The organism is Pseudomonas quasicaspiana (assembly GCF_021147825.1).
Classification (GTDB): Bacteria; Pseudomonadota; Gammaproteobacteria; order Pseudomonadales; family Pseudomonadaceae; genus Aquipseudomonas; species Aquipseudomonas quasicaspiana.
The window spans coordinates 1-56,463 of record NZ_JAGTPI010000016.1; the positions used below are offsets into that span (position 1 = coordinate 1).

At 55.4% G+C, this 56,463-nt stretch carries 54 protein-coding genes, 2 tRNA genes, 1 other RNA gene and 1 pseudogene (1 of these 58 only partly in view); 34 read left to right on the forward strand and 24 right to left on the reverse strand.

From position 1 onward, the window contains the following. Nucleotides 1–120 precede the first annotated feature (120 nt). The 6 genes from KDX30_RS12045 to KDX30_RS12070 all read right to left on the reverse strand — a co-directional run bounded on the left by KDX30_RS12045 (nt 121) and on the right by KDX30_RS12070 (nt 5,424). Nucleotides 121–507 (reverse strand): cupin domain-containing protein, encoded by a 387-nt coding sequence (locus KDX30_RS12045; RefSeq protein ID WP_231675844.1) that lies wholly within the window; start codon nt 505–507, stop codon nt 121–123. Between the two features lie 90 nt (nt 508–597). Beyond that, on the reverse strand, nt 598–1,407 hold the full coding sequence (locus tag KDX30_RS12050; RefSeq protein WP_231675861.1) for an AraC family transcriptional regulator: 810 nt from the start codon (nt 1,405–1,407) through the stop codon (nt 598–600). A gap of 71 nt (nt 1,408–1,478) precedes the next feature. Next, nucleotides 1,479–3,101 carry a methyl-accepting chemotaxis protein gene (locus tag KDX30_RS12055; RefSeq protein ID WP_231675866.1) on the reverse strand — a complete coding sequence of 541 codons (1,623 nt, stop codon included), beginning with the start codon at nt 3,099–3,101 and terminating at the stop codon, nt 1,479–1,481. 479 nt (nt 3,102–3,580) lie between these two features. After that, nucleotides 3,581–4,144, reverse strand: a complete 564-nt coding sequence (locus tag KDX30_RS12060) for a hypothetical protein (RefSeq protein ID WP_231675873.1) — start codon at nt 4,142–4,144, stop codon at nt 3,581–3,583. A gap of 112 nt (nt 4,145–4,256) precedes the next feature. Next, nucleotides 4,257–5,003, reverse strand: coding sequence for an outer membrane beta-barrel protein (locus tag KDX30_RS12065; RefSeq protein ID WP_231675999.1), 747 nt, complete (start codon nt 5,001–5,003; stop codon nt 4,257–4,259). A gap of 169 nt (nt 5,004–5,172) precedes the next feature. Then, a complete protein-coding gene (locus tag KDX30_RS12070) occupies nt 5,173–5,424 on the reverse strand; it encodes a DUF6124 family protein (RefSeq protein ID WP_231675882.1) in 252 nt (83 codons plus the stop codon). A 373-nt stretch (nt 5,425–5,797) separates the two neighbouring features. On the opposite strand from KDX30_RS12070, the gene KDX30_RS12075 reads away from it, so the two are divergent. The 3 genes from KDX30_RS12075 to KDX30_RS12085 all read left to right on the forward strand — a co-directional run bounded on the left by KDX30_RS12075 (nt 5,798) and on the right by KDX30_RS12085 (nt 6,974). Beyond that, on the forward strand, nt 5,798–6,157 hold the full coding sequence (locus KDX30_RS12075; RefSeq protein ID WP_231675884.1) for a hypothetical protein: 360 nt from the start codon (nt 5,798–5,800) through the stop codon (nt 6,155–6,157). 3 nt (nt 6,158–6,160) lie between these two features. Further along, complete coding sequence (locus tag KDX30_RS12080; RefSeq protein WP_027901417.1) at nt 6,161–6,343, forward strand: DUF1289 domain-containing protein; 183 nt, start codon at nt 6,161–6,163, stop codon at nt 6,341–6,343. A gap of 82 nt (nt 6,344–6,425) precedes the next feature. Further along, nucleotides 6,426–6,974 (forward strand): hypothetical protein, encoded by a 549-nt coding sequence (locus KDX30_RS12085; RefSeq protein ID WP_231675886.1) that lies wholly within the window; start codon nt 6,426–6,428, stop codon nt 6,972–6,974. Nucleotides 6,975–7,340: 366 nt separating this feature from the next. Here KDX30_RS12085 and KDX30_RS12090 read toward each other — a convergent pair whose 3' ends face one another. From KDX30_RS12090 to KDX30_RS12105, 4 genes are all read right to left on the reverse strand, one after another. Beyond that, nucleotides 7,341–7,589: a hypothetical protein gene (locus tag KDX30_RS12090; RefSeq protein ID WP_027901418.1), complete on the reverse strand. Its 249-nt coding sequence runs from the start codon at nt 7,587–7,589 to the stop codon at nt 7,341–7,343. Between the two features lie 152 nt (nt 7,590–7,741). Continuing rightward, the gene (locus KDX30_RS12095; protein WP_027901419.1) at nt 7,742–8,113 is read right to left on the reverse strand and encodes a helix-turn-helix domain-containing protein; all 372 of its coding nucleotides are present in this window, start codon (nt 8,111–8,113) and stop codon (nt 7,742–7,744) included. A gap of 268 nt (nt 8,114–8,381) precedes the next feature. Beyond that, entirely contained in the window at nt 8,382–8,882 is a 501-nt protein-coding gene (locus KDX30_RS12100; RefSeq protein ID WP_231675888.1) for a nuclear transport factor 2 family protein, read from the reverse strand. A gap of 116 nt (nt 8,883–8,998) precedes the next feature. Further along, complete coding sequence (locus tag KDX30_RS12105; protein ID WP_231675890.1) at nt 8,999–9,295, reverse strand: hypothetical protein; 297 nt, start codon at nt 9,293–9,295, stop codon at nt 8,999–9,001. A 279-nt stretch (nt 9,296–9,574) separates the two neighbouring features. On the opposite strand from KDX30_RS12105, the gene KDX30_RS12110 reads away from it, so the two are divergent. Continuing rightward, complete coding sequence (locus KDX30_RS12110; protein WP_231675892.1) at nt 9,575–10,135, forward strand: bleomycin resistance protein; 561 nt, start codon at nt 9,575–9,577, stop codon at nt 10,133–10,135. Nucleotides 10,136–10,171: 36 nt separating this feature from the next. Here KDX30_RS12110 and KDX30_RS12115 read toward each other — a convergent pair whose 3' ends face one another. After that, nucleotides 10,172–10,930, reverse strand: a complete 759-nt coding sequence (locus KDX30_RS12115; RefSeq protein ID WP_231675898.1) for an SDR family NAD(P)-dependent oxidoreductase — start codon at nt 10,928–10,930, stop codon at nt 10,172–10,174. Nucleotides 10,931–11,090: 160 nt separating this feature from the next. Here KDX30_RS12115 and KDX30_RS12120 point away from each other — a divergent pair, with 160 nt between their 5' ends. Then, the gene (locus KDX30_RS12120) at nt 11,091–11,990 is read left to right on the forward strand and encodes an AraC family transcriptional regulator (protein WP_231675905.1); all 900 of its coding nucleotides are present in this window, start codon (nt 11,091–11,093) and stop codon (nt 11,988–11,990) included. An 89-nt stretch (nt 11,991–12,079) separates the two neighbouring features. On the opposite strand, the gene KDX30_RS12125 is transcribed toward KDX30_RS12120, so the two are convergent. Continuing rightward, complete coding sequence (locus KDX30_RS12125) at nt 12,080–12,466, reverse strand: hypothetical protein (protein ID WP_231675907.1); 387 nt, start codon at nt 12,464–12,466, stop codon at nt 12,080–12,082. A 335-nt stretch (nt 12,467–12,801) separates the two neighbouring features. Next, a complete protein-coding gene (locus tag KDX30_RS12130) occupies nt 12,802–13,986 on the reverse strand; it encodes an aldo/keto reductase (protein ID WP_231675915.1) in 1,185 nt (394 codons plus the stop codon). A gap of 188 nt (nt 13,987–14,174) precedes the next feature. Here KDX30_RS12130 and KDX30_RS12135 point away from each other — a divergent pair, with 188 nt between their 5' ends. Continuing rightward, on the forward strand, nt 14,175–15,155 hold the full coding sequence (locus KDX30_RS12135; protein ID WP_231675923.1) for an AraC family transcriptional regulator: 981 nt from the start codon (nt 14,175–14,177) through the stop codon (nt 15,153–15,155). Between the two features lie 52 nt (nt 15,156–15,207). Next, the gene (locus tag KDX30_RS12140; RefSeq protein ID WP_231675930.1) at nt 15,208–16,284 is read left to right on the forward strand and encodes an SEL1-like repeat protein; all 1,077 of its coding nucleotides are present in this window, start codon (nt 15,208–15,210) and stop codon (nt 16,282–16,284) included. Between the two features lie 286 nt (nt 16,285–16,570). On the opposite strand, the gene KDX30_RS12145 is transcribed toward KDX30_RS12140, so the two are convergent. Beyond that, nucleotides 16,571–16,897: a hypothetical protein gene (locus KDX30_RS12145; RefSeq protein ID WP_231675932.1), complete on the reverse strand. Its 327-nt coding sequence runs from the start codon at nt 16,895–16,897 to the stop codon at nt 16,571–16,573. 657 nt (nt 16,898–17,554) lie between these two features. Here KDX30_RS12145 and KDX30_RS12150 point away from each other — a divergent pair. The 3 genes from KDX30_RS12150 to KDX30_RS12160 all read left to right on the forward strand — a co-directional run bounded on the left by KDX30_RS12150 (nt 17,555) and on the right by KDX30_RS12160 (nt 22,864). Further along, nucleotides 17,555–19,180, forward strand: a complete 1,626-nt coding sequence (locus tag KDX30_RS12150; RefSeq protein ID WP_231675942.1) for a hypothetical protein — start codon at nt 17,555–17,557, stop codon at nt 19,178–19,180. A gap of 244 nt (nt 19,181–19,424) precedes the next feature. Then, entirely contained in the window at nt 19,425–21,191 is a 1,767-nt protein-coding gene (locus tag KDX30_RS12155; RefSeq protein ID WP_231675947.1) for an ATP-binding protein, read from the forward strand. Between the two features lie 335 nt (nt 21,192–21,526). Then, a complete protein-coding gene (locus KDX30_RS12160) occupies nt 21,527–22,864 on the forward strand; it encodes a hypothetical protein (RefSeq protein WP_231675952.1) in 1,338 nt (445 codons plus the stop codon). A 442-nt stretch (nt 22,865–23,306) separates the two neighbouring features. On the opposite strand, the gene ssrA is transcribed toward KDX30_RS12160, so the two are convergent. The 5 genes from ssrA to KDX30_RS12185 form a co-directional block, all read right to left on the reverse strand. Next, nucleotides 23,307–23,695, reverse strand: a transfer-messenger RNA (tmRNA) gene (gene ssrA, locus KDX30_RS12165). 109 nt (nt 23,696–23,804) lie between these two features. Continuing rightward, nucleotides 23,805–24,089, reverse strand: a complete 285-nt coding sequence (locus tag KDX30_RS12170; RefSeq protein WP_122395594.1) for a hypothetical protein — start codon at nt 24,087–24,089, stop codon at nt 23,805–23,807. Nucleotides 24,090–24,297: 208 nt separating this feature from the next. Continuing rightward, nucleotides 24,298–27,108: an FAD-binding and (Fe-S)-binding domain-containing protein gene (locus KDX30_RS12175; RefSeq protein ID WP_231675961.1), complete on the reverse strand. Its 2,811-nt coding sequence runs from the start codon at nt 27,106–27,108 to the stop codon at nt 24,298–24,300. A 90-nt stretch (nt 27,109–27,198) separates the two neighbouring features. Beyond that, nucleotides 27,199–28,344, reverse strand: a complete 1,146-nt coding sequence (gene lldD / locus KDX30_RS12180) for an FMN-dependent L-lactate dehydrogenase LldD (protein ID WP_231675966.1) — start codon at nt 28,342–28,344, stop codon at nt 27,199–27,201. Nucleotides 28,345–28,407: 63 nt separating this feature from the next. After that, complete coding sequence (locus tag KDX30_RS12185; RefSeq protein WP_231675968.1) at nt 28,408–30,099, reverse strand: lactate permease LctP family transporter; 1,692 nt, start codon at nt 30,097–30,099, stop codon at nt 28,408–28,410. A gap of 407 nt (nt 30,100–30,506) precedes the next feature. On the opposite strand from KDX30_RS12185, the gene KDX30_RS12190 reads away from it, so the two are divergent. Both KDX30_RS12190 and KDX30_RS12195 read left to right on the forward strand, forming a co-directional pair. Continuing rightward, nucleotides 30,507–31,274: a GntR family transcriptional regulator gene (locus KDX30_RS12190; protein ID WP_027901439.1), complete on the forward strand. Its 768-nt coding sequence runs from the start codon at nt 30,507–30,509 to the stop codon at nt 31,272–31,274. 406 nt (nt 31,275–31,680) lie between these two features. Further along, a pseudogene (locus tag KDX30_RS12195) lies at nt 31,681–31,767 on the forward strand (GntR family transcriptional regulator); the annotation flags it as partial. A 144-nt stretch (nt 31,768–31,911) separates the two neighbouring features. Here the strand turns inward: KDX30_RS12195 and smpB are convergent. Next, nucleotides 31,912–32,394, reverse strand: a complete 483-nt coding sequence (smpB, locus tag KDX30_RS12200) for an SsrA-binding protein SmpB (protein ID WP_027901440.1) — start codon at nt 32,392–32,394, stop codon at nt 31,912–31,914. Between the two features lie 328 nt (nt 32,395–32,722). Between smpB and KDX30_RS12205 the strand changes: the two genes are divergently transcribed. Beyond that, a complete protein-coding gene (locus tag KDX30_RS12205; RefSeq protein WP_027901441.1) occupies nt 32,723–33,157 on the forward strand; it encodes a type II toxin-antitoxin system RatA family toxin in 435 nt (144 codons plus the stop codon). Beyond that, the gene (locus KDX30_RS12210) at nt 33,150–33,461 is read left to right on the forward strand and encodes an RnfH family protein (RefSeq protein WP_231675969.1); all 312 of its coding nucleotides are present in this window, start codon (nt 33,150–33,152) and stop codon (nt 33,459–33,461) included. The genes KDX30_RS12205 and KDX30_RS12210 overlap by 8 nt, the downstream gene beginning before the upstream one ends. A gap of 73 nt (nt 33,462–33,534) precedes the next feature. Here the strand turns inward: KDX30_RS12210 and KDX30_RS12215 are convergent, their stop codons facing one another. Next, entirely contained in the window at nt 33,535–34,044 is a 510-nt protein-coding gene (locus KDX30_RS12215) for an outer membrane protein assembly factor BamE (protein ID WP_231675970.1), read from the reverse strand. 98 nt (nt 34,045–34,142) lie between these two features. On the opposite strand from KDX30_RS12215, the gene fur reads away from it, so the two are divergent. Further along, nucleotides 34,143–34,550 carry a ferric iron uptake transcriptional regulator gene (fur, locus tag KDX30_RS12220; RefSeq protein ID WP_002555142.1) on the forward strand — a complete coding sequence of 136 codons (408 nt, stop codon included), beginning with the start codon at nt 34,143–34,145 and terminating at the stop codon, nt 34,548–34,550. Between the two features lie 252 nt (nt 34,551–34,802). Here fur and recN read toward each other — a convergent pair whose 3' ends face one another. Continuing rightward, entirely contained in the window at nt 34,803–36,476 is a 1,674-nt protein-coding gene (gene recN / locus KDX30_RS12225) for a DNA repair protein RecN (RefSeq protein WP_099268121.1), read from the reverse strand. 273 nt (nt 36,477–36,749) lie between these two features. Between recN and grpE the strand changes: the two genes are divergently transcribed. The 5 genes from grpE to carA all read left to right on the forward strand — a co-directional run bounded on the left by grpE (nt 36,750) and on the right by carA (nt 43,032). Next, the gene (gene grpE / locus KDX30_RS12230; protein ID WP_027900309.1) at nt 36,750–37,313 is read left to right on the forward strand and encodes a nucleotide exchange factor GrpE; all 564 of its coding nucleotides are present in this window, start codon (nt 36,750–36,752) and stop codon (nt 37,311–37,313) included. A 103-nt stretch (nt 37,314–37,416) separates the two neighbouring features. Next, nucleotides 37,417–39,336: a molecular chaperone DnaK gene (gene dnaK / locus KDX30_RS12235; protein ID WP_027900310.1), complete on the forward strand. Its 1,920-nt coding sequence runs from the start codon at nt 37,417–37,419 to the stop codon at nt 39,334–39,336. A 324-nt stretch (nt 39,337–39,660) separates the two neighbouring features. Further along, a complete protein-coding gene (gene dnaJ, locus KDX30_RS12240; RefSeq protein ID WP_027900311.1) occupies nt 39,661–40,800 on the forward strand; it encodes a molecular chaperone DnaJ in 1,140 nt (379 codons plus the stop codon). A 12-nt stretch (nt 40,801–40,812) separates the two neighbouring features. Next, on the forward strand, nt 40,813–41,616 hold the full coding sequence (gene dapB, locus KDX30_RS12245) for a 4-hydroxy-tetrahydrodipicolinate reductase (RefSeq protein WP_231675971.1): 804 nt from the start codon (nt 40,813–40,815) through the stop codon (nt 41,614–41,616). Nucleotides 41,617–41,895: 279 nt separating this feature from the next. Continuing rightward, the gene (gene carA, locus KDX30_RS12250; protein WP_099268119.1) at nt 41,896–43,032 is read left to right on the forward strand and encodes a glutamine-hydrolyzing carbamoyl-phosphate synthase small subunit; all 1,137 of its coding nucleotides are present in this window, start codon (nt 41,896–41,898) and stop codon (nt 43,030–43,032) included. Here carA and KDX30_RS12255 read toward each other — a convergent pair. Further along, complete coding sequence (locus KDX30_RS12255; RefSeq protein WP_161628587.1) at nt 43,029–43,184, reverse strand: hypothetical protein; 156 nt, start codon at nt 43,182–43,184, stop codon at nt 43,029–43,031. The two genes, carA and KDX30_RS12255, sit on opposite strands and share 4 nt — an antisense overlap. On the opposite strand from KDX30_RS12255, the gene carB reads away from it, so the two are divergent. From carB to KDX30_RS12270, 3 genes are read left to right on the forward strand one after another with little or no spacing between them, the layout of a single operon-like run. Then, nucleotides 43,165–46,386 (forward strand): carbamoyl-phosphate synthase large subunit, encoded by a 3,222-nt coding sequence (carB, locus tag KDX30_RS12260; protein WP_122705479.1) that lies wholly within the window; start codon nt 43,165–43,167, stop codon nt 46,384–46,386. The genes KDX30_RS12255 and carB overlap by 20 nt on opposite strands. Next, the gene (gene greA, locus KDX30_RS12265) at nt 46,383–46,859 is read left to right on the forward strand and encodes a transcription elongation factor GreA (protein ID WP_099268117.1); all 477 of its coding nucleotides are present in this window, start codon (nt 46,383–46,385) and stop codon (nt 46,857–46,859) included. The genes carB and greA overlap by 4 nt, the downstream gene beginning before the upstream one ends. Then, entirely contained in the window at nt 46,837–47,280 is a 444-nt protein-coding gene (locus KDX30_RS12270; protein WP_231675972.1) for an MFS transporter, read from the forward strand. Before greA ends, KDX30_RS12270 begins: the two co-directional genes overlap by 23 nt. Before the next feature lie 19 nt (nt 47,281–47,299). Here the strand turns inward: KDX30_RS12270 and KDX30_RS12275 are convergent, their stop codons facing one another. Further along, a complete protein-coding gene (locus KDX30_RS12275; protein ID WP_027900317.1) occupies nt 47,300–47,608 on the reverse strand; it encodes a YhbY family RNA-binding protein in 309 nt (102 codons plus the stop codon). A 104-nt stretch (nt 47,609–47,712) separates the two neighbouring features. Between KDX30_RS12275 and rlmE the strand changes: the two genes are divergently transcribed. From rlmE to infB, 11 genes are all read left to right on the forward strand, one after another. After that, nucleotides 47,713–48,363 carry a 23S rRNA (uridine(2552)-2'-O)-methyltransferase RlmE gene (gene rlmE, locus KDX30_RS12280; protein WP_027900318.1) on the forward strand — a complete coding sequence of 217 codons (651 nt, stop codon included), beginning with the start codon at nt 47,713–47,715 and terminating at the stop codon, nt 48,361–48,363. Nucleotides 48,364–48,554: 191 nt separating this feature from the next. Continuing rightward, entirely contained in the window at nt 48,555–50,465 is a 1,911-nt protein-coding gene (ftsH, locus tag KDX30_RS12285; protein ID WP_027900319.1) for an ATP-dependent zinc metalloprotease FtsH, read from the forward strand. An 8-nt stretch (nt 50,466–50,473) separates the two neighbouring features. Continuing rightward, entirely contained in the window at nt 50,474–51,325 is an 852-nt protein-coding gene (gene folP, locus KDX30_RS12290) for a dihydropteroate synthase (protein ID WP_231675973.1), read from the forward strand. Nucleotides 51,326–51,343: 18 nt separating this feature from the next. Beyond that, entirely contained in the window at nt 51,344–52,681 is a 1,338-nt protein-coding gene (gene glmM, locus KDX30_RS12295; RefSeq protein ID WP_049826944.1) for a phosphoglucosamine mutase, read from the forward strand. Between the two features lie 66 nt (nt 52,682–52,747). Continuing rightward, on the forward strand, nt 52,748–53,503 hold the full coding sequence (tpiA, locus tag KDX30_RS12300) for a triose-phosphate isomerase (RefSeq protein ID WP_122396376.1): 756 nt from the start codon (nt 52,748–52,750) through the stop codon (nt 53,501–53,503). A gap of 4 nt (nt 53,504–53,507) precedes the next feature. After that, the gene (secG, locus tag KDX30_RS12305; protein ID WP_027900323.1) at nt 53,508–53,888 is read left to right on the forward strand and encodes a preprotein translocase subunit SecG; all 381 of its coding nucleotides are present in this window, start codon (nt 53,508–53,510) and stop codon (nt 53,886–53,888) included. 43 nt (nt 53,889–53,931) lie between these two features. Next, nucleotides 53,932–54,017, forward strand: a tRNA-Leu gene (locus KDX30_RS12310). A gap of 96 nt (nt 54,018–54,113) precedes the next feature. After that, a tRNA-Met gene (locus KDX30_RS12315) sits at nt 54,114–54,190 on the forward strand. 138 nt (nt 54,191–54,328) lie between these two features. After that, complete coding sequence (gene rimP / locus KDX30_RS12320) at nt 54,329–54,787, forward strand: ribosome maturation factor RimP (protein ID WP_027900324.1); 459 nt, start codon at nt 54,329–54,331, stop codon at nt 54,785–54,787. Between the two features lie 59 nt (nt 54,788–54,846). Then, nucleotides 54,847–56,328: a transcription termination factor NusA gene (gene nusA / locus KDX30_RS12325; RefSeq protein ID WP_027900325.1), complete on the forward strand. Its 1,482-nt coding sequence runs from the start codon at nt 54,847–54,849 to the stop codon at nt 56,326–56,328. A gap of 27 nt (nt 56,329–56,355) precedes the next feature. Then, on the forward strand, nt 56,356–56,463 hold the 5' portion of the coding sequence (gene infB / locus KDX30_RS12330) for a translation initiation factor IF-2 (RefSeq protein WP_027900326.1). Its footprint extends 2,409 nt past the window's final position; the window shows 108 of its 2,517 coding nt (coding positions 1–108); it begins with the start codon at nt 56,356–56,358; its stop codon lies beyond the right edge, outside the window.

Below are 56,463 nucleotides of genomic sequence, written 5' to 3' on the forward strand. Positions count from 1 at the left end.
CTTGCCCGCGATTCGGTCTGTCAGTCGATGAATATCTCGTCCGTTCTGACGCAATCGCGGGCAAGCGCGCTCCTACAGGTTTTGCATTTCTGCGTTAAGACGTTTCGTCAGCGACTTAAATCAAATCCACACATCATTAACCGCCGTCCGGCCGCTCTCCTCATGTCCGGTATTCAGCACTCCGCGCGGCTCGATCAGCAGCAGTTTCACTTCCCGCTCGGCGTAGGGTTTATGCTCGATGCCCTTGCCGACGACATACATCTCCCCGGCTGCTACCGTGACAAAACCATCGCGAAAATCAATGCGCAATTCGCCTTCCAGAATGATGAAAGTCTCGTCGGTATCCGCGTGAGAGTGCCAGATGAAGTCGCCCTGGATCTTCACCACTTTGAACTGATAGTCGTTCATTTCCGCCACAACTTTCGGCGTCCATTGTTCAGTGAACAGCGCATATTTGGCGGCGAAGTTAACTGCGGAGTAGGGCGGGGCAGAACAGGTGCTGGCCATGGTCAGTGCTCTCGGTTGATTCAGAAGCACCAACCTTAGCGAGCTACAAATAAACCGTATTGCACGATCGTGCAGCTTTGGATGGCCTTGTCAGTGTCGGCCGAGCATCTTCAGCCAGCGTGCGGGAGAGATGCCAAATGCCTGACTGTACTGGCGCGTCATGTGGCTTTGATCGAAGAACCCACACGCCAGCGCGGCCTCGCTGAGCGGCTGGCCCGCGAGCAGCAAACGACGCACTTCTGCCAGACGACGCTGAGTAATGTAGCGATAGGGACTGGTGCCATACAGCGCGCGAAAATCCCGGGACAAACTCCAGCGGTCGCGACCGCTGGCCTCTACCAGATCGTCCAGCGTGATCACCTGATTCAGCGCGTCATGAATGTACATTCGCGCCCGTTCGGCTGCGGTGTAATCCAGCGCTCGCCGCCCGCGTTTATTCCCGGCGGCAGCGTCCAGCGCCTGGGCCAGATCGTAAATGGCGTCCTCTTCTTCAAGTGGGTCGAGGGCGTTTTCCATGCTTTGCAGCAACGCACTGGTCGCTGCAAATAGGCGCGGATCACTGGAGAGGCCACCCGCCACAAAAGGCAACGACTTACCGCCCAGGACCTGCTGTATAAGCGAAGGCTCGATGTAGAACATCCGGTAATGAAAGCCCGCATCGGTCCCTGCTTGCCCGTCATGGACTTCGTCCGGGTGCAAAACCATGGTGCCGCCTGCAAGGCTGTGACGGTAATCGTTGCGGTAATGAAAACTCTGCACCCCGGCCAGCGTGCGCCCGATAGCGTAAGTGTCGTGACGATGCGGCGTGTAGCCGTGCCCGCTGAAGTAAGCTTCGATTCGTTCCATCTTGCGCGACTGCGGCGCACGCACCAGCCAGTCGCGTTTGGTTTCGGTGGCCATGGAAATTTTAACCTGCGCCCTGAGTCGCCCTACCATATACGGCAATCGCAACGAATGGCAGGGCGCTCAGCTCACAGGGCAAATCGAGAGACGAGCCTGTTCAAACCGACGGCCAGCTTCGACAGCTCGGTGCTGGCAATGGAGGTCTGGCTGGCGGCCGACGAGCTCTGGATGGACAGATCGCGAATACTGACCAGATTCTGATCCACCGACCGGGACACATGCGCTTGCTCTTCGGATGCCGTGGCAATCAGCAGGTTGCGTTCGTTGATGTCAGATACTGCCGACGCGATGTCGCCGATGGCGATATTGGCTTCCTGCGCGATGGTTAGCGTCAAGACGGCCTCACTGTTGCTCTGCACCATGGCCTGCACCGCTTTGCCTGAACCTGTCTGAATGCCTTTGACCATTTGCTCGATCTCAAGGGTCGAGGTCTGGGTGCGATGTGCGAGTGCACGAACTTCGTCAGCGACCACGGCAAAGCCTCGGCCCTGTTCACCTGCGCGCGCGGCTTCAATGGCGGCGTTCAAGGCCAACAAGTTGGTCTGTTCGGCAATCGAGCGAATAACGTCGAGCACCTTGGCGATGTCCTGGGTTTGCGTCGCCAGGCCTTCGATTTCAACGGTGGTTTGCTGCACGGTCTGGCTGAGTTGTTTGATCGATTTGATGGTTTCCGCGACTTTATCTTTACCGATTGCGGCGGATTTCTCCGAATCCTGTGTGTATTGCGAAGCGGCCACTGCGTTACGTGCGACTTCTTCAACGGCCGCTGTCATCTGGTTCACGGCCGTCGCGGCCTGTTCGGTTTGCATGTTCTGTTTCTGAATACCCGACAGCGATTCTTCGGTGATGGAGCTCATTTCTTCCGCCGCCGCTGCCAACTGACCGGAAGAGTCCGAGATATGCTTAATCGTGCTCTTGAGGCTCTGAAGCATGGCATCGGTCGAGAGTTGCAACTCGGTTAGTTCATCTTTGCCAGACACTTCGACGGTAGATCTCAGGTCACCTTCTGATATCTGCTTGATGGACTGCACCAGTTTTTTTACCGGTGCGCTGATGCTGCGGGTAAAGAGAAAGGCAATAAACATCGACAGAATAATCGTGCCAATCATGATCGCAATAGTGAACGTAAAACCCTGGTCGTATTGCGTTTGCGCGACAAGGCCTGATTGAGTGGCGCCGGCATCATTCACACTGATCAGATTATCGATTGAGGTTTGCAAAGCAGTCGCCAGCGGTACAGTGACGGTGTTGATATAAACAGTGGATTCTTGGGTTGAACGGGTTTCGCTTTGAGCAATTAATACATCCAGTGTTTCTTCATAACGCTTGAGGCCTTGCATGACATCGTTGTAGAGACGCTGTTCTTCTGGATCGGATACAAGCCCGGCGTAACCGCTTACCTGTTCATCCAGCTCTTTTTTCAACTGACCCATCTTGATGATCGACGCAGCTTTTTTGTCGTCCCCGTCAGCGGTGTAATGCAACGCTTCAAGCCGCAGGCGCAGTAGCGTGGCGTCTATCTTGCCCGCCTGGCGTATGCTGGGCAGCCAATCGGTTTCCAGCTCTACGGTGGATTTGTGAACCTCGCTGATCTTGTACAGCGAGAGGGTACTCAGGCCTAGCATCAGCAGGCAGATAGCGCCAAAACTGAGCAACGCTCTGGGTGTTAGTTTGAAATTTCTCATGAACATGAGTTCACCTGTAAGTAAGGTCAGAAACGGCTGAATGACTTAATGTCCATGTGCCATCACTCTTAAGCCTAAGATCTTAAAAAAGGTCACTGTATGCAAGAAATTTCAGAGGAGTGGTGATTGGTAAATTCAATCACGAAGATAGTCAAGTGTTTGAGTGAATATAAATATTTTTTTGACGTCAGTTTTAAGTTCTTTTCACGGTTGATTTTGTTAGTGTTTTCGCCGACCTGTAATGCGAATGTTTATTGTTGATAAAGATGCTATTACCAAAGTATTAAGCAAGGCGCCGGTTTGCCGGGGTGATTAATAAAGTAGTTGTTCAGCTTGGGTTCAGGAAGTGCAAACCGGTTTTAATCATAAGGAAAGGTAGTTGTGAAGGGGAGCACTCTTCGACCTAGGGTGGCTGCCCCCCGATCCAGCAAGCCGTGATCCCCTGGTTGACATGACAGCCCGCGCTTCACCTCAGCAAAAACACTCTACGCCAACTTCATTCCGAACGGGATAGACAGTAGATGCAGGACAAACCCTGTGACGAGGCTGAAGATGATCAGGTTCCGATAGCTCCGCTCGTTAAACCTCTTGTCGTAATGATTGACGATTGGGGCTGACGCGCTAACGGCCCAGGAGAGAAGTGAAGCCACCGGCCAGATCATGTCCCGACCTGCAAAGTAAAACCACGAGGAATTGCCGTGCCTGCCCGGATAAAAGATCTCTATTTCCTGATAAATCAGCGCTTTTATCATGATCGTTATAAGAAACAAGGAAAGCGCCCCCAGCAGCACGCGCGCGGCCAATGGTAGTCGTTTCTTGGTGTATAGCTCGGGGTGCAACGTCCAGATCAGCGGCTTATGGCAACGCAGACACTTCGCTTCCTTTACCCCGTTGGGCCGCACCTTGTTGTGCTTGCTGCAGTTTCGACACGTTATATCCAGTGTCCAGTCCATGCCCTTATGACAACTCACACACTCGCGCGACAGGCCTGGATTTACCCACTGGTTTACAGCACCACAGTGCTCGCAGTTCTTTTGTCTTGGTTCCATTGATCGCCAGACCTTGTGGAGATGACACCGCGCATTTGTCGGCGTTGTAGGACCGGCTAAACCCGGTCCTGCGGGTTCAGTTGAACCCGCAGGAAAGCATGAAGCCATTACATCAGAACGCCAAACCAACCTTCACGCCATATTCATCGCGCTTGAGTTTGGTGTTGTCGGCCACATCCGAGTCCTGATCGAGCTTGTACTCGGTGCGGGTGTAATAAACACCCGCCGTCAGCGGCAGCGAACCGTTCTGGTTCATCAGGAAACTGACTTCGGCATAAGGGTTGGTACGGTCCTTGAGGTCGACCGTGTCGCTGCCCAGATCATTGACCTTGATGTAGGTGTCGGAGTTGATCGTGCGACGCGCGCCCAGCTCGACACGCATCGTGCCTTGGTCGAACTTGTGGTTGTAACCCAGCGCGGCCTTGGCAAACGGCGAGCGGGCGGTCATTTCGATGTCGAACTCATCAGAGTCCGGCTCGTAACGCGTCCAGCCATAGCCACCACCGACGATCACATCAACGAAATTGCGCGCATCCAGCGCCGCACGCCAGCCCAGGTCTACATCACCCTGGCCTTCCTTGAGCTTGTTGTCGCTCTTCTTTCCGTATCTGGCCTCAACACCTGCTTGATAAATAAAGCCCGACTCGGCTGTCAGCTTGTTGCCGAAGTTGAAAAACAGACCGCCCTGCGGCATGTGTTCTTTATCCGACTCGCTGCCGCCTTCCAGCTTGAAATCACCGTAGCTGCCCAGCAAACCAGCGGTGAAGATCGGGTCGGTAGCCGTCGCTGCCATCGCATAAGGCGCGGCCAGCAGAGTGGTGAGGGCGGAGAGTTTCAACAGGCGGGATACAAAACGAATAGACACTTTTCAACTCCTTGTGAAAAAAATGTGAAAACAAAGCGTCAGGTTCGAGGGTTTCGAGTGGGAAAAGTTCGGGGGCTGGCGTAGGAAAATAGCCGTTAAATGTGAGAGGTCAGTAGGCTACCGAGTCCACGTATCAGTCATTCTGTTCGCACCTTACGAACCTTCAACTCACACATTCAGCCTGCCTGCGATCCAGCAACCCATCCACCATGGCCTGAGCCATTTCAACAAGATGCATCACGGACATGGCATGGTCGCGTTGCGCGCCGTGCAGGTTGTCGGCGGCTTCGTAAGCGGTGCTGGTGGCGCAGCGCAGCAGGTCGGAGGTGTGTAAGAGGACGTCTTCCTGGCTGATGTCCGTGCGCACGGAAAAGAAGCGGTTAAGGGTGCAAAGTTCGGTCGGGTTGTTCTTCACCGTGTTGATCTCCTTATGCGTAACCGGGTAGCTGCAACCTTCAGGACTCGTGAAGGGGTGGCAGCTGTATGAGGGTTAGTCGACCGACCGCATAAAAATCGGCGCACTCGAAAGTGCCCCGCATACAGCCGCCATTAAGCAGGTCAGTACATGCCTGTAGCGGGACGCGTAAGATTTATACGTATCAGGCGACTAAACCCGGTCGCTGATGTGCAGCGACGGGCGGGAGATTAGAGAAGCGATTTCCCGTAAACAACCCAGCGGGCGGCGTTGGCGGAAATCGAGACCGATCCTACAACGCTCAGTGCTTATGGATGACGCTGCCAGGTAACGTATGATTGCCGTCTTATCGAATTCATCCAAGGACCCCGTCATGCCGCCGTTAAGCAAACGCGATCAGGCACGTATCGAGCGTCGCCTGGCGTCTACCCTGACCGAGGCGTGCGAAACCGCAAAAGCAGAGATCGTCGGCTTTTCGTGGCTGACCCACGAGGTGGATTACGCAGCTTTTCCTGCCAGCCTGCGCGTGGTGTGGATCTTCGATACAGACATCCAGAAAGACCAGGCCCTCGCCAGTGGCCAACGTGAACGCATGGTTGAGCTGACTGCCCAGGCGCTCGAAGACGCCGATATCGTCATTGCCGATGTCGGCAAGCGGGTGCAGTTCGACAGCGAAGAACAATGTCAGCGTGCCAATGGCGGCAACTGGCAGCAACGTCTGGCGCGGGGTTGAAGCGTGGCAAAGGACATTGAAAATCCCTGCACCTCGGTTTGCCAGCTCAGCGGTGATCTTTGCGTGAGTTGCGGCCGAAACAAGGAAGATATCCGCAAATGGCGTCGCATGAATCGCCCCGAGAAAATGGCCGCCGTGCAGCGCGCCAGTCAGCGTTTGAAAAGCCTGAACAAGAAGAAAGGCTGAGGGCTCTTAGTCAGCTGTGTGAAAGCGGCCGCCCTCTGCAATACTCCGAGCATCGATACCCGACCTGTCGCCAGGAAAAACCATGAAAACAAAAAGCCTGATGTTCTTGTTTCTGTTCAGCGTGCTCGGCGCCTTTCAGGCAAATGCAGCAGACAAATCCTGCGCTGAAGCCATCGGTGATAAGCGCTCGGCGTTACTCGTGAAGCAATGCATCAGCGTATCGCCCGCAACCCGACCACCGTGCAACGTGGCCAATAGCTGCGAAATGATCAACAGCGAAGTCGAGCGCGGCTGCGGAATGTTGGCCGATGACGGGACCGCGCCGGACTTCTGCACGTTCGCCCTCACAAAACCTGAAACCTTTCAGGGTGCGCTGATTTCCGGCAGCGGTATCGATGATCACGCCGTCACTGTTCTGCTCAACGACGGCCGTCGCTTCACGGCTTATTGCGATGGCAAATGCGGCTCGTGGTTTATCGCTGAAGACGAAGGGGAGGCTACCTTGCTGCCCAACATCGCAGGCAGGAATGTCAAAGTCACCGTGGCCAGCGAGCCCAACAAAGAACGCATCGCCGGGCCCGCAGAGGACGAGATGTTGGTGTTTGTGAAGAAGATTGAGTTGGTTAAGTAACAGCCCAGCTTTTGCGCAGCGGGGAACCTGTAGGAGCGCGCTTGCCCGCGATTGCGACGGCACAGGCGATATGTTTATCGACTGACATACCGAATCGCGGGCAAGCGCGCTCATCAGACAAAATGCAAACTAATGGCTTGAAATGCATTTTCTGTAGGAGCTGCCGAAGGCTGCGAGACATTTGTTCTGACACACCGCAATCGCAGCCTTCGGCAGCTCCTACAGGTCCAATGTTTGCTTCGCGACAGCCCTGTGTCGGGGCACGGAGCAATCTCCTGCAGGGAAAAAAGCATTTCAATTCAGAGATAGGTGGTGTTGATGGCGCGCGGCGTTGGGGCGAAGAGGCGACCGTGTTGCGGCAATCGCCTACTTCTGCGGCCCAAACGCTTCCAGTCTTGCCTGCACCGCATCATCAAAAATCATATACAGCGCTTCAACATCACTCGGCCGCAAACGCTTGGCGGTTTCCAGCCCGAGGATAAAAGCAATCTGCAGCTCACCCTCGCTCTCGACATCTTCGCGAGTGCTGGCAGCATCCAGAGAGCGAAGCAGCTTATCAATAGGCCCACGAATAGGCTTTGGCAGCCGTAACAGGTCCAGCCTTTCTTGTGTCATTACGCGCTCCAAAACCATCGACCGGGTCGAGGGCGGTTAGTAAGCCGACCATAGTGGGCCAAAACGGGCGGGAAGGGGATAGAAAAAGCGACGTAATGTTTGGAGTGCCAGCAGTCCGGCATTCCATTCCAGCAGCTAAACGACAGCGACGGTCAAGCTGCGCTTGTAGGGCGTATCAGGCTCTCTGCCGGAATGCCAAACATGTCGTGGAGCTTCCAGATCATTGGCAGAGTCAGTGATCGCTTCCGGTTCAGCACTTCATAAACACGATTGGTTCTGCCGATGGCAGGCACCAGATCTGCTGCTGTAAGCCCGGATTGTTCCATACGAAATTTGATCGCCTCAATTGCGTCCGGTAAATCAATCGGGAACGTCTTCGATTCATAGGCTTCGATCAAGGTAATCATGACCTCGAATGCATCACCTTCGGCGGTTCCAGGCTCAGGCTCGCGCTCGAACAGAGGGGAGATTTCTTTGAGAGCTTCCCGGTATTCTTCATCTGTTCGAATCGGACGGATATTCATGATCACTCCATCTTTTGCCCATACCATCCCAATCACCAGAACGCTCCACACCGTATCCGCGGAATCGTTTGTTCTAGCTGGGTAAGCCGGTCTCGTTGACCAACAGCTCTCGCCCCATTTCATCCACATTGGATACTGCATTTTCGTCTCCCGGTGGCTCTTCAGGGGATGATCGCTCTGGAGTCTTTTTCCCGGCAAAGAAAAAGATGTATCTAGAGTTACCTATCTGCCTTCTGGTCGGGAGCCTGTCTGGCAAATGGTGAAGCTTTCAAGCCTCCGGCTTCACCCGCTCTATCAAATCATTCAACACATACGTATCCAGAAATGCCTTCGCCTGCGTGATCTGCCCATCCTTGAACGTCAGGTGCCACAGGTAACTGTTTCTGTACGGCTGCTGATCCAGTGCCGTCGCTTCACCGTTCCACAGCACAACCACCACATCGCCTTCAGCAACAATGCTCAGAACAACAGGTTTGACCGGGCTGGCCAGCCGCGCGCTGATCGGTTTTACAGCTCGCTCCAGGAAGTCCTGTTTGCCTTTGTAAAGGCCAGAAACAGGGCTGGGCCCCGCGACGGTCCACTCAGCGTCAGGCGCCAACAGGTCGAAGGTGTTGCCTTTGCCTTGCTGCCAATTCACAAACGATTGGCGGACCAACTCCGCATTTGAAGGCTGCGCTACATTGTCAGTCGCCCATGCCGTGCCCGTTAAAAACACAGACAGCAGGGCAGCCGCTTGAAGTCGAAAAACCGTTTTTAGCCATGTGCGCATGTCGTTCACTCCGTTGCGGTTATCAGGATTCTTGTGGGGAAGAACCTAACCCGCATCTGAGCTGACGGCGTAGCTCGATACTGCGAGGGCTTTGCCTGATGCTGCGTTCTGTGCCTTCAGGATTTGCGCCCGCTGATCTCAATGTGGCCCTCACAGTTCATCAAAGCCTTAAGCCTTTTCTGCCCGATGTCGAACGGCACTGTCCACCAGTTCGTTCTGGAGTCATACGATGCCCCCGGCTTTAGTTCGTAGGGTATTGTTTTCACTTGCTCAGGGTGCCGTAAAAAATAAGCATCCAGTGATTGCAGCCAGAACTGCTCACCGTTATCGGGGCAAGACATCTCGGTTGACTCATCGCATCCTGAGAGCACGAGTGACAGCAAAATAGCCAAAGTTTTAAAGCGGGATTTCATTGGCGATTCCTTGAAAGGTCGGGCCAAGCCTAACAGAGGTTCTTAAAGCCTGGATGACGGGGCGGGGTTAAGAATTACCGACCGCCGAGTACGATAGCCCCACTGCCACGCCCAGCCTAGCGCGGTTTGTCGGTCGAAAAGGGGGAGTGAGCGGATTTGTCGGGATCGCTAGGTTATTAAATATTGTTATTTTGTTAGTCTATTAAAGTCATATTGTTTTATTTTTTTGGGGTGACCTCTAAGATGCTTGATTGAAGCGATTAGTGAGAGAGGTTCACCATGGGCAATGCCCTCGTTCCGGAGTTTTCAGTTTCTGACTGGCGCGCTTCAAAGCGCTTCTACTGCGAAATCCTCGGCTTCACCTGCCAATACGAGCGCCCCGAGGAGGGCTTCTGCTACCTGGCATTAGGCGACGCAGAATTGATGATCGACCAGATCGGCGAAGGCAGAACATTCGAGCAAGGCCATCAAGCAGATCATTACCCATTCGGCAGGGGCCTTAATGTCCAGATTCGAGTGCCATCTGTTGAGCCATTGCTTCGCTCGCTCGCCGAACACCACATCAAATTGTTCCTGCCTATGGAGGATCGCTGGTATCGGGTGGGCGCAGAGGAGAACGGGAATCGGCAGTTTGTGGTAGCTGATCCGGATGGGTATTTGTTGCGGTTTTATGAGCGGTTGGGGAGTCGGAGTGTTCAGGATGAGGCTATGGCGGTTTCAGCATTTCCCAGCGACGAACTTGAAGACCATCGCATCGAGCGTGTAGCCATTGAGCGCCGGGCCGCCTTTGACGAGAAGAATGCCCTGAGCCTCGAGGAGATGGAGGCTCGCTTCAAGTAAAAGGCGGCGAGAGGGCAGGGGGTAATGCCGCTGCGACTAAAGCAACTGCCCACCCGAAATATCAAACGTCGTCCCGTTAGCCCACGCCATGTCGTCAGACAGGATCGCTGCGACTGCACCGCCGATATCATCCGGCAGACCGACACGGCCCAGCGCGATGCCCTGTGCTACATAGGCGTTCACGTCTTTATTGTCGCGCACTACACCGCCGCCAAAATCAGTGGCAATGGCGCCCGGAGCAATCGCATTCACCCGAATCTGGCGCGAACCCAGTTCTACTGCCATGTAACGGGTCAGCGCCTCGACAGCGGCCTTTACCGCCGCATAGAGGCTGTAACCCGGCAACGTAAAGCGCACGAAGCCGGACGAAACGTTCAGGATGCGACCACCATCTTCAACCAGTGGCAGCAGCTTCTGCGTCAGAAAAACAGGACCGCGAAGGTGGGTAGCGACCAGTGAGGCAAACTGGTCTTCGGTTGCGTCAGTGAAGTTCGCGAAGAGACCATTGCCCGCATTGTTGACCAGGAAGTCGAAGCGCTCGCGGCCGAACCCGGTCTTCAACGTCTCCGTTACAGCGCTTGCAAAAGCCGGGTAGCTGGCGGTGTTGGTGATGTCGAGCGGCAGCATCGCTACTTTGCCGCCTATTGCCTGGATTTCCTGCTTCAGCGATTCGGCTTCTGCGACGCCGCTGCGATAGGTGCCGATGATGTGAACGCCACGTTTGGCAAGGTGCAGCGCCATGTTGCGACCAAGGCCACGACTGGCGCCGGTAATGAGTGCGATCTTGTGAGTCATGAGTGTTCTCTGCTGAGTTTCAGGCGCGTCTTTTCGGCGCGGTTTTGACCCGCTCAAGATAGGCAAGTAAAGCAGCGCCACCCACGCCCAATAAGCTCAATTCATTGCCTGATTGTCTCAATCGTATTGCGCGATGACCGGGCGCAGGCATAATCGCCCGATGAACAGAGAGCTTGCGCCGCACCTCGATATCGCCCTGCGCCACGCGCCTCCGGGCCTGACTATCACACCGGTTCCGCGTGTGGATATCTGCGTGGGGCAAGGCTCTACAGAAAAGGCACCATGCCTGTATCGCTCAATGATCTGCTTCATCCTGCAAGGCTCGAAAAGCGTTGCGATTAACGACGAACTGCTGAGCTATGACAGCGAGCAATACCTCATCAGCGCTCTGGACCTGCCCTTGATCGGGCAGATTCTGGATGCTGAGGATGGGCAGCCTTACGTTGCGGTATCGCTCGTGCTCGACCCGGCGATATTGGCGGAATTGGCAGCGACCATGCCTGCGGTTCGCGAGACTGAACAAAAAGGCATTGGCATCGCCATAAACCCGATGAGCGCTCCGCTGCGAGACACCTTGCTGCGCTTATTGTCATTGCTCGACACGCCCACCGACATCCCGGTGCTCGGCCCCATGGTCGAACGGGAGTTGCTTTATCGTCTCCTGCAGGGTCCCCAAGGACGACTGCTGCGCCAGATCGCCCAACCCGATGGCGCACTGGGTGGTATCCGCCGAGCCGTTGCGTGGATACGCGATAACTACAACGTCCAACTTCGCATCGACGCCTTGTGCGGTGCCAGCGGCATGAGCCGCGCAAGCCTGCATCGCCACTTCCTGTCCATGACAGGCCTCAGCCCCCTGCGATATCAGAAACAACTCAGATTGCAGGAAGCCCGCCAGCTTCTGCTGGCGGGTGAGCATCGCGCGTCTGACGTGGCATTTGCTGTGGGTTATGAAAGCGCATCGCAGTTTAGTCGGGAGTATTCACGGCAGTTCGGTGCGTCGCCTGCGCGTGATGTGCGGGAGATACGGCAGGCGATTGGAACTGCGAGAAGGTCCTGATGCGAAGCACTGCCCGCGTCGAGAACAGACAGGGCATTTACTCAGGTTCGGTGACGGCCTTCTTTTAAGAGTCAGCGTGGGCGACGCGATTACAACGTCGGCTTGGGAACAGGAGTATCAGGAATCGACTTGGCATTTTCAGGTCTTACCGGACAGCCGTCGGACAAGCCCCACCGTGTGATGACACCCCCCTCGACAAGAAACCTTTGAACGCACCAGACATACCTTGGGTTATACCCGCCGGCACCTGCAAGCCAGAGATATTCATAAGACAGCATGCTGGAACCATCCGCCATCTTATAGCTGTTTTTCGGCGTCCCCCACGACATGACCAAATCATCTGCCGACGATCCCACCCATGAGGCCTGTACATCCTCAGTCGTCTGAAAACGCTGGTTATACAACAGATTCCCCAGCGGAGAGTTTGTACACCCGGAGAGCATGACCCCCAACAACGCGACACCTAATAACTTCATACCCTGACTCCGTTAATCAATATTTAACCCGCGACAGGCTTGTTGTTAGCGCCGGGTTATTCATGATTTTTCACGTGGTGACCTGAATCAAGAATTCCACTTTCATCTTGCGATGTTAAAACGCGTCAGTAGATTCCGGCTGTTAGATCAGTCACTTGATGAAGCTTTATACGCCCCGTCCTCAGCCTGAAAAATAGTACACGTGTACTATTTACCGAGCGCAGAAACACCCTGAGTTGAAGAGGCCGCGCAGGGCTGCTGGCTATTTCGACGGCCGTCGGGGGCGGGTGGTGCAATGCTGGAGCGGATCTTAGTGGGGAGTGGGTTTACCTGACTCAGGACGGAACCGGCGCCTCAGCATCAATCAGGCTTTGGCTCTTCAGGTCTTCCCAGAAGGCTGCGGGAATGCCGACCTTCATCGCTTGCACATTGGCAATGATCTGCCCCGGCGAGCGCGCCCCCGGAATGATTGCAGACACTTGCGGATGCGCTGCAGCGAACTGCAAGGCGGCCGTGTGAATGTCGATACCATGTTGACTGGCCACCGCCATTATTCGCGCACGCTTTTCGATCGCACCAGCGGGTATATCCGGGCTGAAGTTGTACCGGCTGCGCCCTCCCAGGAACCCATCATTCAGGGGCGTTCCGACCACGACACTGGTGCCTTTCCTCTTCAAGGCCGGCAAGGTGTTACGCAACGCATCGCGATGGTCGAGAAGAGAGTATTGGCAGGCGAGCAGCACGATATCCGGCGTCGGATCATCGCGGGTCATCGCCTGAACCACAGCATTCGGCGTATTCACACCGAAGCCCCATGCCTTGATTAACCCTTCGGCCCGCATCTTTTCAAGTTCAACCATGGCCCCTGTGCGCGCCACTTGATACGCCGCCTCCCATCCGCCTTCCAGTTCAGTGTTGTCGGGCGAAAGGTCATGGATAAAGACGATGTCGATACGCGGCAGACCCAATCGCTGCAGGCTGTCTTCCACAGAGCGACGCGTACCCGCTGCGGTGTAGTCATACCGATAGTTGAAGGGCGCGGGTGACTTCCAGATGGCATGATCCGCGCGCACGCCACCCGCCGCCGTCAACACTCGGCCGACCTTGGTGGAAATCACATAATCGGCTGGATTTTTGCCGCGCAGAAAACGGCCCAGACGATATTCACTCAGGCCAAACCCGTAGAACGGCGAGGTGTCATACAGCCTTACGCCGGCATTCCAGGCCGCCTGCAAAACCGAATCCGCCTGCTCGTCACTGATGGGCGCAAAGATATTGCCGATCTGCGTCCCGCCCATACCGAAGCGTTGCGGGGTCATGTAACGCATTTTGTGCGAGGGCGAATTGAGGGGCAGGTCTGCGCGCACAATCCGCCCTTCTGTACGCATAACGCTTCCGCGCTCCGTCAGCGGGGAGGGCGCAGGCGCTGCAGCCAGCGAACTGGCGATACTCGATGCCGGTAACAAAGCGGCTGCTACTGCGCCCGCTGCCGAATAGGTAAGAAAATCTCGTCTGTCCATACAGCTCTCCGTTCGCGGCTTAAGTTCTACGGGCTCATCGAAGCCGATATTCGCGATAGAAATTAGAGCAACGAGGGGCAGGCGAGTGACCCTAAATCGCCATTGTTTATGCATAATCCTGCCGATACGCTTGTGCTGGGCACGCACTCTCAGCAGACTCGAACCTTCCGTTAACTGGGGCGCAGGTGATGACGAGCGGTTCTATCTCGCAATTCGGTTTCGAGCATGCGCATTCCCTTAGCCCGCGCGAATCTGTTGAGCCCAACGAGCGTCTCCAGTCACTCGGACGGCTTGTCGAAAAAGTCACCCGGCAGATCGGTCTCAACGAGATCTGCAAGACGTCGATTCCAGACCTGACCTTCTACCGAATGGCTGAATTGGGCACGCCCACTTACTGCATTTATGAGCCCTGCGTGGCAATCATTCTGCAAGGGTCGAAGGAAATCACGTTCGGTGAAGAAGCCTGTGATTTTGGGCAGGGAATGTTCTTTGTCACATCGGTCGACATCCCGACACTGGCTCGCGTGACAGCGGCAAGCGAGCAGACGCCTTATTTATCCATCGTGCTGAAGCTCGACCTGGCCTTGCTTAACGAAGTCATCCAGATGCAGGCACCTTCCAAACAGGACGTGCCTTCTCAAGCGCGGGGCTTCGCATCTGGAATGGCATCAAGCGAGATGCTCGACGCATTCACCCGGCTCGCCACACTGATCGAGCAGCCACTTGAGGCTGGCTTGATGTCGGACCTGATCAAGCGAGAGATATGCGTCCGACTGCTGCTGAGCAGTGCGGGCCAGTGGTTGCGCAGTGTCACCCGCGATGGTCATCGAGACAAAGGCATCGTCAGAGCCATTGAATGGTTGAAACTCCATTACGAAAAGCCGCTTCACGTGGCCGAGCTCGCCGAACGATCAGGCATGGCCAGCTCCACTCTGCATCACAACTTCCGCAAACTGACCGGCACCAGCCCTGTTCAATATCAAAAGTCGTTACGGCTGCAAGCCGCGCGCAGCCTGATGTTGACCGACAGGGTAGACGTGAACACCGCCGCGTTACGGGTCGGCTACGAAAGCGTCGCCCAATTCAGCCGCGAATACACCCGACGTTTCGGAGCCCCGCCGTCGAGAGACATCAAGCACGCTAGGGAACACGGTGGAAGGCTGGAATAGCGGCCCCATTCAGATCGACCAAAAAAACCAAAGGATGGAAAGGAATGCTCCTATGAAGGTTATACAAGCTGGGCTGTTTGCATCGTTGCTAGCGATTTGGTCTAACGTGACCGTTGGAAAGGAATCGCCGATCGAGGCCAGCGGTATACGCAGAGACTTCGTGTGCACGCAGGATACGGGCCCCTCGGTCGTGCCTCAGGATTCAGATGCACAACGATTATTCCTCTATGCACGCCATCTTGAATACATGCGCGAGGGGGATTACAACAGTGGGAGTCTCGATGAATTCAACCGCATCAGTCGCTATTACCGTATCGCGTCCGCGTATGGAAACGCCGATGCGACCGAGGCATTGAGGTCCCTACAGTGGAAGTTGATCGATGACAGCTACGATGGTGTTGTCACTGAGCTTCGCCGCAATCGCCAGAAAGAGACCGAGCGCCTGGCGACGTTGCTCACACAGCAGTATCCGTCTCGAGGCTACCTGCTCCAGGCCGCTATGTATGCCCAGGAATGGAATCTTACCGAGGCATTAACCCTGTATCGCAAGGCAGCGGACCTGGGCAATGCCCAGGCGCAGCACCGACTGGCCGAGTATCTCGACGTCAACTCGATCGCAATGTCCAAGGCATTCGGTGCGAAGGCCAAGGACATCGCATTCGCGTTGCCGCTCTACCGCTGTGCCGCCCAGCAAGGACACGGTGGTGCGATGTACGAGCTTGCCATCAAACAAGCCAAAGACCGGCACTACGCCGAAGCGATGGCGGGATTCCAGCAAGCAGTAATGATGGGTGAAACTGCTGCTGCAGCCAGACTTGTGGATGCTTTTAACGAGAAAGCGAGCGGGCCTGAAACACTAGGAATGAAGAGTGACGCCGCGCGTTATGAACGATACGAGAAGATCCGTATTTTCTTGATCGATGAGCAAAACTTCGACCCGCGCGTGCCCGAACTGAATCAAATTGTGCCGTTGCCGCCTGCAGCGTTGCCCGAATGGGACGGGACTTTTCAGTGGAAGAAAGAGCAACTCGCACCGCACGAAGCTCCGTCGGAGACGTTAATGGCCAGCATGGCCAAAGCCAAGGGGTTGGATCCGCAGACAGGATTACCGAAGGATGCCGCGCCTTGATAGCGGCATAGCTGCGTGCGGGGCGGTAACAGCCTTGATTTCCATTGCTCCTCAAAGCCCCGATCAAATACCCATTCACGCGCAAATGAGGCACTTGCGGTATCCGCCAAGTGCCTTGTTTATGTAGCTAATTTGGTCAACCGGGGTAAGTTGAATTGGCTCGGCAACTTATTGATTTATGGCATTAACTTGGATTTTTGGGGGGGGGGCGCTGTGGCTGAACTTCACTGCGTCCTCCATCTTGCATCGCGCCATTTCAATCAAATGCACCACTGAAAATGCATGGTCATGCTGACTGCCGTTCAAGCTCACAACCGCTGAACACCGTCTCGCCAGAGCTCCAAAGACGCTTCTCGATCACCCGATGCACATCGCAGGCTTCCAGCATCAGCAGGTGAGCGGTACTGGCGATATTCACCAGATCGGTTTCATCCGCGTCGGTGGGCTTCATGTTGATCAGCGTATCGAGGAAGCGCGTAACAAGGCTGACACGCAGCTCCGCGCAGGCTTGCAGGTCTTTTAATGGCGCTTCCGAGTCCAGCAGGAAAACGGGGTTGTCCAGGCCTGGCTGGGTGAGAGGGATGTAGCGGGGGAGTGGTGGGCTGTGGCTCATTGTGAAGCTCCTATGTTGTCTTCGACCGCCGCGACCGTCGTCAAACGATCAGGGCGGCAGCTGTGCGTGGATTGACGAACCGGAACATAGGAACAACCCGGCAGGCCGTGAGGCCTTCCACGCACAGCCACCATGACAGTGGCAGCTGCTTCACCTATGTTGAACGGATCGTCAAATCCAGTCGTTGATTTGGCAACGACGGCGCGCAGATTAGAGTTCCAGCAAAAGGCGAAGGCGGTATTTATATATATTTCTTCGTGAGGCTGAAGCTTGGGTGTATTACCGGGAGTTAATCAACCTCCGCCCAGAACCTCACAAAGACGTTCGTCCGTCATTACTGCCTCCCAAGACCTTTAACGGAGCTGTGGCGGTTCCGATTTTTCCTACCAGTTTTTCGGATTATTCGTTCATGCTGAATCGTCCGTTCCCTCTTATGTGACTAGTGGACGGCATGATGGCGGTAGGCTATTATGGTTTCAAGGTTGTTAACAAACGTGTGCCCTTGCAAAACTTTAGTAAATAAAACCAGTTAACTTATATTAAGCTTTAAAAAGCTTATTAGCTAAAGTTATAAATAAGCATCAATTTTATTATTAGCATTATTATAATAAAGCTGCCAATTATGGAATCGTCAACAAGGTACGGAGAGAGCACAAAATGGCAAATTACACGGAAATTGTAAAAAATAAAGCAAGGCACTCAGTTATCAGCAGCGCAGTTGAAGCTTTGACAAAAAACCGAACCAACTCAACATTAGCGCGGCGCTCATACGTCCGAGACGTAAAGCAGCATATCCTTAATAAGGATAATTCTTTTGATTCCATTGTAGCCAAGAAACTATCGATATCGACGATTGAAAGATGGGAATCATTTTATGACTCAATAACACAATCCAGAAAGCCAGAAAATCTCAAGGTTGCATATTTATCAGGACCTAACCCAGAAAACGATTTACGGGTATTTTGCAGTCTCGGACTTCTTCCAGAAAACATCTGGGCCTTTGAGTCTGAAAATTCCACATACAGCGAAGCGGTTATTTCTGCACTAAACTCGGAATTTCCCTTTATTAAGATAATCAATGGAGGGCTTGACGCTTTTGTCGAAGCCTCACCCCAGCGCTTTGACATAATATACTTGGATTTCTGTGGCCCTTTACCAAGCAGGGGGAAAAAACAAAAAACACTTACAGCCTTAACAAGAGTGCTTGCAAAGCACTCATTAAATTCGCCTAGTGTTTTGATTACGAATTTTTCGTTACCAACTGAAGCTCAGGACCCAATTGGTAGAGCCTTACTCGCTAAGCTAGTTGCATGCTATTTGTATCCAAAAAGTTTTATAGAGAGCGAAGATAGCGAAAATGATTTCACTGAAGGACCCATAGCTCAAAGCCTCGATCCTAATGAATGGCATCAAGTTGTATTGAAAAACCTTGACTATTACTATGGGCAGTTTGTTACGCGCCTGCTAATAGATCACGCCAGCTTAATCTCCCCTTACAATAGGTTTCCTCAGCACAACTCTTTGTTCAGTAAATTTTTTGATATTCGGGATATGGCTCCTCTCAGAAAATCCCTCGAAAGTCTTTTCCATTTCGACAAGGATGATGGTGGAGGGGATGTAATCGTCGATCCTGAAATGTATCCACTTCTTTGGACGCTCGCTGCGCTTGATAAAAGTTTAAATGATAAGGATTCAAATTACCCTCAGTTTATTTTCCAGGATGAAGAGTTCTCAAACTATTCTGATCAGTTTCTCGCCCAGCTCGACATTAAAGGAAGTAAAAAAGAGCTAGTTGACAGTCTTAAGCTCCTTTCATACTTGTTATCTGAAGGTCCAGAGCAAAGCAAATATTTATCAGAAAAATTCAAAAGCATGTACAATTCACATAAGATTTTCGACTACCATCAATTTTGCGATCTTGTACTTTTCCACCAATCAATAGAAGCTCTTTTTAGACAGGTTGCTACACCCTATCATGTAAATATCGAGAAAACACTTCGATGGTCATACAAGTCAAAAGACACTCCTATGTTTATGGACATGCTGGTGCTAGATGAATGCCGATATCTATACGATTGGATGCCTACTGTGGATATGTTTTCTAAAGCCACAAAGGACATTGAACGTCAGCTAGCGTATCGGTTTGCACTTGATGCAGTCGCAAAACATCGTCGCTGGTACAACCCAGAGTATTTTTTTGGTACCGCTGTAGTTGATCAGTTTACGGATGGCTTTGAAGCCAAGACGTTGCCCCCACGTGAACTCATCGAAGGTAGTGATTAATTTATTGCTTTGCACTTCAGTCAATCTATAAAAAGACCACAAAAATCTGCCCTTGTTACCAGCTTCCCAAGCTGATAACGAGGGTTCGATTCCCTTTACCCGCTTAACTGTTTTCAAGGCCTCCGGCCTACCCCGCGTCAACTACGTGTCTGTAGGGCGCTCTTGTGTAGAATGAGCGGGAATAATCTTTCGTGCATGTCGTTGATGTGCTCGGGACCTACAACCTTCCATGATGGATTGTGAGATGCAGCAAGCAAATTTTCAGGTTGACTCCCGACTGGCAACGTTGCTCAGCCAAGATTACTCAACCACAGAAAAAGCTCTTAAAGAGTTAGTTGATAACGCATGGGATGCAGATGCAGAAGAGGTGGTAATAGAGCTACCTGAGCCATTGACCGATGGCCCTATTGTTGTGCACGACGATGGAAACGGGATGACTCGCCAGGAGCTTGAGTCTCATTATCTGAAAATTGCATCTGATCGACGGATGCGGACTGATGGACGTACATCAAAAAAAAGGCGTCCGATCAAAGGTAAGAAAGGGATCGGGAAATTTGCTGGGCTGATGTCCGCTTCGGTGATGTGTCTCACCACAATGGCCCGAGGCCAAAAGATTTCGTTCACGCTCGGTATTCAGGACCTTGAGTCGGCCTCTGACATCGAAAACTTGACGCTACCGTTAGACGTGAGCGAATGCGGCTCCGAAGATCATGGAACCTGCGTAACACTTACGCATCTTCGCCAAGGGCTACGTTACCCAAGTGCTGATCGACTACGCCAAGAACTGATCATGGAGTACGGTCGGCAGAAGGACTTCAAAATTATCATCAATGGTAAACCGCTGGGCATTGACGATCTTGAAGGCGAGTTCACTGAGGTGCAAGGTACGTTTCCTGATGCGGGGGATGCAACTCTTCGTTTTGCCATTAGCAAAAAGAAAAGTGGTCTGAGACGCCCCGGCATTACTTTGATGGTGGAAGGAAAGGCAGTCGGTAAGCCTAGTTATTTTGGCTTGGAGAACAGTGATGAGATTCCTGCTCGTCTGCTGAGAAAGCTGTATGGCGAGGTCGAAGCTGACGGGCTGATGGACTATGTAACTGCCGGTTGGGACTCGGTAATCGAAAACAGCGAGGCTTACCTACAGATCGTCACCTTCGTGCAGGCAAATTTGGTTGAGGCTTTCCGCTCTACACACGGTATGGAAATGCGGATGGCGCATGCTCGCTTGCAAAAAGCGGTCGCCGGCCGATTGGAAAAACTGCCCCAGCACAAGCGCGAGTTTGCAGATCGAGCAATAAAGAAGGTTTTGAAAAAGTATTACGACGAACCTGCCCACAAGGTACAGGCTCTGGCGTTTGTCGTTCTTGAGGCCGTAGAACGTACTGAATACCGCTCTATCATCGAGCATCTCGCTGAAGCAAATCGCGGCGATATCGTTAACCTTGCTGATGCGCTGGAGAGCTTTGGCCTTGCCGACATGGCCGTTCTGGTCGACCAAGCTAAAGCCAGATTGCAGTTCTTGGATGACTTGGAGCGCCTAGTCCGAAATGAAGGCTGCCTTGAGTCAACGGTACACAAAGCTATAGAAGTAAATCTTTGGATTTTGGGTGCTGCATTCACGATCTTTAGCTCCAATATCACTTTGAAACGGCAGATTGAGGAACTGCTGAAACAGAAGTACTCCGGAGCGCAAGGCACGACCCGTCCAGACTTGCTGTTGAATGAAAGCCTGCTGGGGGAGTTCTTACTGATCGAGTTTAAGCGTCCCGCGCATCCTTTGAGCTTTGCGGATTACCAGCAAGCAACTCGGTACCGGCATGAGCTTACCGGGTATAGCGCTAAGCCAATAAAAGTTCTAGTAATAGGAGGGCGGATTGATGGCTTCCCGACCCGAGAGCTTGAACCTGGGGTCAGCTGCCTATTGTTTACAGACATTATTTCCACAGCACGCCGACAAATTGAATGGCAGCTTCAACGTGCCCCGGGTTTTCCTGGCTCGTTGTTGGTATAGACCGGCTCTAGTGGGGGCAGATTCCTGACTCGAGCCTTCGGAATTCAGCGACTCCGGGACTACTCGCCATTATGGCTTGTGTCGGCAGATGAAAGGGCTCTGAGATCGGGATACCTGACGCTGTAACTGCCCGATACGAAAATTGAAGGCGGCTTCTAAGATTTTACCGGCAGGACTGGTGGCGTGGTAGGTTTCTATTCTTCGCCCTTTTTGGGCGGGGTTCTGAGCTGGGCCCGAAGGGCGTGTGTCAAATTACACCCTGTGCCGCAATTGAAGGTTGTACAGACATCGAGACGAGTGTAAGAATTTCAAATAAATGATGGCAGGAGTCGTTTGTGAGGGACCACGATAAAGCTGCGGAGGACAGGAAAACGCTGATTCAAAAAAGTCCTAAGTATGCCTTGGCCGTATGGGCCAAGGAGAACGAGTTATCCCCGGAAATTATTCAAGAAAAAAGAGAGATTGCTCTGAGGTTGGCAATTGAAGGGATCGCTGATGGCTCGATAGATTCGCTTGATGGTGTCGAATCGCCGCTGTCGCGAAAAATTCAAGCTCATCATGGAGTTGATCTATTTGAGATGAATAGAAACTGGGTCGAAACAGCACAGTCCTGGAAGTGCCCATGTTGCGATCGAGGCAAATTTGAAATTTCGAGAATTGGTGGTAAGAGGCAAATTTTAGCGAAGTTAGTCGAGCATCATGATCATATGGCTGACGCACTGAAAGCTGCCTTTAATAAGGTGTTTGTTGTGAGTGGTACGGACAAGCCCACCAGTACCGGCTTAGCACTAGTTGAACGGATGGCACCTGCGCTTTCAGCTTACCCTCCAGTTTTGGTTTGCGAAGATTGTAATAATGCAGATGCTGCTGCAAAGAAGATTATCTCGAATGCTGGACGTAAGATCGAATGGCAGTCGTTCTCTATTGGGCAAATTCGTCGTTTCATCATCATTCGGGAGCACGCCCCACATAGCATAGATGTGCCCAGATTTTTAGAACTCTGGGGGCTCGTTCGCCCCGCTTACGTTGCGCGAATGAACCTCGTATACGAAGTGGCAAAGGCAGCGGTACTACAGGACTATTGGTTTGAAAGATATCAAGGCGAAGTAATGGCGGTGCCTACTCTGTCCAATGGATTCCAGCGATATAACGGACTGGAGTTAGTTAGCGGTGAGGCGCTCGTTCGTGAAATGGCAAAAAGCACCGTTAAATACTCGTCAAACTACAGTCGATGGCGCACTGAAGAGTCGCGTCCGGGAGACAAACCACCCCCAAATTTCTTAGTTATTATAGAGTCGCTGCCGGGATGTGCTCGGATGTGGGCAGAGCTTGCGGATAGTTGGAGATGCCCAGTTTGTGAGCGCTCTAAGTATGAAGTTGTAAGTTATAAAAAAGGAAAAATCAGCTTTCATACTCACTTGCCGACCCTACATAGCCAAACTTGGAGATCTCAAAGGCATATTTGCATGGGGTGCTTCAATGTTGTGGCGGCTATGAAGCGAGAGCTGGAAAAAGGCCGTGGTATAAAAGTAGGATACACATTCGACTGCATTACACCTGATGAACTACGCGCTATCATCCAAGCGAGGCCCCATTCCCCGCCTTTGGTCGACTCGGAAATGGCGGAGGAGCTAGTGAACAAGTGGCAGTTGCGTCAAGTGAGTCGTCCCTAGTTTCGTAGATACTGAATAACCGAATTTGACCGGAGCTCGCGGGCTTGCACTGCCATCTTTCGGACGTTCGTCAGCGAAAGCTCTAGGTAGGTACCGAAGCCCATTTTAATTAGGTTTAAGTCACCGGCTTACGGTAATTGAAATTCAACAGCAACTAGCCGTCGCTGCATACTCGGAGCTGCAAGCCGTCACCGGCCGTTAGGAGGTGATCCTTGGACGCAGATTTGACTCCTTTGAGCTGTCGATCGGATAGGCGGGGGGCAGGGATGAGACTCTCCTCAGGCACTGATTCAATATTCCAAAAATTAGCACCGGACGTACTGGAATACCGAATGTCTGGAGCTCACAAAATCTCAGAAGACCGAAAAAGCGCTGGAAGCCGCGTATTTACCGGGTTACAGGCACAAAAAAAGACGTCCGTAGACGTCTTTTTTTGACAATTTGGTGGAGCCGGGGGGATTTGAACCCCCGTCCGCCAGTACTCCGCTGTCGGTCCTACATGCTTAGCCGTGTCTATTAAGTTAACCCTCAGCGACCCGACGGGCAGGGTGCTTTGGGCGAGCTGTGTAAGTTTTAGCCGATTCGTCCACAGCGTACTGCACGGCGATTCTGTTCTATATGACAATCACTTCGGGTTTACAGACATCCCCTAATGATTGCTGGAGCCGAAGCTACCAGAAGTGCGGGCTAGGCTGCTTACGCAGCTAGTTGAGCACCGTAGTTATCGTCATTGGCAACTATAGAAAGTTGCAACAGTGGATTTACGACTTCTGTTACCAAGTCGGCATGCACCTAAAGTTTCATCACCGGCGTCGAATCCTAATCGGCCCCAGGTGACTGCTTTCGCAGTCAGGCCGCGGAGTGTACTCCAATGAGCTCCTCGCGTCGACCTTCTGACGCATCCGTTTTCGGCCAGCCGCGGGGCTGGCCGAAACGCGGATTACTTGGCGCCTTCGCTGGCCGAGCCAGTGTTTTTCAGCTTGGTGATGGTCTTGGTGGTCAGTTCAACGCAGGTTTTTTCGTCGCCAGCTTTTTGAGCCTTTGTCGCATCTTCTTGGGTTTTCTCGATTTCAGCTTTGGTGTCGGCCGACATGTTGGCATTGGCTGAAGTATGGGCATCCTTCAGCGTCTGCAGGTTGGCACCACAAAGGTCGTCGGCGGCGAACGCCGGGGAACCCAACAGGGCAGCGGTGAGGAACAATCCAGTGAGTGCTGTGCGCTTCATTGTGTATCTCCTTATTAGCCTGTGGACTCGGTATGGCCGATGAGGCCCGTCGCCGAGGTCTTTGAGTAAGCCCTGCTCAGATTGGCGGGCTTACTAGACTGACTGTGCGCAAACGCAGGGGTTCTATTTAATTTACAGTCTCATGTGAAAAAGCCATATTTCGCTATATAGGCACCAAAATGGGGCGATTGCCGCCGCTGTGTTGTGATCAGCCGATTTTCGGCTGTGTGACGCAATCTACCAGATAGACCAGCCCGTGGTAGTCGATCCCGCCATGTTGCGACAGGCCAATCTCGCAGGTGCGGCTGGTGGAGATGCCTTCATTGCAGTGCTGGACGGCGTCTTTAAGGGTGCGCAGTGAGTGGGCGTTCAGCTCTGGGGTGGTGAAGCCTTTATCCCCCGCAAAGCCGCAGCAATGAATGCCTTCCGGGATGACCACGTTCATGCTGCACAGGCGCGCCAGCTCAATCAGTGCCTGGCTTTCGCCCAGATGCTGGGTGCTGCAGGTGACGTGTACGGCGATGGGTTCTTGCTGGGGGGTGAAGGTCAGTTTGTCGAGCAGATGCGTGCGGATGAAACGCACGGGATCGTATAGGTCCAGGCGTGTGTCTTTGAGGTTTTCCATCAGGCGCAAGGTGCACGGGCTGGTGTCGCAGTAGATCGGGTCGAGCCCGCCGCGACTGGCTTTGCTCAGTGCAGCGAGCAGTTGCTGGCGCTTGTCGTCGGCCTGTTCTTTGTAACCTTTTGACGCAAAAGGCTGACCGCAGCACAGGTTGTCCTGATTTTCTGGGAACACCACTTGGTAGCCGGCTTTTTCCAGCAGGCCACGGGTTTTATCCATCAGTGACATTTGCTCTTTGTCCCCGGCAGCAGGGCCCATGACCCGCGACACGCAGGCGGCGAGATAGACCACGCGTGGGCGTTTGTCCTCGATGGGCGGGCTGAAGCGAATCGCTTGTTCGGGCTGCGGCATGGCGGGGGACCACTGGGGCACGCGCCCGGCGGAGGCTTTGCTGAGCGCGGCGGATATTTTTGCCAGGCGTGGCGCGCCCAGCAGCATGCGTGCGCCATTGGCGGCGTGCAGGGTGAAGCGCGCACCTTGCAGCATGGTTTTGAAGTGATTAGCCATCCAGCCTGCGGCTTGTGTGTGACTGGCTTCCTGGCTGCGCAGCTTTTTGATCAGTTCGCCGGTATTGATGCCGACGGGGCAGCGTTGCGCACACAGGCCGGTGGCGGCGCAGGTTTCGATGCCTTGATAGTGGTAGGCCTTTTCCAGCTCGTCGGTGTTGATGCCTGCACGTTTCCGCTTCTGAATGTCGCGCCAGATGACGATGCGTTGCCGTGGGCTGAGGGTCAGGCCTTTGGAAGGGCAGACCGGTTCGCAGAAACCACACTCGATGCATTTGTCGACGATTTCATCGGCGGCTGGCAGTGGTTTCAGGTGCTTGAGGTGGATCTGCGGATCGGTGCTCAACACCACGTCCGGGTTGAGAATGCCGTTGGGGTCAAGCAGCCGTTTGAGTTGCCACATCAGTTGATAGGCGTCGTGGCCCCATTCCAGTTCGACGAAGGGCGCCATGTTGCGCCCGGTGCCGTGTTCGGCTTTGAGCGAGCCGCCAAATTCAACGGCCACGAGTTGCGCGACGTCTTCCATGAACGCCTGATAGCGGGCGACTTCTTCAGGGTTGTTGAAGCCCTGGGTGAAGACGAAGTGCAGGTTACCTTCCAGCGCGTGGCCGAACAGGATGGCTTCGTCGTAGTGGTGTTTGTCGAACAGCGCGATGAGGCGCCGCACGCCGATGGCCAGTTGCTCGACGGGGAAGGTGACGTCTTCGATGATCACCGTGGTGCCGGTCTGGCGGACTGCGCCGACGGCGGGAAAGGTGTCTTTGCGAATGGCCCACAGACGAGCGTTTTCCAGCGGGTCTTCGGTGAAGTCGACTTGTTTCTCCACTGGAAAAGATGTCAGCGAGGCCATGATCTGCGCCAGTTGTTCATGCAGTAAAGGGCGCGAGGCGGCGCGGGCTTCGATCAACAGCGCGCAGGCATTTGCCGACAGTTCACGTACGAAAGCGGGCATGCCGGGTTTGTCCTGCACCGAGCGTATGCTGCGTCGGTCGAGTAATTCCACGGCGGCCACGGGCTGGCTTTTCAGGACGGTGACGGCGTTGCAGCAGGTTTCTACGTCCGGGAAGACGATCAATGCTGAGGCTTTGTTGGGATGGTCGATGACGGTGTCGTAGGTCACCGCACTTATAAAACCCAGCGTGCCCTCGGACCCGACCAATAGGTGGCTGAGGATATCCAGCGGCTCATCGAAATCCACCAGGGCGTTGAGTGACAGGCCTGTAGTATTTTTCAGGCGGTATTTGTGGCGAATCTTTGCGGCCAGGTCGGTGTTGGCGCGGGTTCCACGGCCCAGTCTGGCCAGTTCTTCCAGCAAGTCGGCATGGCTGACACGAAAGGCCGCAACGCTGTTCGGGTCTTCTGTGTCGATCAGTGTGCCGTCGGCCAATACCACGCGGATCCCTGCGAGGGTGTGGTAAGTATTTTGCGCCGTGCCGCAGCACATGCCGCTGGCGTTGTTGGCGACGATGCCGCCGATTTTGCAGGCGTTGATTGAGGCCGGGTCCGGGCCGATCTTGCGGCCATAGGGTGCGAGCCAGGCGTTGGCTTGCGCACCGATAACGCCCGGTTGCAGGCGGATTTGCGTGCCGTGCTCGCGCACTTCACGGTCGTTCCAGTTGTCGCCCAATACCAACAGCACCGAGTCGCTGATGGCCTGGCCGGAGAGGCTGGTGCCTGCGGCGCGAAAGGTCACCGGGACTTTTTCGCGCTGGGCCAGTTTGAGTAAGGCGATGACTTCGTCTTCTGATTCAACGCGGATCACAAGCTTGGGAATCAGCCGGTAAAAACTCGCGTCGGTGCCGAAGGCCAATGTTGAAAGCGGATCGTCGAAGCGGCGATTGGCGGGGATCAAGCGGTTGGCTTCGGTCAGGAAGGAGGCAGGGAGGCTCATGCGGTCTTCCTCAGGCAGTCAGGGGCTCAGGTTTTAAGGATTAGCGACGTCGCGGCATCTGGCGTGCCGCGTACGTTTTGATGCATGAGCTCAGACGCCCAATTCACGGACAAGGGAATCCCGGGAAATCTCGCTTATGGATTTGGCCCCGGTCAGCACCATGGATACGCGCATCTCTTTTTCGAACAGGTCGAGCAGGTTCTTCACGCCAGCCTCGCCGTGGGTGGCCAGGGCGTAAATGAACGCGCGGCCGATCAGTACGGCGTCGGCACCGAGGGCGATCATGCGCACTACGTCCAGCCCGCTGCGGATACCGGAATCAGCGAGGATCTTGAGATCGCCTTTTACGGCGTCGGCGATGGCGGGCAGGGCGCGAGCGCTGGACAGAACGCCGTCGAGCTGGCGGCCGCCGTGGTTGGACACAATGATGCCGTCAGCGCCGAATTTCACGGCGTCGCGGGCGTCTTCCGGGTCCAGAATGCCCTTGATCAGCATGGGGCCGTCCCAGGTGTCGCGGATCCACTCTAGATCCTTCCAGGAAATGGACGGATCGAAGTTGTTGCCCAGCCAGCCAATATAGTCGGCAAGGCCGGTCGGGTTACCACGGTAGGTCGAGATGTTGCCCAGGTCGTGGGGGCGGCCGTTGACGCCGACGTCCCACGCCCATTGAGGATGGGTCATGGCTTGCAGCACGCGGCGCATCGGGCCGTTCGCGCCGCTCATGCCGTGATGGGCGTCACGGTAGCGCGCGCCCGGGACCGGCATGTCCACGGTGAACACCAGCGTTTTGACCCCGGCGGCTTTGGCGCGCTCCAGGGCGTTGCGCATGAAGCCGCGGTCCTTGAGCACGTAGAGCTGAAACCAGATGGGGCGGTCGATGGCGGGAGCGACTTCTTCAATCGGGCAGACCGACACGGTGGACAAGGTGAACGGGATACCTTTGCTGGCGGCCGCGCGCGCTGCCTGTACTTCGCCTCGGCGGGCGTACATGCCGCACAACCCGATGGGCGCCAAGGCCATGGGCATGCTCATGGTTTCGCCAAACAGCGAGGTTTCCAGATTCAGTTCGGACATGTTTTTCAGGACGCGCTGGCGCAAGGCAATGCTGGCAAGGTCCGAGACGTTGTGGCGCAAGGTGTGCTCGGCGTAAGCGCCGCCGTCAGCGTAGTGAAACAGGAACGGCGGCAGCTTGCGTTGCGCGGCTGCGCGATAGTCAGTGGAGGCGGAAATAATCATGGGCTCTCACAACTTGAGTAAGTGGGCAGCCGGGCGCGCTGAGTGCGCCCGGCGCTTGTTTCATCAGTGCACCAGCATGCCGGTGAACCAGTACGCCTGGGCGTAGGTCATGCAGCCGATGATGGTGGCGAAGAAAATGCTGTGCTTGAGGGTGAAACGGAACAGGTCGGATTCCTTGCCCACCAGCCCGGTTGCGGCGCAGGCAACGGCAATGGACTGCGGGGAAATCATCTTGCCCGTCACGCCACCGGTAGAGTTGGCCGCAACCATCAGCACATCACTGACGCCCACCTGATGCGCGGTTGTCGCTTGCAATGAGCCAAACAACGCGTTGGACGAGGTGTCCGAGCCGGTCAGAAATACGCCCAGCCAACCCAGGAATGGCGAGAAGAACGGGAAGGCTGCGCCGGTGCCCGCCAGTACCAACGCCAGCGTCGAGGACATGCCCGAGTAGTTCATGACGAAGGCAAAGGCCAGCACCATGCCGATGGACACGATGGCCCAGCGCAGTTCTTTCAGGGTTTCTTTGAACGTAGTCAGACCGGTGCTCGGCGTGATCCGCAACACGATCATTGCGAGGATGGCGGAGAACAGAATCGCCGTACCCGACGCTGCGATCAGGTCGAACTTGTACACCGCAGGCATGGCAGTCGCGGTGGCAACGATAGGCGCGGTTTTCATCACCAGTTGGTCGAGGTACGGAATAGGGATGTTCATCGTCCACGCCTGCATGGCGCCACCGGCCAGAAACATTGCCTTGAAGGGCTTCAGCGTCCAGATGGTGACCATCACGGTGAGGATCAGAAACGGCGACCAGGCCTTGAAGATTTGGCCCATGGTGTAGGGCGATTTAACCGAGGAGCGCGGTTGATTGAAACTGCCAGGGTTGCCCATGACTGCTGCGCCGCCGGAGCTGCTGACGACGGTCTCACCCGATTTTTTGGGCTGCCAGACTTTAAGGAAAAAGGTCAGTGCGACCATGCTCACCAGTGCCGAAGTGATGTCCGGCAGTTCCGGGCCAATGTAGTTGGAGGTCAGGTATTGGGTAATCCCGAAGCTCAGGCCTGCGACCAGTGCGGCGGGCCAGGTTTCTTTGACGCCTTTGGCGCCGTCCATCATGAACATCAGCCAGAACGGCACAAACACCGACAGGAACGGTAATTGCCGACCCGCCATGGCGCCAATCTTGAACGGGTCGAGGCCTGAAACCTGACCCGCCACGATTACCGGAATCCCCAAGGCTCCGAACGCGACCGGCGCGGTGTTGGCGATCAGGCACAGGCCTGCCGCATACAGCGGGTTCAGACCGAGGCCGACGAGCAAGGCGGCGGTGATTGCCACCGGTGCACCGAAGCCTGCCGCACCTTCCAGAAAGGCCCCAAAACAGAACGCGATCAACAGCACTTGCAGGCGCTGGTCATCGGTAATGGACATGACCGAGCTGCGGATGATCTCGAACTGTCCGCTTTTGACGGTCAGTTTGTAGAGGAATACCGCAGCCACGATGATCCATGCGATGGGCCACAGCCCGTACGCAAACCCATATCCAGCGGCCGCGAGCGCCATGCCGGCCGGCATTTGGAACGCAAAGATCGCGACCAGCACCGATAGCGCCAGCGTAATGCTGCCAGCGATGTGCCCTTTGAGCCTGAAGACGGCCAATGCCAGAAAGAAAAACACGATGGGTATGAGTGCAGCGGCGGCCGATAGGCCAAGACTGCCCAAGGGTGTGTAGAGCTGTTGCCAGGTTTGCATATGGGAGGCCCCTAATTGTTTTTGGATAGGCCCGGTATTCCGTGTCTTACGTGCGAGGCTTCGGTCTTACGCCCTGAGTGGCGGACGTCTTGCCGATGCTGACGAACGAATCGCACAGCTCACCAGTTCAAGCCTTTCTTCATCCCGAAAGGTTCTTGCAGCGCAGTAGAGAGTAGCTGCTGACGCTGGCATTGGATAATTGGTAATACCAATTTACAATGTCTGGTCGCTAGCGTAGAAGCGTTGCTATTGATGTGTCAATTTGCGGTGGTGCGACTTTCGTAGGAGACCCTGTGAAATGCGCTGCTGATCCGGCTTTTCAGCCGGCATCTGGCGGGTGCTTGAAGGGCGGCAATGAGCCAGAATACGCGGGCCCGACAATATGATCGGGGAGTGGAGTGAAAGTGATGGGCTTTGATCAGGTGCGTCAGCGCCGTTTGTCCGACGATATTGTCGAGCAGCTTGAACGAATGATTCTTGAGGGCACGTTGAAATCGGGCGGTCGTCTGCCTGCCGAGCGTTTGCTTGCCGAGCAATTTGGTGTTTCCCGGCCCTCCCTGCGCGAAGCGATTCAGAAACTGACCGCCAAGGGCTTGTTGATGAGCCGTCAGGGCGGCGGCAATTATGTGGTGGAAAACATTGGTTCGACCTTTAGTGATCCGCTGCTGCATCTGCTGGAAAGCAGCCCGGATGCGCAGCGCGACTTGCTGGAGTTTCGTCATACGCTTGAGGCGTCCTGCGCTTATTACGCGGCCATGCGTGCGACGGATGTGGATCGCGAGCGTTTGCGGTTAGCGTTCGACACGTTGCAGGATTGTTATGGGCGCGAGGGGGAGGTCAGTCGAGCGGAGGAGGGCGCGGCGGATGCCAGCTTTCACATGGCCATTGCTGAAGCCAGTCATAACGCCATTTTGCTGCACACCATCCGCGGGCTATTCGATCTGCTCAAGCGCAACGTGGTGACTAATATTGGCGGGATGTACAAACAGCGCAGCGAAACCCGCGACATGCTGATCAGTCAGCACCGGGAGTTATACACAGCGATTATCGAAGGACGCGCGGACGATGCCCGTGATATTTCCAGTCGCCATTTGCTGTATGTGCAAGAAGTCCTGGAAGAGGTGCGGCAGCAGGCGCAGCGCACGGCTCGGGCTGAGCGGCGTAACGGGATGTGATTTGGCGCTAAACCTGTGGGAGCGAATTCATTCGCGAAAGCGTGTGTACAGCCGATGAAGGTTTATCGACTGTACTGGCCTCTTCGCGAATGAATTCGCTCCCACTGAGATTTACGCTTAATTAATCATCCTTGCCCTTGGTCCGCACGGCACGCCAATCCATTTGCTGTATGTGCAGGAAGTGCGACAGCGGGCGCAGCGCACGGCTCGGGCTGAGCGGCGTAATAGAATGTGATTTCGGCTAAACCAGTACGGTGCTAAACCTGTGGGAGCGAATTCATTCGCGAAAGCGTACGTCCAGCCGATGAAGGTTTATCGACTGTACTGGCCTCTTCGCGAATGAATTCGCTCCCACGGGGATTTACGCTTAATCATCTTTACCCTTGGTCCGCACGGCACGCCAATCCATTTGCTGTATGTGCAGGAAGTGCTGGAGGAAGTGCGACAGCGGGCGCAGCGCACGGCTCGGGCTGAGCGGCGTAACGGGATGTGAGTTGACGCTAAACCGGTGGGAGCGAATTCATTCGCGAAAGCGTGTGTACAGCCGATGAAGGTTTATCGACTGTACTGGCCTCTTCGCGAATGAATTCGCTCCTACCGTTCAAGCCGGCAGGGCAGGAGGAATCAGGCGCTAAGCCTAATCATCCTTACCCTTGGTCCGCACGGCACGTTGCAGCTCGCGATCGGAATCACGTTCACGCTCGGTATGGCGCTTGTCGTATTCCTTTTTACCTTTGCCCAGAGCGATTTCGCACTTGATCAAGTGCTGCTTCCAGTAAAGGGAAAGAGCCACGCAGGCATAGCCTTTCTGCTGTACAGACGACGTCAGCTTTTCAAGCTCGCGCTGGTTCAGCAGCAGTTTACGGGTGCGTGTCGGGTCAGCGATGACGTGCGTGCTGGCAGTCGTCAACGGCGAAATGTGGCTACCCATCAGCCAGGCCTCACCGTCTTTTAGCAGCACGTAACTGTCGACCAGCTGTACCTTGTTGGCACGCAGACTTTTTACTTCCCAACCAGCCAGGACCAGACCGGCCTCGAACTTGTGTTCGATGAAGTAATCGTGACGCGCCTTTTTATTTTGCGCGATGGTCCCTGTAGGGTGTTTCTTGAGCTTAGCCATAGGCGACGCATTATAGGGACTCGCTTCAAAGTCGGCTATGGGAAGCTGCACGCTTGAGCACGATGATTTAATCCCGGACAATGCGCCTGCTTCTACCCAGTATTTCTGGCCCTGAAGCAAAGGTGACTAATATTTCATTCGAACCGATGCTGGCTCGCCAGGTCGATTTGTTCATCACGCTGTTCACCACGGTGACGTGTGTTTGCAGTATCCGCAGGTTGGGTGACGAGCCTTGGCGCTCCTTGCTTTGACGTTTTTTTGATGCGCTATGTGGCGCCGTTCGGCATTCTTGTAGTATCTGCCGCGCAGCTTTGGAATTGACGCTGACATGACTACGCATATTCAACGTTCCGCTCTTTTGCCCTATCCGGCCAAGGATCTCTATGACCTGGTCAATGATGTGGAGCGCTATTCGGAATTCTTGCCCTGGTGCTCTGCCTCCAAGGTGCTTGAGGCGAGCGAGGAGCACATGCGTGCCAGCCTGGAGATCGCTAAAGGCGGCCTGAGCCAGCATTTTGTTACGAAAAACACGCTGGTGCCGGGGCAGTCCATCGTGATGGATCTGGTCGAAGGGCCATTCGAGCAGTTGCATGGCGTCTGGACGTTCAAGGCGCTGGGCGAGAAAGCCTGCAAGATCAGCCTCGATCTTTCCTTCGATTACGCTGGCCCTATCGTGCGTGCCACCCTTGGGCCTTTGTTCAATCAGGCGGCTAATACGTTGGTGGATGCGTTCTGCCAGCGAGCGAAAGAGTTGCATGTCTGAGGCGATCATCACGATTGAGGTGATGCACGCCGGTGTAGATCGACAGCTTTTGCAGGCTGTCGAGGTCCCGGCAGGTTCAACTGTTCAACAGGCATTGCTGCTCTCAGGCGTTCGTAACGAATTTCCCGAAATGGATCTGGCGAATTGCCCGGTGGGGATCTTCGGTAAGGTTGTAAGCCGCGAGCGTGCTCTTGAGCAGGGCGACCGAATTGAGATCTATCGTCCGCTGCTGGCTGATCCGAAAGAAGTTCGGCGCTTGCGAGCTGCTAAAGCAGCCAAGGCTCGGCAGGCGAGTGAGCGCTAGGCCCACTGCTTTAACGAATCACAGACAGCAAAAAGCCCGGCATGCCGGGCTTTTTTGTGCCTGCGGTAATTGCTTACTGCGGCGAGGTGTCCAGTGGTTCCTGAGTCGGAACAGGGACTGTCTCGACTTTGTCGACGTCCTTCTGGATCTGATCAAGCAGCGAACCTGGCTTGGCCGGTTCTTCTTTCGGCTGCTCTGGCGTGGCTGTGGAATTACCGTCTTTGCCGAGAATGGCTTCGTCGCGGCTCACGCCAGGCATGAAGTCACCCGACAGACTGACCAATTGGTCGTTGCCGTTGAAGATCAGCGACACACGCTCTTGCTGACGTTCACCGCCACCAGGCTGCAAGCTGTACAGGTAATCCCAGCGATCGGCATGGAAAGTGTCGGTCAGCAGAGGGTTGCCCATGATAAACCGTACTTGCCGTCGGGTCATTCCCGGCCTTAACTGGTCTATCATGTCCTGCGTGACGACATTGCCTTGCTGGATGTCGATTTTGTAAACCCCGGGGAATGAACAACCGGCGAGTGCGAGCAGTCCCACAAGGGTGAAACTGGTTAGCAGGAGCTTGGTGTTTTGCATCGGTGGGCGACTTCCACTATCTTGGCTGGGACAACGTAAACCCCGATCATACCTGCATTAAGAGAAGCTGCGAAGCAGCGTCTGCGAGAAAGCTGACCATGGTTGAAAATAGCGAACTACGAAAAGCCGGACTTAAAGTGACCCTGCCACGGGTCAAAATACTACAGATGCTCGATTCCGCCGAGCAGCGCCACATGAGTGCCGAGGATGTTTACAAGGCACTGATGGAAGCTAGCGAGGACGTCGGACTGGCCACGGTTTACCGTGTCCTGACCCAATTCGAAGCTGCCGGATTAGTGGTTCGCCACAATTTCGACGGTGGACATGCGGTGTTCGAACTGGCTGACGGCGGCCACCACGACCATATGGTCAACGTGGAATCCGGAGAAGTGATCGAATTCTTCGACGAAGAAATCGAAAAGCTTCAGAAGGCGATTGTCGAGCGGCACGGTTTCGATTTGGTGGATCACAATTTGGTGCTGTACGTGCGCAATAAAAAGGCTTAAATCTTTTTTGACGCAACAGCAAAGGCGACCCTAGGGTCGCCTTTGTGCGTTTTTGGATGTGAGAAGGTGTTAGGGGCCTAAATCTGTGTGCGAATTCATTCGCGAAGACGGCATTCCTTCCGACGCAAAATGTGGCGAATGTACCGGCCCATTCGCGAATGAATTCGCACGGGATAACCATTTCCCGCAGCTCGCAGTGACCTTTGAGACCGAATTATTCGGGAGTTTGGTCCTGTACTGAAGCGATAGCCATCAGCTCTTCGCGGTCACCACCATTTTCTTCGCATGGGCCAGAGACTCTTTCGTCAGGTCGATCCCGCCCAGCATCCTTGCGACTTCTTCTATACGTTCGTTCTTGCTCAGTTTTGAAACAGCGGTGCGCGTGGCTTCGCTGTCGCGGACCTTGTGAACAAACAGATGCTGATGCCCCTGCGCGGCGACTTGTGGCAAGTGCGTCACGGTCATGACCTGACCGCGATCACCCAGGCGACGCAATAGCTGGCCAACGATCTCGGCCGTTGGGCCGCCGATCCCGACATCCACTTCGTCGAATACCAGCGTCGGGACTCGAGATGTCTGCGCGGTGATCACCTGAATGGCCAGACTGATCCGGGATAGCTCGCCGCCCGAAGCCACTTTTGCCAATGCTTTCAACGGCTGCCCAGGGTTGGCGCTGACCAGCAATTCAACCTGCTCAAGGCCGTTGGGCAGCAATTCTTTTTCAGGGTTGGCCTTCAGCTCGATGCTGAATCGCCCGCCCGGCATGCCGAGGCGCTGGATTTCATGCTCCACGGCAGCTGCCAGTTCCGGCGCTGCGCGATGGCGCAGGTCGCTCAGTTCCCGGGCCTTTTCCTTATAGTGACGGGCGAACGACGACAATTCATTTTCCAGTCGCTCGATTGCTTCGTCGTTGGCATTCAGTGTTTCGATTTCGTCCAGTAGCTTCTGTTGGAGCGTCGCGACTTCAGTCGGCTGGATGCGATGCTTGCGTGCCAGTGTGTAGATCGCGTCCAGACGTTCTTCAAGGTGCTGCAGGCGCGCAGGATCGGCGTCGAAATGATCCAGGAAGCGATTGAGCTCACCAACGGCTTCTTCTACCTGAATCTGTGCACTGGACAGCAGATTGGTCGCTTCGCTCAAGGCGGTCGGCGAATCATTGACGCTGCCCAGGCGATGCAGGCTGGCAGTCAAGGCATTCAACACATTGCCAGAATCGTTTTCGCTGCATTGCTCGACAACCTGACGGCAAATGCTCAGCAGACTTTCGGCATTGGTCAGGGTTTTCTGTTCTTGCTCGAGTTGCTCCAGTTCGTTTTCGCCCAGGCTGAGGCTTTCCAGCTCTTCAAGCTGATAGCTCAGCAACTGATGACGTGCACGTTGCTCGTCGCCGGAGTTAGAGAGCCTGTCCAGTTCCTGGCGGGTCTGGCGCCAGCGTTGGGCAGCCAGTTGTACCTGGCGAGCCAGATCAGTCGCGCCCGCGTATTCGTCCAGCAGGCGTCGATGGGTGTCGGTCTTGAGCAGAGACTGATGCTCGTGCTGGCTGTGAATATCGATCAGCAGTTCGCCCAGTGCCTTCAAGTCACCCTGGGGGCAGGGCGTGCCATTGATGTAGGAGCGCGAGCGTCCCTCGGCCGTAATAACCCGGCGCAGGATGCACGGACCGTCATTGTCCAGGTCGCGCTCCTTGAGCCAGGCCTGTGCTTCAGGAATGTCGATCAGGTCGAACGTCGCGAGAATGTCTGCCTTATCTGCGCCGGGGCGAACCACGCCGCTGTCGGCTCTGTCGCCCAGAGTCAGGCCAAGGGCATCGAGCATGATCGATTTGCCTGCCCCGGTCTCACCGGTGATTACGCTCATGCCACGGTCCAGCTCGAGATCGAGGTGTTCAACGATGGCGTAGTTATGTACGGAAAGGTGCACCAGCATGGAGTGGCTCCCAGGCGATAAGTCTGGTTATTTATACAGTGTTTTATTTGTCGATGACAATGCCCGGATTTAGCTCGATTCGTTCGGCGATACGCTTTTTTTAGTCCATTTGGCGATTTGTTCAAGTGCGATAAGGACTTGGCTTTGGCCGGAAGGTTTGTGAGGACTTTTGTCGATTCGCTGAAATCTGCTCTTGAAGCTGAAAATTCCGCTCCCATATAGGTGGGCAGAAGCGCGATTTGAGCTCGCGGACGTACTTGAAAGGAGAAATCTATGGCTGACGAACAGAATCTGGATGCGCAGACCCAGGACCAGGCTGCCGAAGCAGTCTCCGGTGAAGAATTGGTAACCCGCGTGCAAGTGCTCGAAGAGCAACTGGCCGCGGCTCAGGACCAGTCCCTGCGTGTGGCTGCGGATTTGCAGAATGTCCGCCGCCGTGCAGAACAGGATGTAGAAAAAGCTCACAAGTTTGCGCTTGAGAAGTTTGCGAGTGACTTGTTGCCGATCGTGGACAGCCTTGAGCGTGGTCTGGACTTGTCCAATCCGGACGATGAAAGCATTCGTCCAATGCGCGAAGGTATCGAGCTGACGCTGAAAATGTTTAGCGACACACTCAAGCGTTACCACCTCGAAGCGATTGATCCCCATGGCCAGCCATTCAATGCCGAGCATCATCAGGCAATGGCCATGCAGGAAAGCGCCGATGTTGAACCAAATAGTGTTTTGAAAGTGTTCCAGAAGGGCTACCAGCTCAATGGTCGTCTGCTGCGCCCGGCTATGGTCGTGGTCAGCAAGGCACCATCGCCTGTTCAGCCATCAATTGATGAGCAGGCTTGAAATCAGCTGTCTGGCCCCCATTTATAGGCCAAGCGTTTAAGAGCTACCGCAATTTGTAAACGCAGTTGCGGCAACCAAATTCAAAATTTCGGGAGATTCACAGATGGGCAGAATTATCGGTATTGACCTGGGGACCACCAACTCTTGCGTCTCCATTCTGGAAAACGGCAGCGTCAAGGTTCTGGAGAACGCCGAAGGCGCTCGTACCACGCCTTCGATCATTGCTTATGCCAACGATGGCGAAATCCTCGTCGGTCAGTCGGCCAAGCGTCAGGCTGTGACCAATCCGCACAACACGCTGTACGCGGTAAAGCGTCTGATCGGTCGTAAGTTCGAAGAAGAAGTCGTTCAGAAAGACATTCAGATGGTCCCTTACAAAATCGCCAAAGCTGACAATGGCGATGCGTGGGTTGAAGTCAACGGCAAGAAAATGTCGCCTCCTCAGATTTCTGCTGAAATCCTGAAGAAGATGAAGAAAACCGCTGAAGACTATCTGGGCGAAGCAGTGACCGAGGCGGTGATCACCGTTCCGGCTTACTTCAACGACAGTCAGCGTCAGGCGACCAAAGACGCCGGTCGTATTGCCGGTCTGGACGTAAAACGTATCATCAACGAACCGACCGCAGCCGCTCTGGCTTACGGTATGGACAAAGCGAAGGGCGACCACACTGTCATCGTTTATGACCTGGGTGGCGGTACTTTCGACGTTTCGGTCATCGAAATTGCTGAAGTTGATGGCGAGCACCAGTTTGAAGTTCTGGCAACCAACGGCGACACGTTCCTGGGTGGTGAAGACTTCGACATTCGTCTGATCGACTACCTCGTTGACGAATTCAAGAAAGAAAGCGGCATGAACCTCAAGGGTGACCCGCTGGCCATGCAGCGTCTGAAAGAAGCCGCTGAGAAAGCCAAAATCGAGCTGTCTTCGAGCAATTCGACCGACGTTAACCTGCCGTACATCACTGCAGACGCGACCGGTCCAAAGCACTTGAACGTGAAAATCTCGCGCGCCAAGCTGGAATCGCTGGTTGAAGACCTGGTTCAGCGCACCATCGAGCCTTGCCGTATCGCGTTGAAAGACTCCGGTATCGACATCAGCGCAATCAACGACGTGATTCTGGTCGGTGGCCAGACTCGTATGCCGTTGGTGCAGCAGAAAGTTACCGAGTTCTTCGGCAAAGAAGCTCGTAAAGATGTTAACCCGGACGAAGCAGTTGCCATGGGTGCCGCTATTCAGGGCGCAGTATTGGCCGGTGATGTTAAAGACGTTCTGCTGCTGGACGTTAGCCCGCTGACCCTGGGTATCGAAACCATGGGCGGCGTGATGACTGCGCTGATCGACAAGAACACCACGATTCCTACCAAGAAATCGCAAGTGTTCTCCACTGCCGACGACAACCAGAACGCCGTGACCATTCACGTGCTGCAAGGTGAGCGTAAGCAGGCTGGTCAGAACAAGTCTCTGGGCAAGTTCGACCTGGCTGAGATTCCACCAGCACCACGTGGCGTTCCACAGATCGAAGTGACCTTCGACATCGACGCCAACGGCATCCTGCACGTAGGCGCCAAAGACAAGGCGACCGGCAAGCAGCAGTCGATCGTGATCAAGGCTAACTCCGGTCTTTCGGACGAAGAAATTCAGCAAATGATTCGTGATGCTGAAGCCAACACTGAAGAAGACCGCAAGTTCGAAGAGCTGGCGACCGCGCGTAACCAGGGCGATGCACTGGTTCACTCGACTCGCAAAATGATCTCCGATGCTGGCGACAAAGTGACCGCTGAAGAAAAAACGGCGATCGAAGCTGCGCTGGTTGCTCTGGAAACCGCTATCAAAGGCGATGACAAAGCTGCCATCGACGCCAAAGTCGAAGAGCTGTCCAAGGTTTCTGCGCCAGTGGCTCAGAAAATGTACGCCGAGCAGGCAGAGCAACCGGAAGCCGGTGCTCAGGCTGCGAAGGAAGACGCCAAGCCTGCTGACGACGTTGTCGATGCAGAGTTTGAAGAAGTTAAAGAAAACAAGTAAGCGCAGGCTCACTTGCAAGCCAGTTGACCGTTTTCGGGCGGTCGCTGGTAGGATGTCGCCGCGCGGGAGCTTGCTCCCGCGTTGGCGTGTCTGGAACAGACGAAATTTTTTCGGCCTGCGGTATTTACCGCAAGCCGGTGTGGCAAGGTCGTCATGCTCCTGCATGCGGCTTGTTCTGCCGCTTTCCCGGTCAGCCTGACCGGTGAAATGAAGACCAGGATCGTTGAATTGACGTGAGTTGGGTCCGGGCCTGTATGGGGCTCAACGAGTTTGGCAAAACTCAGGAGGGTTTTGCCGGACGTCCTCAAGAGTGCGGAAGAATTTATGGCTAAGCGTGACTATTACGAAGTATTGGGGGTGGAGCGAGGCTCCAGCGAGGCAGATCTGAAGAAAGCTTATCGTCGTCTGGCGATGAAGCATCACCCTGATCGCAATCCTGACGATAAAGCGTCGGAAGAACTCTTCAAAGAGGCCAACGAGGCCTACGAAGTTCTGTCGGACGCCAGCAAGCGCGCGGCTTACGACCAGTACGGTCATGCAGGCGTCGACCCAAGCATGGGTGGCGGCGGTTTCGGCGGTGGCGGGGCTGGCGGTGCGAACTTCTCCGACATTTTCGGCGATGTATTCAGCGACTTCTTTGGTGGCGGCCGCGGTGGTGGCGGTGGTCGTGGCGGCGCCCAGCGCGGTAGCGATCTGCGTTACACCCTCGAGCTGAACCTTGAAGAAGCCGTGCGCGGTACCTCGGTGAACATCCGGGTTCCGACGCTGGTCAACTGCAAGCCGTGTGACGGTTCGGGTGCCAAGAAAGGTTCCTCGCCTGTTACCTGCCCAACCTGTGGCGGTATTGGCCAGGTTCGCATGCAGCAAGGTTTCTTCTCGGTGCAGCAGACCTGCCCGCGTTGCCACGGCAACGGCAAGATCATTTCCGATCCTTGCGACTCCTGCCATGGCGAAGGCCGTGTCGAAGAGTACAAGACCCTCGCTGTGAAAGTACCGCCTGGGGTTGATACCGGTGATCGCATTCGTCTTTCCGGCGAAGGTGAAGCAGGTACGCAAGGTGGGCCTACGGGCGACCTGTACGTGGTGATCAACGTGCGCGAGCACGCGATCTTCCAGCGTGACGGCAAGCATCTGTTCTGCGAAGTGCCAATCAGCTTCACTGATGCCGCACTGGGCGGTGAGCTGGAGGTGCCAACGCTGGATGGCCGCGTCAAGCTGAAGATTCCTGAGGGTACCCAGACCGGCAAGCAGTTCCGCTTGCGTGGTAAAGGTGTGGCTCCGGTACGTGGTGGCGGTGCGGGTGACTTGATGTGCCGTGTAGCTGTCGAGACTCCGGTCAATCTGGGCCGTCGTCAGCGTGAACTGCTCGAAGAGTTCCGCTCAACGCTTGAAGGCGATAGCTCTCACTCCCCGAAAGCCACTGGCTGGTTTGACGGTGTGAAGCGTTTCTTCGGCGACTTGTAACGGGAGCAGGACATGCGACGTATTGCTGTGATGGGCGCCGCCGGGCGCATGGGTAAAATTCTGATCGAAGCTGTTCAGCAAGCGCCGGGCGCTGGCCTGACGGCGGCGATCGATCGGCCCGACAGCACGCTGGTCGGTGCTGATGCTGGCGAGCTGGCTGCGCTGGGTCGTATCGGCGTTCCGCTGTCGGGTGATCTGGCCAAAGTGGCTGATGAGTTCGATGTGCTGATCGACTTCACGCACCCTTCGGTGACCCTGAAGAATCTGGCGTTCTGCCGCAAGGCCGGCAAGGCCATGATCATCGGTACCACGGGTTTCACGGCTGAAGAAAAGCAGCGCATCGCTGAGGCGGGGAAAGAGATTCCGATCGTCTTCGCCGCCAATTTCAGCGTTGGCCTGAATCTGTGCCTGAAGTTGCTCGATACCGCTGCCCGCGTGCTGGGTGATGATGTCGACATCGAAATCATCGAGGCGCATCACCGCCACAAGGTCGACGCGCCGTCTGGCACTGCGTTGCGCCTGGGTGAAGTGGTTGCCAATGCGCTGGGGCGTGATCTGGAAAAGGTCGCTGTCTACGGCCGTGAAGGCCAGACCGGTACCCGTGATCGCCAGACCATTGGTTTCGCGACGATTCGTGCGGGTGACGTCGTCGGTGATCACACCGTCCTGTTTGCCTCTGAAGGCGAGCGGGTCGAGATCACGCACAAGGCTTCCAGTCGCATGACGTTTGCCAAGGGCGCAGTCAGGGCTGCCATGTGGCTTGAGGGTCGTGAGGCGGGTCTATACGACATGCAGGACGTGCTCGATCTGCATTGATTGATCGTTACTGATTGATCGCTATAACAGAGGCGCAGCCCTGAAATTCAGGGTTTGCGCCTCTGTTTTATCCTTCCTCGGGAACTTCTGTCGCATTCCCCCGTCTTTTCGCCTCATTGGCGGTAGACCAAAAAAGCCTTTTTCTGTAAGCTACAGCTTTAGTGTGTCCACTAAAAGCGCGCAGATGATTCTATAAGAAAGCGGGGTGACGTAACTACGTCATTCCGCTTTTTTGCAACCTGCGAACGCCCTTTCAGGCTTTACTTACGGGAGGTCTTCTTGACTAAGCCAGCCATACTCGCCCTTGCTGATGGCAGCATTTTTCGCGGCGAAGCCATTGGAGCCGACGGTCAAACCGTTGGCGAGGTAGTGTTTAACACTGCCATGACAGGCTATCAGGAAATCCTTACCGATCCTTCCTATGCCCAGCAAATCGTTACTCTGACTTACCCGCATATCGGTAACACCGGCACCACCCCTGAAGACGCCGAGTCGGATCGCGTCTGGTCTGCTGGCCTGGTGATTCGTGATCTGCCGCTGGTTGCCAGCAACTGGCGCAACAAGATGTCACTGGATGATTACCTGAAAGCCAACAACGTTGTGGCAATCGCAGGGATCGACACCCGTCGCCTGACCCGCATTCTGCGTGAGAAAGGTGCACAGAACGGCTGCATCATGGCCGGTGACAACATTTCCGAAGAAGCGGCCATCGCTGCAGCGCGCGGCTTCCCGGGCCTGAAAGGCATGGACTTGGCGAAAGTCGTCAGCGTCAAGGAATCTTACGAGTGGCGCTCCAGCGTCTGGTCCTTGAAGACCGACAGCTGCCCTGAAATTGCCGCATCTGAATTGCCATACCACGTCGTGGCCTATGACTACGGCGTCAAGGTCAACATCCTGCGTATGCTGGTCGAGCGCGGCTGCCGCGTAACCGTCGTTCCGGCTCAAACGCCTGCCAGTGAAGTGCTTGCCTACAAGCCTGATGGTGTCTTCCTGTCCAACGGCCCTGGCGATCCGGAGCCTTGCGACTACGCCATCCAGGCGATCAAGGAAGTGCTGGAAACCGACATTCCGGTATTCGGTATCTGCCTGGGTCACCAACTGCTGGCGCTGGCGTCCGGTGCCAAGACGGTGAAGATGGGTCACGGCCACCACGGTGCCAACCACCCGGTACAGGACCTGGACACCGGCGTTGTGATGATCACCAGCCAGAACCACGGTTTTGCGGTGGATGAAGCAACACTGCCAGCCAATGTTCGTGCGATCCACAAGTCGCTGTTCGACGGCAGCCTGCAGGGCATCGAGCGTACCGACAAAGACGCGTTCAGCTTCCAGGGGCACCCTGAAGCAAGCCCGGGCCCGGCGGACGTTGCTCCGCTGTTTGATCGCTTCATCGAAACCATGGCCAAGCGACGCTAAACGGTTGCCTTGAGAATGTAACGCGCAGCGCCGGGCTGGACCTGGATGAAACGTCCGGCGAAGACCGCCCGGTGGCTGCAAAGAAGTTCAAGACGGCTTGCCGACTGACCTACGGATTTGAGTGACAAACCCATGCCAAAACGTACAGACATTAAAAGCATCCTGATTCTCGGCGCCGGTCCTATCGTGATCGGTCAGGCCTGTGAATTCGATTACTCCGGCGCCCAGGCCTGTAAAGCCCTGCGCGAAGAGGGTTACCGCGTCATCCTGGTGAACTCCAACCCAGCGACCATCATGACCGACCCGGCGATGGCCGACGCGACCTACATCGAACCGATCAAATGGCAGACCGTTGCCAAGATCATCGAAAAAGAACGTCCAGACGCCGTGCTGCCAACCATGGGTGGTCAAACCGCTCTGAACTGCGCACTGGACCTGGAGCGCGAAGGCGTTCTGGCGAAGTTCGGCGTCGAGATGATCGGTGCAAACGCCGACACCATCGACAAGGCTGAAGACCGTTCGCGTTTCGACAAGGCCATGAAGTCCATCGGTCTGGACTGCCCGCGTTCGGGTATTGCCCACACCATGGAAGAGTCCTACGCGGTACTGGAAAAGCTCGGCTTCCCGTGCATCATCCGTCCTTCGTTCACCATGGGCGGCACCGGTGGCGGTATCGCGTACAACCGTGAAGAGTTCGAAGAAATCTGCACCCGTGGTCTGGACCTGTCGCCAACCAAGGAACTGCTGATCGACGAATCGCTGATCGGCTGGAAAGAATATGAAATGGAAGTTGTCCGCGACAAAAAGGACAACTGCATCATCGTCTGCTCCATCGAAAACTTTGACCCGATGGGCGTTCACACCGGCGACTCGATCACTGTTGCGCCAGCGCAGACGCTGACTGACAAGGAATACCAGATCATGCGTAACGCCTCCTTGGCGGTACTGCGTGAAATCGGCGTTGAAACCGGTGGTTCCAACGTTCAGTTCGGCATCTGCCCGGACACTGGCCGCATGGTTGTGATCGAGATGAACCCGCGTGTATCGCGTTCCTCGGCACTGGCTTCGAAAGCGACCGGTTTCCCGATCGCTCGCGTCGCCGCCAAACTGGCTATCGGTTACACCCTCGACGAGCTGCAAAACGAAATCACCGGCGGCAAGACTCCGGCTTCTTTCGAGCCGTCGATCGACTACGTTGTGACCAAGCTGCCACGCTTTGCCTTCGAGAAGTTCTCCAAGGCTGACGCTCGCCTGACCACGCAAATGAAGTCGGTCGGTGAAGTCATGGCAATCGGCAGGACCTTCCAGGAATCCCTGCAGAAAGCATTGCGCGGTCTGGAAGTGGGTGTCTGCGGTCTTGATCCGAAGCTGGACCTGACCAACCCGGAAAGCATGAGCACCCTCAAGCGTGAGCTGACCGTGCCGGGCGCCGAGCGTATCTGGTACGTGGCTGATGCCTTCCGTGCGGGCATGACGGTCGAAGAAATCTTCGCCATGAACATGATCGATCCGTGGTTCTTGGTGCAGATCGAAGATCTGATCAAGGAAGAAGAGAAGGTCAAGACCCTGGGTCTGTCGGCTATCGACCGCAACCTGATGTTCCGCCTCAAGCGTAAAGGCTTCTCCGATGCGCGTCTGGCCAAGCTGCTGGGTGTGACCGAGAAGAACCTGCGTACTCATCGTCACAAGCTGGAAATATTCCCGGTCTACAAGCGCGTTGACACCTGCGCAGCCGAGTTCGCCACTGACACCGCCTACCTGTACTCGACGTACGAAGAAGAGTGCGAAGCAGCGCCGACCGGTCGCGACAAGATCATGATCCTGGGTGGCGGTCCTAACCGTATCGGCCAGGGTATCGAGTTCGACTACTGCTGTGTGCATGCGGCCCTCGCCCTGCGCGAAGACGGGTACGAGACCATCATGGTCAACTGCAACCCGGAAACCGTATCCACTGACTACGACACTTCTGATCGCCTGTACTTCGAGCCGGTAACCCTGGAAGACGTGCTGGAAATCGTCCGTGTCGAGAAGCCTAAAGGCGTGATCGTGCAGTACGGCGGTCAGACGCCTCTGAAACTGGCTCGCGCTCTGGAAGCGGCCGGTGTGCCAATCATCGGCACCAGCCCTGACGCTATCGACCGTGCTGAAGACCGTGAGCGCTTCCAGCAAATGGTTGAGCGCCTGAACCTCCGCCAGCCGCCTAACGCCACCGTGCGTAGCGAAGACGAAGCGATTCGCGCAGCTGCAAAAATCGGTTATCCGCTGGTTGTTCGTCCGTCCTACGTACTGGGCGGCCGTGCCATGGAAATCGTTTATCAGGAAGACGAACTCAAGCGCTACCTGCGTGAAGCGGTTCAAGTGTCCAATGACAGCCCGGTGCTGCTGGATCACTTCCTGAATTGCGCCATTGAAATGGACGTCGATGCAGTCTGCGACGGTACTGACGTGGTGATCGGCGCGATCATGCAGCACATTGAGCAGGCGGGTGTTCACTCTGGTGACTCGGCTTGCTCCCTGCCTCCGTACTCGCTCCCGGCTCATATCCAGGACGAGATGCGCGAGCAGGTGAAGAAGATGGCGCTGGAGCTGGGCGTAGTTGGCCTGATGAACGTGCAGCTGGCGTTGCAGGGCGAAGACATCTACGTGATCGAAGTGAACCCGCGTGCCTCGCGTACCGTGCCGTTCGTTTCCAAGTGCATCGGTGTTTCCCTGGCAATGATCGCGGCTCGCGTCATGGCTGGCAAAACCCTGAAAGAGCTGAACTTCACCAAAGAAATCATCCCGAACTTCTACAGCGTGAAAGAGGCGGTATTCCCATTCGCCAAATTCCCTGGCGTTGACCCGATCCTCGGCCCAGAGATGAAGTCGACCGGTGAAGTGATGGGCGTAGGTGATACGTTTGGTGAAGCATTCGCCAAAGCCCAGATGGGTGCCAGCGAAGTATTGCCGACTGGCGGCACTGCTTTTATCAGCGTGCGTGACGACGATAAGCCGTTGGTGGCTGGCGTTGCGCGTGATCTGATCAGCCTTGGTTTCGAAATCGTCGCCACTGCCGGTACCGCCAAGCTGATTGAAGCGGCGGGCCTCAAGGTTCGTCGCGTCAACAAGGTGACCGAAGGCCGTCCGCACGTTGTCGACATGATCAAGAATGATGAAGTGACGCTGATCATCAACACGACCGAGGGTCGTCAGTCGATCGCTGATTCCTACTCCATCCGTCGTAATGCCCTGCAGCACAAAATCTACTGCACCACCACGATTGCTGCGGGCGAAGCCATCTGCGAAGCGCTGAAATTCGGTCCGGAAAAGACCGTGCGTCGCTTGCAGGATCTACATGCAGGATTGAAGGCATGATCAAATATCCAATGACTGTCCAGGGCGCGAAAGCCCTGGAAGAAGAACACGCTCACCTGACCAAGGTGGTTCGCCCGAAGCTCAGCCAGGACATTGGTACTGCGCGTGAGCTGGGTGACCTGAAGGAAAACGCTGAGTACCACGCTGCTCGTGAGCAGCAGGGTATGGTTGAAGCGCGGATTCGTGACATTGAAGGCCGGATTCAGAATCAGGTCATCATCGATGTCACAACCATCCCGCACACCGGCAAAGTGATTTTCGGCACCACCGTGGAAATCGCCAACGTCGAGACCGATGAGCGCGTTACTTACCACATCGTGGGTGAGGATGAGGCTGACTTCAAACTCGGCAAGATTTCGGTAGGTTCACCATTGGCCCGCGCCTTGATTGCCAAGGAAGAGGGTGACGTGGTGGCCGTGAAGACACCGGGTGGCATTATTGAGTACGAGATTGTTGAAGTCCGCCACGTTTGAGGCAAGTCGCCCGTTTTCGGCGGGCGCATTGATCTGGCAGCTTGCCCAGACGTTTTGGGTGGGCGGCATGATCTTGCTGCATCTGGCTATGCTGACGGTGCTGGACCAAACCGGTCTGGCGCCGTTGTTGATCAAGGAGCTTGCCGGTCACTCCGGTGCGTTGCTGGTGGGGGTTGCAGCGTCATGTGCAGCCCTGCAGATGGCAGTGTTGCTGGGTGTTGAGCGGTTTGCAGGTATCTGGCGGGATGTGCGCGGACAGTTATTGTTCGTCGCCATACTGTCGGCAGTCAGCTATTTCAGCGTGCGGCTCTGTTTGCCGGGTGCAGTGAGCTGGCAGTTGATGAGTTATCTGGCGTTGGGAGTTTCCGGCTTGCTGCTGGTTTTGCAACCAGCGCCGGGAAGCAACACCAGGGCGCGCTGACGCGGCCTGGTGGTTTGCATCAAACTGCGCGGTGGACGTTTGAGAGCTGCTTGTTTACCTTTGGGTTCTTGCGGTAGATCAGCGCCATCTTGCCGATGACCTGCACAAGATCCGCAGATCCGGCCTTGCACAGTTCGGCAATGGCTTGAAGGCGGCTTTCGCGGTCCAGGATGTTGAGTTTGATCTTGATCAGCTCGTGATCGCTCAGTGCGCGCTCCAGTTCGGCAAGCACACCTTCGGTCAAACCATTGTCAGCCACGATCAAAACCGGTTTCAGGTGGTGGCCAATGGATTTGTACTGTTTCTTCTGCTCTTGAGTGAGCGGCATAATCTGACCTCTGCGTCTGATCTTGTAAAAAGCGGCGGCCAGTTTACCCGAGCGAGTCCGGGACCGCCCACTTAATCACGACTCGATTATTTTTGAGGTGCCCCGTGGCCCGTTCCAAGACAAGCCATAACTGGCTCAAAGAACACTTCGACGACAAATACGTCAAAATGGCGCAAAAGGACGGCTATCGTTCGCGCGCCAGCTACAAGCTGCTCGAGATTCAGGAAAAGGACAAAATCATCCGTCCAGGCATGACCGTAATTGACCTGGGCGCGGCCCCCGGAGGCTGGTCGCAAGTGACCAGTCGTCTGATTGGTGGTCAAGGTCGGTTGATTGCGTCAGATATTCTGGAGATGGACAGCATCCCTGATGTCACCTTTATTCAAGGGGATTTCACTGAAGATGCAGTGCTGGCGCAAATTCTGGAAGCGGTCGGTAATACACAGGTAGACCTTGTGATTTCCGATATGGCCCCCAATATGAGTGGATTGAGCGCTGTCGATATGCCTCGCGCAATGTTTCTTTGCGAGTTGGCACTCGATCTTGCAGGGCGTGTTTTGCGGCCGGGTGGTGACTTTCTGATCAAGGTTTTCCAAGGGGAAGGCTTTGACATGTACCACAAGGACATCCGCAAGCTGTTCGACAAGGTTCAGATGCGCAAGCCTTCTTCATCGCGTGATCGTTCCCGCGAGCAGTATTTGCTGGGGCGTGGTTTCCGCGGAATTGAGGGGTCGGCAAGCGTTGAGCGCCTTTGAGGTGCAGCGATAGATTTTTTTAAATGGCCTTGTCGATGCAGCATCACCGAGCATCGTGTAGTCAAAGTTTCACAAAGGGTTACAGACGGTGCCTGCCACATCTGCGGGTTCTGTAGTAAGTTAGGCCGGTGAATATCATGCGAGGCACGCTCTGCGTGGAGCTTGCTTCAGAGGGTAGCTAATTGAACGATATGGCAAAGAATTTGATCCTGTGGTTGATCATCGCGGCTGTCCTTGTGACGGTGATGAACAACTTCTCCAGCCCTAACGAGCCGCAGACCCTCAACTATTCCGAGTTCATCCAGCAGGTGAAGGATGGCAAGGTCGAGAAAGTTGCAGTGGATGGCTACGTCATTACGGGCAAACGTACTGATGGCGACTCCTTCAAGACCATTCGTCCGGCTATTCAGGACAATGGCCTGATCGGCGATCTGGTCAACAACAACGTGGTTGTTGAGGGCAAGCAGCCTGAGCAGCAAAGCATCTGGACTCAGTTGCTGGTAGCCAGCTTCCCGATTCTCGTGATCATCGCTGTCTTCATGTTCTTCATGCGCCAGATGCAAGGTGGTGCGGGAGGCAAGGGCGGTCCGATGAGCTTCGGCAAGAGCAAGGCGCGCCTGCTCTCTGAAGATCAGGTCAAGACGACATTGGCTGACGTCGCGGGTTGCGATGAAGCCAAGGAAGAAGTGGGCGAGCTCGTTGAGTTCCTCCGTGATCCGGGCAAGTTCCAGCGTCTGGGTGGCCGGATTCCTCGCGGCGTACTGATGGTGGGTCCACCGGGTACCGGTAAAACCTTGCTGGCCAAGGCCATTGCGGGCGAAGCGAAGGTCCCGTTTTTCACTATTTCCGGTTCTGACTTCGTTGAAATGTTCGTGGGTGTCGGCGCAAGCCGCGTTCGCGACATGTTCGAACAGGCCAAGAAACACGCTCCTTGCATCATCTTCATCGACGAAATCGACGCTGTAGGTCGTCATCGTGGTGCTGGCATGGGCGGTGGTCACGATGAGCGTGAGCAGACTCTTAACCAGTTGCTGGTCGAGATGGATGGTTTCGAAATGAATGACGGCATCATCGTCATCGCCGCAACCAACCGTCCTGACGTACTGGACCCGGCTTTGCTGCGTCCAGGTCGTTTCGACCGCCAGGTTGTGGTTGGTTTGCCTGATATCCGTGGCCGTGAGCAGATCCTCAAGGTTCACATGCGCAAAGTGCCGATGGGCGACGACGTCAACGCGGGTGTTATCGCCCGTGGTACGCCTGGCTTCTCCGGTGCCGACCTTGCCAACCTGGTCAACGAAGCATCGCTGTTTGCTGCCCGTACCGGTAAGCGCATCGTTGAGATGAAAGAGTTTGAGCTCGCTAAAGACAAGATCATGATGGGCGCTGAGCGCAAATCCATGGTCATGTCCGAGAAAGAGAAGCGCAACACGGCTTATCACGAAGCGGGTCACGCAATCGTGGGTCGGGTGGTGCCAGAGCATGATCCGGTTTACAAGGTGTCGATCATCCCTCGTGGTCGTGCGCTGGGTGTCACCATGTTCCTCCCTGAGGAAGATCGTTACAGCCTGTCCAAGCGTGCTTTGATCAGTCAGATCTGCTCGTTGTATGGCGGTCGGATCGCTGAAGAGATGACCCTTGGGTTTGACGGTGTTACCACTGGCGCTTCCAACGACATCATGCGGGCCAGTCAGATTGCCCGGAACATGGTGACCAAGTGGGGTCTGTCCGAGAAGCTGGGTCCTCTGCTGTACGGTGAAGACGAAGACCAGGGCTACCTGGGTCGTGGCGGCGGTGGCTCAAGCAGTGGTTTGTCGGCTGATACCTCGCGCTTGATCGACTCCGAAGTTCGCAGCATTATCGATCAGTGCTACGGCACCGCCAAACAGATCCTCACCGACAACCGTGAGAAGCTCGACGCGATGGCAGATGCGTTGATGAAGTACGAAACGATTGATGCTGAGCAGATCGACGATATTATGGCTGGCCGTACTCCGCGCGAACCGCGCGATTGGGAAGGTGGTTCGGGTACTCCTGGTACTCCGGTAACACCTCCGGATGTTCGTCCGGAAGCCCCGATCGGTGGTCCTGCTGCTGAACACTAAGGCCTGACATGAATCCTGTGCTGTACCCGACCCGGTTGCCTTGCGGCAACCGGGTTCTTGATTTGTCCCGTACGCATGTTATGGGCATTCTCAATGCAACTCCTGATTCCTTCTCCGATGGCGGTCGCTACACCCATCTCGATGCCGCCCTGCGGCATGCCGAAGCGATGGTTGCTGCGGGTGCCACGCTGATTGATGTCGGCGGCGAATCAACTCGTCCGGGCGCGCGTGCCGTATCGCCCACTGAAGAGCTTGAGCGCGTGGCTCCTGTCGTGGAGGCGCTGAATCGCGAGCTGGACGTTATCATCTCGGTGGACACCTCCACGCCTGCTGTCATTCGTGAAACCGCTCGGCTGGGGGCAGGGTTGATCAATGACGTTCGCTCATTGCGTCGTGATGGTGCGCTGGATGCGGCGGCTGCGACCGGGCTCCCTGTGTGCCTGATGCACATGCGTGGCGAGCCTGGCGATATGCAGGATGATCCTCGTTATGACGATCTGGTCGCTGAAGTCGGTGCGTTTTTGCGCGAACGGATGGATCGGTGTGGTGTTGCGGGTATTCCTGAAGAGCGCATCATTCTGGATCCGGGTTTTGGTTTTGCCAAAAGCCTCGATCACAATCTGAGCCTGTTCAAGCATATGCAGGAATTGCATCTGCTGGGCCGCCCGCTATTGGTTGGTGTCTCGCGCAAGAGCATGATTGGCGGTGCGTTGGGGCGTCCGGTCGGCGAACGTCTGTTTGGTGGTCTTGCTCTCGCCGCGTTGGCGATGACCAAGGGCGCAAGAATTCTACGTGTGCATGATGTGGCCGAAACGGTCGATGTCGTGCGGATGATTGCCGCGGTTGAAGCGGCGCAATAAGAATACGGAGCATCCATGATTACCAAGAAATATTTCGGAACCGACGGCATTCGTGGTCGAGTGGGGCAATTCCCTATTACTCCCGAATTCATGCTGAAACTCGGTTGGGCAGCAGGCATGGCGTTTCGACGTCTTGGCGCCTGCCGCATTCTGGTAGGCAAGGACACGCGAATCTCCGGGTATATGTTCGAGTCGGCGCTTGAGGCGGGTCTGTCTGCCGCTGGCGCCGATGTGATGCTGTTGGGGCCGATGCCTACGCCTGCCATCGCTTACCTGACGCGCACTTTTCATGCGGAAGCCGGCATCGTGATCAGCGCTTCGCATAACCCGCACTACGATAACGGCATCAAGTTCTTCTCGGGTCAGGGCACCAAATTGCCCGACGAGATCGAGTTGATGATCGAGGAGTTGCTCGATGCGCCGATGACCGTCGTTGAGTCGGAAAAGCTGGGCAAGGTTTCGCGTATCAATGACGCTGCGGGCCGTTATATCGAATTCTGTAAAAGCAGCGTGCCGACCAGCACCGATTTTGCCGGCCTCAAGCTGGTGGTCGACTGCGCCCATGGCGCGACCTACAAGGTGGCGCCAAACGTCTTCCGTGAGCTGGGCGCTCAAGTGACCGTTTTGTCTGCTCAGCCCAATGGCCTGAACATCAATGAAGATTGTGGCTCCACGCACATGGGGGCGCTGCAGGCTGCCGTGCTCGCCGAGCATGCAGACCTCGGCATTGGTTTCGATGGAGATGGCGACCGCGTCTTGATGGTTGATCACACGGGCGCTGTTGTTGATGGTGACGAGTTGTTGTTCATCATTGCCCGTGATCTCCATGCGCGTGGCCGCCTGCAAGGTGGCGTCGTGGGTACGCTGATGAGCAATCTGGGGCTTGAGCTGGCTCTGGCTGATCTGGATATCCCGTTTGTTCGCGCGAACGTGGGTGATCGTTATGTGATTGCCGAGCTTCTGGAGCGCAATTGGCAGATCGGTGGTGAGAACTCCGGTCACGTCGTCTGCTTCCAGCACACCACTACCGGGGACGCAATTATTGCAGCGCTGCAGGTTCTGCTTGCGCTGCGTCGCAACGGAGAAAGTCTTGCGCAGTCGCGTCAGGCGCTTCGCAAGTGCCCGCAAGTATTGGTCAACGTCCGGTTTTCGGGCGGTGTTGATCCGGTCACGCACCCCGCTGTCAAAGAGGCTTGCGACCGAGTAACGGCAGCCATGGAGGGTCGCGGTCGCGTGTTGCTGCGCAAGTCCGGGACCGAGCCACTGGTGCGCGTGATGGTTGAAGGCGAGGACGAAGTACAGGTTCGCGGTTACGCCGATGAGCTCGCAAAACTGGTTGCTGAAGTTTGCGCCTGATTTCGGCTTGCCAGTGTTGAAAGTGTTGGGTAACATCTGCGCCCACTTTGACCGACGAGGTACAGCATGCGTCGCCCTATGGTAGCTGGTAACTGGAAGATGCACGGTACCCGCGCCAGCGTCGCTGAGCTGATCGAGGGCCTTGCAGAGCAGGTCCTCCCAAGCGGTGTTGATGTGGCGGTGTTTCCGTCGAGCCTGCACGTAAGCCTGGTGGTTGAAGGTTTGCAGGGCAAATCAATTTCTGTGGGTGCGCAGAACTGTGCGCATGAAGCAGGGCAGGGTGCCTTGACCGGCGAAGTTTCGTCGAGTCAATTGGCTGATGCAGGTTGCAAGCTGGTACTTGTCGGTCACTCGGAGCGTCGCCAGATTATGGGCGAGAGCGATGATGTGCTGATTCGCAAGTTCGCTGCAGCTCAGGCAAGCGGCCTTACGCCGGTGCTGTGTATCGGCGAAACCCTCGAAGAGCGTGAAGCTGGCAAAACGCTTGAAGTGGTTGGGCAGCAGCTCGACAGCATCATCGTAGCGCTGGGCGTCAATGCTCTTGTGAATGCAGTAATCGCTTACGAGCCAGTCTGGGCCATCGGCACCGGGCTGACCGCTTCGCCTCAACAGGCGCAGGACGTGCACGCAGCCATTCGTGCACAGTTGGCGAAAGAGAATGCTGAGGTCGCACAAGGCGTGCGACTTCTTTATGGCGGCAGCGTGAAGGCGGCCAATGCGGTCGAACTGTTCGGCATGCCGGATATCGATGGGGGGCTCATTGGTGGTGCCTCCCTGAATGCAGCTGAGTTCGGTGCGATTATTCGCGCCGCGGGAAACTGAAAAAATGCTGGAAACAGTCGTAGTCGTTTTTCATCTGTTGGCCGCTCTGGGCGTTGTTGTCCTGGTTCTGCTGCAGCAGGGTAAGGGTGCGGACGCTGGCGCGTCTTTCGGAGCAGGGGCATCAAATACTGTCTTCGGAAGCCAAGGTTCCTCTACCTTTCTTAGTAAGTTTACTGGTATACTCGCCGCAGCTTTTTTCATAACCAGCTTGGGGTTAGGTTACTTTGCTAAAGAGAAAGCTCATGAGCTGACTCAGGAAGGTTTGCCAGATCCAGCGGTAATGGAAGTGAAGCAAAAACCGGCAGCAGATGATGTTCCGGTGCTCGAAGGGCAAAAGCCAGCGGTTGTTCCAGCTGACGTACCTCAAGCTCCCGAGCAGAAGTAAGGTTTCAACAGGCAGTGATGTTCGAGGCTGCCAAAGATGTATTGCCGAGGTGGTGGAATTGGTAGACACGCAACCTTGAGGTGGTTGTGCCCATAGGGTGTAGGGGTTCGAGTCCCCTTCTCGGTACCAATTATCAGGAGAGCCCGCTGTTGCGGGCTTTCTTGTAGGCGGAAGGTTACATTGACCCTGCAAGGGATCGGTCGTATACTTCCGCCCCAGCTTTGTCGCGGGGTGGAGCAGTCTGGTAGCTCGTCGGGCTCATAACCCGAAGGTCGTCGGTTCAAATCCGGCCCCCGCAACCAGTTTAAGGAGCCCCTTTTAAGGGGCTTTTTGTTAGCTGGACACTTTCAACGCCGCTGTTCGACGGCGTTTCAAGGATGGGCGTTTCGCCCATTTTTTTATTTTGCATAGCATGCACATACATGCACGAGGGGGTTCAGGTGTCGAGCAAGCTAGAAGAGTTGCAGGCCTTGCTGGCCCCGGTGGTCGTGGCCCTGGGCTATGAATGCTGGGGTATTGAGTTTTCGGCTCAAGGTCGCCACTCAATGTTGCGCGTTTATATCGATAAAGAGGGCGGTGTGCTGGTGGACGATTGCGCCATCGTGAGCCGTCAGATCAGCGGCGTTCTTGATGTTGAAGATCCGATCTCCGTTGAATACACCCTTGAAGTTTCCTCGCCTGGCATGGAACGCCCACTGTTCACTATTGAGCAGTTCGCAAAATTTGCCGGTGAACAAGTGAAGATCAAGCTGCGTTCGCCTTTCGAAGGACGACGCAACTTTCAGGGCCTTCTGCGTGGTGTAGAAGAGCAGGACGTTGTGGTGCAGGTAGAAGACCACGAGTTCCTGTTGCCGATCGATATGATCGACAAGGCCAACATTATTCCCACGTTTGACTGATACGTGCCAAATACTGCGGATCCCGCGGATCCAATGGCTTGCGAAAGGCGAGGCGTACGATGAGCAAAGAAGTACTGCTGGTTGTTGAGTCGGTGTCCAATGAAAAGGGCGTTCCGGCAGATGTGATTTTTGAAGCGCTTGAGTTGGCCCTGGCCACCGCGACAAAAAAACGTTTTGAAGATGAAGTTGAGCTGCGTGTAGAGATCAACCGTCAGACGGGTAACTACGAGACTTTCCGTCGCTGGACAGTAGTCGAAGATGAAGATCTTGACGATCCAGCGTACGAGCTGGCTGTCGATCAGGCTCAAGAGAAAAGACCAGGTGCCGTAGCCGGTGATCTGATCGAAGAAAAAATCGAATCCATCGAGTTCGGCCGTATCGCCGCGCAGACTGCCAAGCAAGTTATTGTGCAGAAAGTTCGCGAAGCCGAGCGTGCGCAAGTGGTTGACGCCTATCGTGAACGACTGGGCGAAATCATCTCCGGCACTGTCAAGAAAGTTACCCGCGACAACGTTATCGTTGACCTGGGCAACAATGCCGAAGCGCTGCTGGCTCGTGAAGACATTATTTCCCGCGAAACCTTCCGTGTAGGTGTCCGTCTAAGGGCTCTGCTGAAGGAAATTCGCACTGAAAACCGTGGTCCGCAGCTGATTCTGTCGCGTACAGCGCCAGAGATGCTGATTGAGCTTTTCCGCATTGAAGTGCCGGAAATCGCTGAAGGTCTGATTGAGGTGATGGCTGCCTCTCGTGACCCGGGCTCACGTGCAAAAATCGCTGTTCGCTCCAAGGACAAACGAATCGACCCGCAAGGTGCCTGTATTGGCATGCGTGGTTCGCGAGTTCAGGCTGTTTCGGGCGAACTGGGTGGCGAACGAGTGGATATCGTCCTGTGGGATGACAATCCGGCTCAATTCGTCATCAACGCGATGTCCCCGGCTGAAGTGGCGGCAATCATCGTAGATGAAGACGCCCATGCAATGGACATCGCGGTCGGTGCCGACAACCTGGCTCAGGCCATTGGTCGTGGCGGTCAGAACGTGCGTCTGGCCAGTCAACTGACCGGTTGGACCCTGAACGTAATGACCGAATCGGACATCCAGGCCAAGCAGCAAGCAGAAACCGGCGACATCCTGCGCAACTTCATCGACGAGCTGGAAGTCGACGAAGACCTGGCGCAAGTGCTGGTAGATGAAGGCTTCACCAGCCTGGAAGAGATTGCCTATGTACCGGTGGAGGAGATGCTCAACATCGACGGCTTTGACGAGGAAACCGTCAACGAGCTTCGTGCTCGGGCCAAGGATCGTTTGTTGACCAAAGCCATCGCTACAGAGGAAAAGCTGGCAGACGCCCATCCGGCCGAAGACCTGCTCTCGCTTGAGGGTATGGACAAGGATTTGGCGATGGAACTGGCGGTGCGCGGCGTAATTACCCGCGAAGACCTGGCCGAGCAGTCTATTGACGATCTGCTCGACATCGACGGCATTGATGATATTCGTGCCGGCAAGTTGATCATGGCCGCCCGAGCCCACTGGTTCGAGTAATTAGGCGCGGCCTGAGGAGAGAAGTGCATGACGCAAGTCACGGTGAAACAACTGGCCGATGAGGTCAAAACACCGGTAGAGCGCCTGTTGCAGCAGATGCGTGAGGCAGGTCTGCCGCACACCGCCGCCGAAGAA

Excerpts from the sequence above, each read along its gene's own strand:
- KDX30_RS12045 (WP_231675844.1), bottom strand. The coding sequence starts at position 507 with ATGGCCAGCACCTGTTCTGCCCCGCCCTACTCCGCAGTTAACTTCGCC.
- KDX30_RS12050 (WP_231675861.1), bottom strand. The coding sequence starts at position 1,407 with ATGGCCACCGAAACCAAACGCGACTGGCTGGTGCGTGCGCCGCAGTCG.
- KDX30_RS12055 (WP_231675866.1), bottom strand. The coding sequence starts at position 3,101 with ATGTTCATGAGAAATTTCAAACTAACACCCAGAGCGTTGCTCAGTTTT.
- KDX30_RS12060 (WP_231675873.1), bottom strand. The coding sequence starts at position 4,144 with ATGGAACCAAGACAAAAGAACTGCGAGCACTGTGGTGCTGTAAACCAG.
- KDX30_RS12075 (WP_231675884.1), top strand. The coding sequence starts at position 5,798 with ATGCCGCCGTTAAGCAAACGCGATCAGGCACGTATCGAGCGTCGCCTG.
- KDX30_RS12085 (WP_231675886.1), top strand. The coding sequence starts at position 6,426 with ATGAAAACAAAAAGCCTGATGTTCTTGTTTCTGTTCAGCGTGCTCGGC.
- KDX30_RS12090 (WP_027901418.1), bottom strand. The coding sequence starts at position 7,589 with ATGACACAAGAAAGGCTGGACCTGTTACGGCTGCCAAAGCCTATTCGT.
- KDX30_RS12095 (WP_027901419.1), bottom strand. The coding sequence starts at position 8,113 with ATGAATATCCGTCCGATTCGAACAGATGAAGAATACCGGGAAGCTCTC.
- KDX30_RS12100 (WP_231675888.1), bottom strand. The coding sequence starts at position 8,882 with ATGCGCACATGGCTAAAAACGGTTTTTCGACTTCAAGCGGCTGCCCTG.
- KDX30_RS12105 (WP_231675890.1), bottom strand. The coding sequence starts at position 9,295 with ATGAAATCCCGCTTTAAAACTTTGGCTATTTTGCTGTCACTCGTGCTC.
- KDX30_RS12110 (WP_231675892.1), top strand. The coding sequence starts at position 9,575 with ATGGGCAATGCCCTCGTTCCGGAGTTTTCAGTTTCTGACTGGCGCGCT.
- KDX30_RS12115 (WP_231675898.1), bottom strand. The coding sequence starts at position 10,930 with ATGACTCACAAGATCGCACTCATTACCGGCGCCAGTCGTGGCCTTGGT.
- KDX30_RS12120 (WP_231675905.1), top strand. The coding sequence starts at position 11,091 with ATGAACAGAGAGCTTGCGCCGCACCTCGATATCGCCCTGCGCCACGCG.
- KDX30_RS12125 (WP_231675907.1), bottom strand. The coding sequence starts at position 12,466 with ATGAAGTTATTAGGTGTCGCGTTGTTGGGGGTCATGCTCTCCGGGTGT.
- KDX30_RS12130 (WP_231675915.1), bottom strand. The coding sequence starts at position 13,986 with ATGGACAGACGAGATTTTCTTACCTATTCGGCAGCGGGCGCAGTAGCA.
- KDX30_RS12135 (WP_231675923.1), top strand. The coding sequence starts at position 14,175 with ATGACGAGCGGTTCTATCTCGCAATTCGGTTTCGAGCATGCGCATTCC.
- KDX30_RS12140 (WP_231675930.1), top strand. The coding sequence starts at position 15,208 with ATGAAGGTTATACAAGCTGGGCTGTTTGCATCGTTGCTAGCGATTTGG.
- KDX30_RS12145 (WP_231675932.1), bottom strand. The coding sequence starts at position 16,897 with ATGAGCCACAGCCCACCACTCCCCCGCTACATCCCTCTCACCCAGCCA.
- KDX30_RS12150 (WP_231675942.1), top strand. The coding sequence starts at position 17,555 with ATGGCAAATTACACGGAAATTGTAAAAAATAAAGCAAGGCACTCAGTT.
- KDX30_RS12155 (WP_231675947.1), top strand. The coding sequence starts at position 19,425 with ATGCAGCAAGCAAATTTTCAGGTTGACTCCCGACTGGCAACGTTGCTC.
- KDX30_RS12170 (WP_122395594.1), bottom strand. The coding sequence starts at position 24,089 with ATGAAGCGCACAGCACTCACTGGATTGTTCCTCACCGCTGCCCTGTTG.
- KDX30_RS12175 (WP_231675961.1), bottom strand. The coding sequence starts at position 27,108 with ATGAGCCTCCCTGCCTCCTTCCTGACCGAAGCCAACCGCTTGATCCCC.
- lldD (WP_231675966.1), bottom strand. The coding sequence starts at position 28,344 with ATGATTATTTCCGCCTCCACTGACTATCGCGCAGCCGCGCAACGCAAG.
- KDX30_RS12185 (WP_231675968.1), bottom strand. The coding sequence starts at position 30,099 with ATGCAAACCTGGCAACAGCTCTACACACCCTTGGGCAGTCTTGGCCTA.
- KDX30_RS12190 (WP_027901439.1), top strand. The coding sequence starts at position 30,507 with ATGGGCTTTGATCAGGTGCGTCAGCGCCGTTTGTCCGACGATATTGTC.
- smpB (WP_027901440.1), bottom strand. The coding sequence starts at position 32,394 with ATGGCTAAGCTCAAGAAACACCCTACAGGGACCATCGCGCAAAATAAA.
- KDX30_RS12205 (WP_027901441.1), top strand. The coding sequence starts at position 32,723 with ATGACTACGCATATTCAACGTTCCGCTCTTTTGCCCTATCCGGCCAAG.
- KDX30_RS12210 (WP_231675969.1), top strand. The coding sequence starts at position 33,150 with ATGTCTGAGGCGATCATCACGATTGAGGTGATGCACGCCGGTGTAGAT.
- KDX30_RS12215 (WP_231675970.1), bottom strand. The coding sequence starts at position 34,044 with ATGCAAAACACCAAGCTCCTGCTAACCAGTTTCACCCTTGTGGGACTG.
- fur (WP_002555142.1), top strand. The coding sequence starts at position 34,143 with ATGGTTGAAAATAGCGAACTACGAAAAGCCGGACTTAAAGTGACCCTG.
- recN (WP_099268121.1), bottom strand. The coding sequence starts at position 36,476 with ATGCTGGTGCACCTTTCCGTACATAACTACGCCATCGTTGAACACCTC.
- grpE (WP_027900309.1), top strand. The coding sequence starts at position 36,750 with ATGGCTGACGAACAGAATCTGGATGCGCAGACCCAGGACCAGGCTGCC.
- dnaK (WP_027900310.1), top strand. The coding sequence starts at position 37,417 with ATGGGCAGAATTATCGGTATTGACCTGGGGACCACCAACTCTTGCGTC.
- dnaJ (WP_027900311.1), top strand. The coding sequence starts at position 39,661 with ATGGCTAAGCGTGACTATTACGAAGTATTGGGGGTGGAGCGAGGCTCC.
- dapB (WP_231675971.1), top strand. The coding sequence starts at position 40,813 with ATGCGACGTATTGCTGTGATGGGCGCCGCCGGGCGCATGGGTAAAATT.
- carB (WP_122705479.1), top strand. The coding sequence starts at position 43,165 with ATGCCAAAACGTACAGACATTAAAAGCATCCTGATTCTCGGCGCCGGT.
- KDX30_RS12255 (WP_161628587.1), bottom strand. The coding sequence starts at position 43,184 with ATGTCTGTACGTTTTGGCATGGGTTTGTCACTCAAATCCGTAGGTCAG.
- greA (WP_099268117.1), top strand. The coding sequence starts at position 46,383 with ATGATCAAATATCCAATGACTGTCCAGGGCGCGAAAGCCCTGGAAGAA.
- KDX30_RS12275 (WP_027900317.1), bottom strand. The coding sequence starts at position 47,608 with ATGCCGCTCACTCAAGAGCAGAAGAAACAGTACAAATCCATTGGCCAC.
- ftsH (WP_027900319.1), top strand. The coding sequence starts at position 48,555 with ATGGCAAAGAATTTGATCCTGTGGTTGATCATCGCGGCTGTCCTTGTG.
- folP (WP_231675973.1), top strand. The coding sequence starts at position 50,474 with ATGAATCCTGTGCTGTACCCGACCCGGTTGCCTTGCGGCAACCGGGTT.
- tpiA (WP_122396376.1), top strand. The coding sequence starts at position 52,748 with ATGCGTCGCCCTATGGTAGCTGGTAACTGGAAGATGCACGGTACCCGC.
- secG (WP_027900323.1), top strand. The coding sequence starts at position 53,508 with ATGCTGGAAACAGTCGTAGTCGTTTTTCATCTGTTGGCCGCTCTGGGC.
- nusA (WP_027900325.1), top strand. The coding sequence starts at position 54,847 with ATGAGCAAAGAAGTACTGCTGGTTGTTGAGTCGGTGTCCAATGAAAAG.